The organism is Pedobacter westerhofensis, assembly GCF_900182595.1.
Lineage (GTDB): Bacteria > Bacteroidota > Bacteroidia > Sphingobacteriales > Sphingobacteriaceae > Pedobacter > Pedobacter westerhofensis.
This window is the reverse complement of the sequence record NZ_FXTN01000005.1, coordinates 1-57,671: the sequence shown is the minus strand read 5'-3', so window position 1 is coordinate 57,671 and position 57,671 is coordinate 1. Positions and strand designations below refer to the sequence as shown.

48 protein-coding genes (1 of these 48 running past the window's edge) are annotated in these 57,671 nt (G+C 42.8%); 28 read left to right on the top strand and 20 right to left on the bottom strand.

Annotation, left to right across the window (positions count from 1 at the left end):
• The 3 genes in view from FN831_RS10520 to yihA are tightly spaced (at most 11 nt apart) and all read right to left on the bottom strand, a layout consistent with a single transcriptional unit that may run on beyond the window.
• Positions 1–770, bottom strand: partial view of a M3 family oligoendopeptidase gene (locus tag FN831_RS10520; RefSeq protein ID WP_142528199.1) — the 5' portion only. Its footprint begins 946 nt before the window's first position; 770 of the gene's 1,716 nt are visible here — the first part of the coding sequence; the start codon lies at positions 768–770; its stop codon lies off the left edge, out of view.
• 4 nt (positions 771–774) lie between these two features.
• Positions 775–1,641, bottom strand: coding sequence for a UbiA-like polyprenyltransferase (locus FN831_RS10515; protein WP_142528198.1), 867 nt, complete (start codon positions 1,639–1,641; stop codon positions 775–777).
• An 11-nt stretch (positions 1,642–1,652) separates the two neighbouring features.
• The gene (gene yihA / locus FN831_RS10510) at positions 1,653–2,282 is read right to left on the bottom strand and encodes a ribosome biogenesis GTP-binding protein YihA/YsxC (protein WP_142528197.1); all 630 of its coding nucleotides are present in this window, start codon (positions 2,280–2,282) and stop codon (positions 1,653–1,655) included.
• A 52-nt stretch (positions 2,283–2,334) separates the two neighbouring features.
• On the opposite strand from yihA, the gene ubiE reads away from it, so the two are divergent.
• The 14 genes from ubiE to FN831_RS10440 all read left to right on the top strand — a co-directional run bounded on the left by ubiE (position 2,335) and on the right by FN831_RS10440 (position 16,139).
• Positions 2,335–3,069 (top strand): bifunctional demethylmenaquinone methyltransferase/2-methoxy-6-polyprenyl-1,4-benzoquinol methylase UbiE, encoded by a 735-nt coding sequence (ubiE, locus tag FN831_RS10505; protein ID WP_142528196.1) that lies wholly within the window; start codon positions 2,335–2,337, stop codon positions 3,067–3,069.
• A 5-nt stretch (positions 3,070–3,074) separates the two neighbouring features.
• On the top strand, positions 3,075–3,824 hold the full coding sequence (gene porT / locus FN831_RS10500; protein ID WP_142528195.1) for a type IX secretion/gliding motility protein PorT/SprT: 750 nt from the start codon (positions 3,075–3,077) through the stop codon (positions 3,822–3,824).
• A 128-nt stretch (positions 3,825–3,952) separates the two neighbouring features.
• Positions 3,953–4,711: an SDR family NAD(P)-dependent oxidoreductase gene (locus FN831_RS10495; RefSeq protein ID WP_142528194.1), complete on the top strand. Its 759-nt coding sequence runs from the start codon at positions 3,953–3,955 to the stop codon at positions 4,709–4,711.
• An 11-nt stretch (positions 4,712–4,722) separates the two neighbouring features.
• Positions 4,723–5,169, top strand: coding sequence for a GatB/YqeY domain-containing protein (locus tag FN831_RS10490; RefSeq protein ID WP_142528193.1), 447 nt, complete (start codon positions 4,723–4,725; stop codon positions 5,167–5,169).
• 159 nt (positions 5,170–5,328) lie between these two features.
• Positions 5,329–6,093: an alpha/beta fold hydrolase gene (locus tag FN831_RS10485; protein WP_142528192.1), complete on the top strand. Its 765-nt coding sequence runs from the start codon at positions 5,329–5,331 to the stop codon at positions 6,091–6,093.
• 3 nt (positions 6,094–6,096) lie between these two features.
• The gene (locus tag FN831_RS10480) at positions 6,097–6,759 is read left to right on the top strand and encodes a CBS domain-containing protein (protein ID WP_142528191.1); all 663 of its coding nucleotides are present in this window, start codon (positions 6,097–6,099) and stop codon (positions 6,757–6,759) included.
• A 49-nt stretch (positions 6,760–6,808) separates the two neighbouring features.
• Positions 6,809–7,690, top strand: coding sequence for an NAD kinase (locus FN831_RS10475; RefSeq protein WP_142528190.1), 882 nt, complete (start codon positions 6,809–6,811; stop codon positions 7,688–7,690).
• Position 7,691: 1 nt separating this feature from the next.
• On the top strand, positions 7,692–8,489 hold the full coding sequence (gene porG, locus FN831_RS10470) for a type IX secretion system protein PorG (protein WP_246101467.1): 798 nt from the start codon (positions 7,692–7,694) through the stop codon (positions 8,487–8,489).
• Between the two features lie 121 nt (positions 8,490–8,610).
• Positions 8,611–9,351, top strand: coding sequence for an isoprenyl transferase (locus FN831_RS10465; protein WP_142528189.1), 741 nt, complete (start codon positions 8,611–8,613; stop codon positions 9,349–9,351).
• A gap of 63 nt (positions 9,352–9,414) precedes the next feature.
• Positions 9,415–11,985: a BamA/OMP85 family outer membrane protein gene (locus FN831_RS10460; protein ID WP_246101465.1), complete on the top strand. Its 2,571-nt coding sequence runs from the start codon at positions 9,415–9,417 to the stop codon at positions 11,983–11,985.
• A 31-nt stretch (positions 11,986–12,016) separates the two neighbouring features.
• The gene (locus tag FN831_RS10455; RefSeq protein WP_142528188.1) at positions 12,017–12,547 is read left to right on the top strand and encodes an OmpH family outer membrane protein; all 531 of its coding nucleotides are present in this window, start codon (positions 12,017–12,019) and stop codon (positions 12,545–12,547) included.
• A gap of 42 nt (positions 12,548–12,589) precedes the next feature.
• Complete coding sequence (locus FN831_RS10450; protein ID WP_142528187.1) at positions 12,590–13,168, top strand: OmpH family outer membrane protein; 579 nt, start codon at positions 12,590–12,592, stop codon at positions 13,166–13,168.
• A gap of 60 nt (positions 13,169–13,228) precedes the next feature.
• Complete coding sequence (gene murI / locus FN831_RS10445) at positions 13,229–14,053, top strand: glutamate racemase (RefSeq protein ID WP_142528186.1); 825 nt, start codon at positions 13,229–13,231, stop codon at positions 14,051–14,053.
• A 184-nt stretch (positions 14,054–14,237) separates the two neighbouring features.
• The gene (locus FN831_RS10440) at positions 14,238–16,139 is read left to right on the top strand and encodes an amidophosphoribosyltransferase (protein WP_142528185.1); all 1,902 of its coding nucleotides are present in this window, start codon (positions 14,238–14,240) and stop codon (positions 16,137–16,139) included.
• Between the two features lie 69 nt (positions 16,140–16,208).
• On the opposite strand, the gene FN831_RS10435 is transcribed toward FN831_RS10440, so the two are convergent.
• A complete protein-coding gene (locus FN831_RS10435) occupies positions 16,209–16,835 on the bottom strand; it encodes a LysE family translocator (protein WP_142528184.1) in 627 nt (208 codons plus the stop codon).
• Between the two features lie 150 nt (positions 16,836–16,985).
• Here FN831_RS10435 and FN831_RS10430 point away from each other — a divergent pair, with 150 nt between their 5' ends.
• The 5 genes from FN831_RS10430 to FN831_RS10410 are packed head-to-tail and all read left to right on the top strand — an operon-like array spanning position 16,986 to position 22,937.
• Positions 16,986–18,593, top strand: coding sequence for an MFS transporter (locus FN831_RS10430; RefSeq protein WP_142528183.1), 1,608 nt, complete (start codon positions 16,986–16,988; stop codon positions 18,591–18,593).
• Positions 18,594–18,630: 37 nt separating this feature from the next.
• On the top strand, positions 18,631–19,050 hold the full coding sequence (locus FN831_RS10425; RefSeq protein ID WP_142528509.1) for a deoxycytidylate deaminase: 420 nt from the start codon (positions 18,631–18,633) through the stop codon (positions 19,048–19,050).
• A gap of 8 nt (positions 19,051–19,058) precedes the next feature.
• Positions 19,059–20,588 carry a glutamine-hydrolyzing GMP synthase gene (gene guaA / locus FN831_RS10420; RefSeq protein WP_142528182.1) on the top strand — a complete coding sequence of 510 codons (1,530 nt, stop codon included), beginning with the start codon at positions 19,059–19,061 and terminating at the stop codon, positions 20,586–20,588.
• Positions 20,589–20,607: 19 nt separating this feature from the next.
• The gene (locus FN831_RS10415) at positions 20,608–21,777 is read left to right on the top strand and encodes a type 1 periplasmic-binding domain-containing protein (RefSeq protein ID WP_246101463.1); all 1,170 of its coding nucleotides are present in this window, start codon (positions 20,608–20,610) and stop codon (positions 21,775–21,777) included.
• Entirely contained in the window at positions 21,774–22,937 is a 1,164-nt protein-coding gene (locus FN831_RS10410; protein WP_142528180.1) for an RsmB/NOP family class I SAM-dependent RNA methyltransferase, read from the top strand. The genes FN831_RS10415 and FN831_RS10410 overlap by 4 nt, the downstream gene beginning before the upstream one ends.
• A 1-nt stretch (position 22,938) precedes the next feature.
• Here the strand turns inward: FN831_RS10410 and FN831_RS10405 are convergent, their stop codons facing one another.
• The 3 genes from FN831_RS10405 to FN831_RS10395 all read right to left on the bottom strand — a co-directional run bounded on the left by FN831_RS10405 (position 22,939) and on the right by FN831_RS10395 (position 27,499).
• Positions 22,939–23,505 carry a MarC family protein gene (locus FN831_RS10405; protein WP_142528179.1) on the bottom strand — a complete coding sequence of 189 codons (567 nt, stop codon included), beginning with the start codon at positions 23,503–23,505 and terminating at the stop codon, positions 22,939–22,941.
• 97 nt (positions 23,506–23,602) lie between these two features.
• Positions 23,603–25,111 (bottom strand): amino acid permease, encoded by a 1,509-nt coding sequence (locus FN831_RS10400; protein ID WP_142528178.1) that lies wholly within the window; start codon positions 25,109–25,111, stop codon positions 23,603–23,605.
• A gap of 132 nt (positions 25,112–25,243) precedes the next feature.
• Positions 25,244–27,499 (bottom strand): sodium-translocating pyrophosphatase, encoded by a 2,256-nt coding sequence (locus FN831_RS10395; protein ID WP_142528177.1) that lies wholly within the window; start codon positions 27,497–27,499, stop codon positions 25,244–25,246.
• Between the two features lie 204 nt (positions 27,500–27,703).
• Between FN831_RS10395 and FN831_RS10390 the strand changes: the two genes are divergently transcribed.
• Together FN831_RS10390 and FN831_RS10385 are read left to right on the top strand one after the other, a co-directional pair.
• Complete coding sequence (locus FN831_RS10390) at positions 27,704–29,128, top strand: APC family permease (RefSeq protein ID WP_142528176.1); 1,425 nt, start codon at positions 27,704–27,706, stop codon at positions 29,126–29,128.
• Between the two features lie 30 nt (positions 29,129–29,158).
• Positions 29,159–30,115 (top strand): TIGR01212 family radical SAM protein, encoded by a 957-nt coding sequence (locus tag FN831_RS10385; protein WP_142528175.1) that lies wholly within the window; start codon positions 29,159–29,161, stop codon positions 30,113–30,115.
• Here the strand turns inward: FN831_RS10385 and FN831_RS10380 are convergent.
• Complete coding sequence (locus FN831_RS10380; RefSeq protein ID WP_142528174.1) at positions 30,094–30,576, bottom strand: SRPBCC family protein; 483 nt, start codon at positions 30,574–30,576, stop codon at positions 30,094–30,096. The genes FN831_RS10385 and FN831_RS10380 overlap by 22 nt on opposite strands.
• Positions 30,577–31,011: 435 nt before the next feature.
• On the opposite strand from FN831_RS10380, the gene FN831_RS10375 reads away from it, so the two are divergent.
• Positions 31,012–32,388, top strand: coding sequence for an ammonium transporter (locus FN831_RS10375; RefSeq protein ID WP_142528173.1), 1,377 nt, complete (start codon positions 31,012–31,014; stop codon positions 32,386–32,388).
• Between the two features lie 60 nt (positions 32,389–32,448).
• On the opposite strand, the gene FN831_RS10370 is transcribed toward FN831_RS10375, so the two are convergent.
• Positions 32,449–32,922: a ribonuclease H-like YkuK family protein gene (locus FN831_RS10370; RefSeq protein ID WP_142528172.1), complete on the bottom strand. Its 474-nt coding sequence runs from the start codon at positions 32,920–32,922 to the stop codon at positions 32,449–32,451.
• 216 nt (positions 32,923–33,138) lie between these two features.
• On the opposite strand from FN831_RS10370, the gene FN831_RS10365 reads away from it, so the two are divergent.
• On the top strand, positions 33,139–35,331 hold the full coding sequence (locus FN831_RS10365) for a bifunctional alpha,alpha-trehalose-phosphate synthase (UDP-forming)/trehalose-phosphatase (protein ID WP_142528171.1): 2,193 nt from the start codon (positions 33,139–33,141) through the stop codon (positions 35,329–35,331).
• Between the two features lie 57 nt (positions 35,332–35,388).
• Here FN831_RS10365 and FN831_RS10360 read toward each other — a convergent pair whose 3' ends face one another.
• Entirely contained in the window at positions 35,389–37,170 is a 1,782-nt protein-coding gene (locus tag FN831_RS10360; protein ID WP_142528170.1) for a glycoside hydrolase family 15 protein, read from the bottom strand.
• A 295-nt stretch (positions 37,171–37,465) separates the two neighbouring features.
• On the opposite strand from FN831_RS10360, the gene FN831_RS10355 reads away from it, so the two are divergent.
• The 4 genes from FN831_RS10355 to FN831_RS10340 all read left to right on the top strand — a co-directional run bounded on the left by FN831_RS10355 (position 37,466) and on the right by FN831_RS10340 (position 42,126).
• Positions 37,466–37,684, top strand: coding sequence for a hypothetical protein (locus FN831_RS10355; protein WP_142528169.1), 219 nt, complete (start codon positions 37,466–37,468; stop codon positions 37,682–37,684).
• A gap of 49 nt (positions 37,685–37,733) precedes the next feature.
• On the top strand, positions 37,734–39,041 hold the full coding sequence (locus FN831_RS10350) for a DEAD/DEAH box helicase (RefSeq protein ID WP_142528168.1): 1,308 nt from the start codon (positions 37,734–37,736) through the stop codon (positions 39,039–39,041).
• 2 nt (positions 39,042–39,043) lie between these two features.
• Positions 39,044–39,292, top strand: a complete 249-nt coding sequence (locus FN831_RS10345) for a DUF1456 family protein (RefSeq protein WP_142528167.1) — start codon at positions 39,044–39,046, stop codon at positions 39,290–39,292.
• Between the two features lie 182 nt (positions 39,293–39,474).
• Positions 39,475–42,126: an outer membrane beta-barrel protein gene (locus FN831_RS10340; RefSeq protein ID WP_185960450.1), complete on the top strand. Its 2,652-nt coding sequence runs from the start codon at positions 39,475–39,477 to the stop codon at positions 42,124–42,126.
• Between the two features lie 50 nt (positions 42,127–42,176).
• Here the strand turns inward: FN831_RS10340 and ettA are convergent, their stop codons facing one another.
• A complete protein-coding gene (ettA, locus tag FN831_RS10335) occupies positions 42,177–43,856 on the bottom strand; it encodes an energy-dependent translational throttle protein EttA (protein ID WP_142528165.1) in 1,680 nt (559 codons plus the stop codon).
• A gap of 527 nt (positions 43,857–44,383) precedes the next feature.
• Between ettA and FN831_RS10330 the strand changes: the two genes are divergently transcribed.
• Positions 44,384–46,909 (top strand): ATP-dependent Clp protease ATP-binding subunit, encoded by a 2,526-nt coding sequence (locus tag FN831_RS10330; protein ID WP_142528164.1) that lies wholly within the window; start codon positions 44,384–44,386, stop codon positions 46,907–46,909.
• Between the two features lie 77 nt (positions 46,910–46,986).
• Here the strand turns inward: FN831_RS10330 and FN831_RS10325 are convergent, their stop codons facing one another.
• The 9 genes from FN831_RS10325 to FN831_RS10285 all read right to left on the bottom strand — a co-directional run bounded on the left by FN831_RS10325 (position 46,987) and on the right by FN831_RS10285 (position 57,020).
• Positions 46,987–48,063 carry a PA0069 family radical SAM protein gene (locus FN831_RS10325; protein ID WP_142528163.1) on the bottom strand — a complete coding sequence of 359 codons (1,077 nt, stop codon included), beginning with the start codon at positions 48,061–48,063 and terminating at the stop codon, positions 46,987–46,989.
• A 61-nt stretch (positions 48,064–48,124) separates the two neighbouring features.
• The gene (locus tag FN831_RS10320) at positions 48,125–49,354 is read right to left on the bottom strand and encodes a carboxypeptidase-like regulatory domain-containing protein (RefSeq protein ID WP_142528162.1); all 1,230 of its coding nucleotides are present in this window, start codon (positions 49,352–49,354) and stop codon (positions 48,125–48,127) included.
• A 109-nt stretch (positions 49,355–49,463) separates the two neighbouring features.
• Complete coding sequence (recN, locus tag FN831_RS10315; RefSeq protein WP_142528161.1) at positions 49,464–51,125, bottom strand: DNA repair protein RecN; 1,662 nt, start codon at positions 51,123–51,125, stop codon at positions 49,464–49,466.
• Positions 51,126–51,244: 119 nt separating this feature from the next.
• A complete protein-coding gene (locus FN831_RS10310; RefSeq protein ID WP_142528160.1) occupies positions 51,245–53,035 on the bottom strand; it encodes a M56 family metallopeptidase in 1,791 nt (596 codons plus the stop codon).
• Between the two features lies 1 nt (position 53,036).
• Positions 53,037–53,420 carry a BlaI/MecI/CopY family transcriptional regulator gene (locus FN831_RS10305; RefSeq protein WP_142528159.1) on the bottom strand — a complete coding sequence of 128 codons (384 nt, stop codon included), beginning with the start codon at positions 53,418–53,420 and terminating at the stop codon, positions 53,037–53,039.
• Positions 53,421–53,613: 193 nt separating this feature from the next.
• Positions 53,614–54,513: a type IX secretion system protein PorD gene (porD, locus tag FN831_RS10300; RefSeq protein ID WP_142528158.1), complete on the bottom strand. Its 900-nt coding sequence runs from the start codon at positions 54,511–54,513 to the stop codon at positions 53,614–53,616.
• Positions 54,510–55,709, bottom strand: coding sequence for a bifunctional phosphopantothenoylcysteine decarboxylase/phosphopantothenate--cysteine ligase CoaBC (gene coaBC / locus FN831_RS10295; RefSeq protein ID WP_142528157.1), 1,200 nt, complete (start codon positions 55,707–55,709; stop codon positions 54,510–54,512). The genes porD and coaBC overlap by 4 nt, the downstream gene beginning before the upstream one ends.
• Before the next feature lie 46 nt (positions 55,710–55,755).
• On the bottom strand, positions 55,756–56,082 hold the full coding sequence (locus FN831_RS10290) for a DNA-directed RNA polymerase subunit omega (RefSeq protein WP_090559230.1): 327 nt from the start codon (positions 56,080–56,082) through the stop codon (positions 55,756–55,758).
• Positions 56,082–57,020: an outer membrane protein assembly factor BamD gene (locus tag FN831_RS10285; RefSeq protein ID WP_142528156.1), complete on the bottom strand. Its 939-nt coding sequence runs from the start codon at positions 57,018–57,020 to the stop codon at positions 56,082–56,084. The genes FN831_RS10290 and FN831_RS10285 overlap by 1 nt, the downstream gene beginning before the upstream one ends.
• Between the last annotated feature and the right edge of the window lie 651 nt (positions 57,021–57,671).

Below are 57,671 nucleotides of genomic sequence, written 5' to 3'. Positions count from 1 at the left end.
TTGAGAATCGGTACGATCTCGTTTTCGATAGCCTCGTGGAAATCGTAACAGTCTTTCACGCTGTAGTCAAATCTGCCCCTGGCCTGAAAGCTGTAATCCCTGAAATTTTCGAAGCCCGCATTGAGGGCAACCTGATGCCTCATTGCTACCAGTTCATCAAAGATGATATTCAAATCGTCTTTATCTACCAGGCGGCGCTGCTGGATCAGTTCCCAGGCGTTTTGTCTGACAGCACGGCTCACATCCTTGATAAAATTCGCGGCCTGTACCAGTGTATATTCCTGATCATTGATTGTCACTGTCATCGCGCCGCTTGCAGCCTGATATTTTTGTGCCGTGATCTGGATCTTTGTGAAAAGTTCCACATTCTCGTCCCTGTAAATCTCAAGCGCTTTCCTGATGCCCCTGATGTATACGAAGTATTTGTCGTGATCAAGTTCATCAATAAAAGGGCATTCCACCAGTTTGATATTCAACAGGTTTCCAATAGGGGAGATCTTTGGTTCAATCTCTGTAGCAAAGTACTGAAAGCTGGCTACCAGTTCTTCGTTTGCCGTATCACAGGTCATTTTGATATATCTCCAGGCAAAATCTTCTTCAAGCGCAGCTTCGAGTTCACTTTTATCTTTCAGCCAGTGCTCCAGTTCAGTTACACTGCTGATGGTTCTGTTGAGAAGTTCATCAAGAACCGGAGAAATCGTGTCCCATTTAATTTCGAGGTCCTGAGGGATATATGTGCGCGTTTTTTTTGGAATAGTCAGATCAATCATTGTTTTAGAAATTTAAAAAGGTTCTTAAAAAAGCATCTAGCAGGAAACATCCGGCAAATATTACCGAAGCCAGTCCGTTGGTAGTCATAAATGCTTTATTTACTTTACTGATGTCATTTGGTTTTACCAGCAGGTGCTGATAGATGAGCATCGAACAGAAAAAGGCCACACCTATATAATATGCCCAGCTGAAAGGCGTAAACAGGATGGGCAGGATCACACATACTGCTGAAAAGACGTGTAATGCTTCGGACAAGCGCAGTGAATTCTTTCTGCCCAGGGCTGAAGGAATGGAGTGCAGCTTTTCACCTTTATCAAACTCCTCGTCCTGCAGGGCATAAATGATATCAAATCCGCTTACCCAGAACAGTACTGCAAACGAATACAATACCGGCACGATATTAAACTGTCCGGTTACTGCAATGTAAGCGCCTATTGGGGCAAGCGATAAGCCAAGTCCAAGTACCATATGGCACAAGGCTGTAAATCTTTTGGTATAACTGTAGAACAGCACTACAAAGAGCGCAACCGGTGAAAGGTAAAGGCATAAATTATTGATAAACGCAGTGGTGCCGATAAACAGCAAACAGTTTACAATCACAAAAATTAGTGCCTCGTTTGCTGATATCCTGCCCGAGGGAATGTCGCGCATGCTTGTCCTGGGGTTTTTGGCGTCGATGTCCCTGTCCAGATACCTGTTAAAAGCCATTGCAGAATTTCTTGCAAACACCATGCACAACAACACCAGTACAAGGGTTAGCCATTGAAATGGATGATCGGTAGTGGTGATGCCCAGGAAAAAACCGATCATGGCAAAAGGTAATGCAAAAACGGAATGTGCAAAGAGCACAAGCGAAAAATACTTCTTCATCTTTATGCGTATTATATATCTTCTCTTGGTGTAAGGATGGGCATGGCAAAATCGAGATTGGTCTGTTCAATAAAATTCAGGATCTCGTCCCTGCCCTGTATTTTTTCTGCCGAAGTAGCAAAAACGGGAGGGATCTCTTCAAACCATCCCGACAGTTCTTTTTTAAAGAGCGCAATGTTCTGGCTGGTTTTGGCAGAAGACTGCTTATCGGCCTTGGTAAACGCCAGGACGAATGGGATCTGAATCTCTCCCATCCAGCAGCAAAACTCGATGTCAATTTTTTGCGGCGGGAGCCTGCTGTCTATCAAAACGAATACACATTGTAAACTTTCTCTCTTGATGATGTAGTTACGGATGAATTTCTCCCAGTTTTCGCGGCTGTTTTTGGATACTTTTGCATAACCATAACCGGGCAAATCTACAATATACCACTTTTCGTTGACCAAAAAGTGGTTGATTAACTGAGTTTTTCCGGGCTTTTGAGACGTTTTTGCCAGTCCGTGCTGGTTCACCAGCATATTGATCAAAGAGGATTTTCCTACGTTTGAACGCCCAATAAAGGCATATTCAGGCATATTTGCTACCGGCAGGGCCGATATCTTAGTGTTACTACAAATAAATGTTGCTGATTTTATAATCATTTGACAAAGGTAGAAAATTAGTTTTCAACAATACTTATCTTTGCCGCTTACCATGAACGAAAAAATAACACCATACCAATCTGCTGCTGTAACCAAGAAAGAACAGGTAGCTACAATGTTCAATAACATTTCCGGCACCTACGATTTCCTGAACCATTTTTTATCGGCAGGCATAGATATTTTATGGCGCAAGAAAGCAATCCGTGAGCTATCTGCCTTAAAGCCGCGGATTATGCTTGATGTTGCAACAGGGACAGGTGATTTTGCCTTTGAGGCGATCAAAATACTGGCCCCAGAAAAAATCATTGGCGTTGATATTTCCGTAGGTATGTTAGATGTGGCACGCAGGAAAATTGCAGAACGAAAGCTGCAACATGTATTTACCGTGCAAACGGGAGATTCTGAAGGGCTGCACTTTGATGACAATCACTTTGATGCCATAACTGTTGCCTTTGGCGTACGGAATTATGAAAACCTTGAAAAAGGTCTCTCAGATATGTTAAGGGTATTAAAGCCCGGTGGTAAGATCGTGATACTGGAATTTTCAAAGCCTACGGCCTTTCCAATAAAACAATCGTATAACTTTTATTTTAAACATCTGCTGCCGGTATTTGGGAAGTTGTTTTCCAAAGATGCCAGAGCATATACATATTTAAATGAATCAGTGATCGCTTTCCCTGATGGAAAGTCGTTCACACAACTGATGGACAAGGTGGGATATCAAAGTACAAAACACCGCCCGCTTACCTTTGGCATCAGTGCAATTTATACCGGGATTAAAGCATAGGCTGGATGAATATAAAATTACCACTGCTGGTTATTCTTCTCTTTACATTTGCCGGTGCCAGTGCACAGAACTGGGGCGGCGGTGTGGATGATGAACCTATCCACTTTGGTTTTACTTTTCAATATACCAATTCCAATTATATCGTTCAGAAAAAGGCCAACTGGCGGGAACGCTTCAGGGACCCCGATACCAAACTGCCGATTACCGATTCCTTATCAGCCGTATACGGCAAATCTTCGCCCGGCTTCGGGATTGGCTTTGTAGTAAATGGCCGGATCAGCAATCACCTTGATGTGCGGATGACGCCCACACTGGTTTTTAGTGACAGGCTGATGGAATATGAATATACACAGCCTACAACAGTAAACATGCCTTTCAGCAGTGTAGAACAAAAAGTGTCTGCCACCATGGTGGAGTTTCCGCTGGGTATCAAGATCAAGTCAGACCGCCGGAATAACTTTAGGGCTTATATGCTGTACGGCGCAAAATATTCGATGGACATCGCCTCTAAAAAAAAGACGGACGATTCAGGGCAGGACTTCCTGTACAAGCTGCTGAAAAATAAAAAAAGCTATCTCTCTTATGAAGCGGCATTTGGAATGGACCTCTATTTTGAATACTTCAAGATGTCTCCCGAAATCAAACTGTCATATTCTGTAAACAATATCCTGAATAATGACCAGCCAAACCCCTATAATATGCCAATCGACAGATTAAGGTTGCGTCATGTGACATTCAGTTTATTTTTCGAATAAGCATCAAGCCTAAAAAATCATAGCTTTGCCCCACAAGCAATGAAACCTTCATGAACCAGCCCCTCAGTTAACGAAGGGGTAAGGTACCATTGAGTTTCATTACCTGAAAAAGACATAGACATACTCAAATGAAAACAGCACTCATCACAGGAGCAACTTCAGGTATTGGCGAAGCCTGCGCACATTTATTTGCACAGCAGGGTTACAGAATGATACTTGTAGCCAGAAAACAGGATAAACTGGAGAAAATCGCTAAACATTTTACAGATAAGTACGCAGTAGAGATTAAAACGCTTATTGCAGACGTTAGAGATAAAGCTGCTGTGGCAGATGTGCTCAACGCACTGGAGGAAGACTGGAAACAGGTGGATGTCCTGATCAACAATGCCGGCCTGAGCTTAGGACTTGATCCGATAGATCAGGGCGATGTGAATGATTGGGATACAATGATCGATACAAATGTTAAGGGATTGCTATATGTAACCAAGATTGTTTCCAACTGGATGATCGCTCAGCAAAAGGGGCATATCATTAATATCGGCTCAACTGCAGGTAAAGAGGTTTATCCGGGCGGTAATGTATATTGTGCAACCAAGCACGCTGTGGATGCACTGAATAAAGGAATGCGGATAGACCTGCTGCCGCATGGCATCAAAGTTACCGCAGTTAATCCGGGGATGGTAGAAACGGAGTTTTCGAAAACCCGTTTTAAGGGCGACGATACCCGCGCAGATAAAGTGTATGAAGGACTGGAACCTTTGATTGCGCAGGATATTGCCGAGGCGATCTGGTTTGCAGTAAGCCGTCCTGCACATGTAAATATAAATGATATGATCATTACGCCAACTGCCCAGGCTAATTCATACGTCGTAAACAGAAAACAGTAAAATTAAAATATATGGTATCAACAATTATAGATCAGGAGATCAAAAAAGCAATGCTGGCTAAAGACCAGGCAAAGCTGAGGGGCTTACGCGCCATCAAGGCAGCGTTATTACTGGCAAGAACAGAAAAAGGATCTGCAGAAGAGATTAATGAAGAAGCTGAACTGAAAATCCTGCAAAGATTAGTAAAACAAAGAAAAGAGTCTGCTGATATATACAAACAGCAGGGCAGGGAAGACCTTTCGGTGATTGAAGAAGAGGAGATTGAAGTGATCAGCCAGTTTATGCCGCAACAGCTGAGCAGGGAAGAGGTTGAAGTGCTGATAGCCAGCCTGATTAGGGATTCTGGCGCGAGTTCAGTGAAAGATATGGGCAAAGTAATGGGGCTGGCAAACAAAGAACTTGCCGGAAAAGCAGATGGTAAACTCATTGCAGAAATCTTAAAAAGTCAATTGGCATAAATTGTGTTAATCATTTGTCATTAAAACAATTTTTATAAAATTAACCGTTAATATTGCTTTAAATTGTTTTTGCCTGTTAACTTAGTAGCATTACATTTTGAGATTAACGGTGAACCATAAACTCCAAATTGCAATCAAACAAAAAAAAATTATAAACGCATGAAATACGAGGTAATAGAAGAGGATGGGTTTAATTTTATAGAAGCCGGCGAAGGCGAACCCCTGGTATTACTTCATGGTTTAATGGGTGAACTCAGTAACTGGGAGCCTGCAATTGACTATTTTAAGGACAGGTACCATGTTCTGGTGCCTATACTTCCGATTTATGAATTGCCGCTGCTCACACTCGGGGTGAAAAGCTTATCCAAGTATGTTCATAAGTTTATAAAGTTTAAAAAGCTTGGACAGGTAGTACTGGTAGGAAATTCACTGGGCGGACATGTAGGCTTAGTGGTAACAGCGGCGCATCAGGAAATTGTAAAAGCACTGGTACTCACAGGCAGTTCTGGTTTATACGAAAATGCCTTTGGCGGTTCCTTCCCAAGAAGAGAAAGCTATGATTATATCCGTGAAAAAGTAGAGTTCACTTTTTATGACCCTGCAATTGCGACAAAAGAACTGGTTGACGAAGTTTACAAATCGGTGAATGAACGTTCGAGAGTTATTCGTATTTTAGCATTAGCGAAGTCTGCCATCCGTCATAATATGGCGAAGGAACTTTCGAAAATTACTATCCCGGTTTCACTGATCTGGGGCAAACAGGATAAAGTTACTCCGCCTGATGTAGCTGAAGAATTTCATCAGCTGTTGCCCAACTCTGAACTGAACTGGGTTGACAAATGCGGCCATGCCCCTATGATGGAGCAGCCCGAAGTATTTAACGAGTACCTGAATACATTTTTAAATAGAATTTTATTGAAATAAACAATGTTTGCATCTGAACTCATATCCAACACCATCCCTCCCTTGCGGACGTCTGACACAGTTCAGGTGGCATTGGACAGGCTGTCTGAGTTCAAGTTGTATCATTTGCCTATTGTAAATGAAAGCCAGTTCCTGGGCATTGTTGCCGAAGAAGAATTACTGGAAGTCCGCCATCCTGAAGAGGCGCTCGGGGGACTTTCATTAACTATTCTCAATCCTTTCGTTTATCAGGATGCACATGTTTATGATGTGATCAGGGTATTTCACCAGCTCCAGCTTTCTATCGTGCCCGTGCTGGATTACAGTAAAAACTATCTGGGAATTATCTCTATACACAACCTGATCGATTATACTTCTGAGATTTATGCAGTAAAGGAACCGGGAGGAATTATCGTTCTTGAAATCAATAACAGGAATAATTCCTTATCCCATATGGCTCAGATCGTTGAAGGGGATAATGCACAGATACTGTCTTCTTATGTACAGTCTTTTCAGGACTCTACCCGTATGGAGGTCACTCTCAAGATCAATAAGACTGAACTTTCAGGTATCATTTCATCCTTTGAACGTTATAATTATCAGGTGAAGGCAGTTTTCAACAGCACTATTACCGATAATGGCACCGAAGACCGGTACAATTCGCTGATGAATTATTTAAATGTATAATCTCCTTTTTGCTACCTTAGCGTCGTCATAACAAAAACAATAAACGCTAATGAAGATTGCAATATACGGCAGAGAGTTTAATAATAGCGTTTTACCTTTTGTGCAGGATGTTTTTGATGCCCTGAAGGAATACGAAATCGAAACTATCGTACATAAAGATTACCACGAGTTTATTGAAGATAAAGTAAAGCTGCCGGCAGGCCTGGCTACTTTCTGTGATCACCCTGAATTATGTAATAATGCTGATGTACTGATCAGTTTGGGCGGGGATGGCACCTTGCTGGATACCCTGGCGTTGGTGCGCGATTCGGGCATACCTGTTATTGGGATCAACTTCGGCCGCCTGGGTTTTCTGGCCAGTATCAATAAAAATGAGATTAGAAATGCCATACAGGCCCTGGTGAACCATGAATATTCCCTTGATAAACGGACGCTGCTGAACCTCGAATCCAAACATCACTTGTTTGGTGACGAAAACTTTGCACTGAATGATATCACGATCCACAGACGCGACAATACAGCTATGATGATCATTCATGCCTACATGAATGATGAATTTATTAACTCTTACTGGGCCGACGGGCTGATTATTGCCACACCAACGGGGTCAACAGCATACTCACTGAGCTGCGGGGGACCCATTATCTTTCCCAGCGCACAAAATTTTGTTATTACGCCTATTGCGCCGCATAACTTAAATGTGAGACCGGTAATTATTCCGGACGATGTATCCCTGCGCTTTGAAGTTGAAGCGAGAAGTACCAAATTCCTTGTGTCATGTGATTCCAGAACTGCTACAGTAGACAGGTCTGTAAAAATAACGATCAATAAAGCGGCTTTTCATGTTAACCTGATCAGGCTGAACAATGAGAGCTACCTGACTACGCTCAGGAACAAGTTACTTTGGGGAATAGACACGCGCAATTATTAAAATGAAGTTTAAAAGCATCCTGGTTTCTGTTATGCTGTTATGCCTGTTTTCTACGGCTGCTTTGGCGCAGGTAATGGAAGTTGGAGTAAATGCAGGTGCTTCGGGGTATATGGGAGATCTTAACCCAAAAGATCCTTTTGACTTTAGCGGGGCGGCATTCGGGGCATTTGTTAAAGGAAACCTTGACCCTTACTGGGCAATAGGTATACATTACAACCATGGTAAGATCAAAGACAATGATGCTACCTCCTCCAATCCTGATTTCAGGAGCAGGAACCTCAATTTTAGTACCCCACTGAATGAGCTGAGCCTGCAGGTAGACTTTAATTTTTTCGATTATTTTGCCGGAGGGGGAACCAAACGTTTCAGCCCTTTTATCTTTGCCGGTATAGGCGGTGTGCTCTTTAATCCCAGGGCTACCTACCAGGGGCAGGAGTATGAGCTAAAATATTACAAAACCGAAGGGAAAGACTATAGGAATTATGCGCTCAGCATCCCTTACGGTGCGGGTGTAAAATACCGGATCTCTGACCACTGGGCATTGTTATCGCAGATAGGCTACCGAACGGTACATACAGATTATCTGGATGATGTAGGGGACAAGTATCCACTGGTTAGTGCATATGGCAGGATTGATGCAGAGCATCCTCTTTATATTAATCTTTCCAATCCCTCACAGTTACCTCATAACTGGAATCCCGGCGGACAGCGGGGCGATTACAGAAAGAACGATACGTACTTTTTTTTACACATCGGGATTTCTTATACCTTCACCTCGGATAAGTGTTTTACTTTTTAAATTTACCGCTAAAGTTTATGGTAGAAATAAACAAAATAACTTATAACTTTGACCCTTCTTTTAGGAGTGGTGTAACAAACTCTTCTGATTGTTAGACATTTTAGCCATATTTGCACAAATAATGGGATTTAAAGAACAAATAGATATTAGCCGCTTACCGGAACACATCGCAATCATTATGGATGGGAATGGAAGATGGGCTAAAAATCAGGGAAAATTCAGGTCATTCGGACATGAAAGCGGGGTTGTATCGTTAAAAGATGTGGTAGAAGGCTGTACTGATGTTGGCGTGAAATATCTAACGGTATATGCTTTCTCTACGGAAAACTGGAACCGCCCCATTGAAGAGGTCAATTTATTGATGGAGCTCCTGATCTCTACAATCAATGCAGAAATTGTTACCCTGAATAAAAATAATGTAAGGCTGAATGCCATAGGTGACATTGCTTCTTTACCGCAGAAATGTATTGACGATCTGAAGAACGCAATGGACGAGACGGCAAAAAATACCAGTTGTACACTGACACTTGCCCTGAGTTACAGCTCAAAATGGGAGATTGTGCAGGCCGCAAAAAAACTTGCCGCGCAGGTTAAGGAGGGAAAAATGGAGATTGATGATATTAATGAATCATCATTTTCTTCTCAGTTAACCACGCACAGTATGCCAGATCCTGAACTGCTGATCCGTACCGGCGGTGAACATAGAATCAGTAATTATCTTTTGTGGCAGATAGCCTATGGTGAACTTTATTTCACGGAAACCATGTGGCCCGACTTCATGAAGGAAGACCTTTTTGAAGCTATTGTAGACTATCAAAAGCGCGAACGTCGCTTCGGTAAAATTAGTGAACAGTTGAACTAATTTTACTTTTAACACTTTTTAACATGTGTTTAAATTAACTTAGCAACGTTTTTTAGATTGTAAATGAAAAGAATATACCAACTTATATTATTGTTGTTGATCGGGTTACCGACAATGGCCCAGATCAACCGTCCCAAGTCTAATCCAGTCACGCCAAGCTTAAAAGTAAGCGGTACAGATTTAGATTATTTTCAACCTAAAGAATACATTATAGGAGGAACAACTTTGAGTGGCGCAAAGTTCATTGATAAAGAAGTTATTATTACACTTTCCAAATTAATTAAAGGGGAAAGGATTTTACTTCCCGGTGAAGCTACCTCTGCCGCTATTAAAACGTTATGGGCGCAGGGTTTGTTTGATGATGTTGAATTAAATATTGCCAAACTTGACCAGGATACGGTTTACTTTGATATCAAGGTTGTTGAGCGTCCGCGTTTGAGTTCATTTGAACTGAACGGGCTGAGCAAATCACAGAAAACAGACATCACCGAAAAGCTGAATTCGAAATCGGGCAAGACGATTATCAATGAAAATACGTACAACAGCACTACCACAATCATCAATAAATATCTTGCTGAAAAGGGCTATTTCTTTACTAAAGTAGAGTACAAAACCAAGCCTGATCCAAACATGGAAAATGGAGTGGTACTGCAGGTATTTGTAGATAAAGGCCGTAAAGTGAAGGTGCATGAGATCGATTTTACGGGAAATGTAAACTTCAAAGCTGCGCAGTTGCGTAAGTTTATGAAGAAGACCAAGAAAATGGCTTTTTACAAAGTCTTTGGTCCTGGTAAATTCAGTAAAGAAAAATACGGGGAAGATAAAGAGAAGCTGGTAGCAAAAATGCAGGAAAAGGGTTACCGTGATGCAACGATCATCAAGGATACCACTTACAGGTACAATGAAAAATCGGTGGGCATTAAGATTGATCTGTATGAAGGACCAAAATATTATGTTGGAAATATTACCTGGTCTGGAAACGCGAAATATGCTACCAAGGACCTTACAAAGGTACTTGGATTAGAAAAAGGCGATATTTTCAGTGAGGAGAAACTGAATGTGAAACTGCATGGCAACGGTGCCGAAAGTGATGATGTGTCAAGCATTTACCTGAACGATGGTTACCTGACATTTAATGTGGAGCCGGTTCAGACAAAAATTTATAATGATACTGTAGACCTGGAAATCAGGATCTATGAGGGACCTCAGTATACAAACAACAGGATCACGGTTAAAGGTAATACGATTACGAATGACAGGGTTGTCCTGCGTGCGGTTCGTACCAGGCCGGGTGATAAATTCTCTAAAGACCTGTTGGTACGTACGGTAAGGGATATCGGTCAGCTTGGGAACTTTGATGAATCCAAAACTGTTCCTACGCCTAAACCAAATCCTTCTGACGGTACGGTTGATATTGAGTATGCAGTTGAAGAGAAACCTTCAGATCAGGTAGAGCTGTCAGGTGGTTTTGGTGGTGGCCGTGTAATCGGAACGATCGGGCTTACCTTTAACAACTTCTCACTGAGAAACCTGTTTAACCCAAAAGCGTACAAACCATTGCCCAAAGGTGACGGTCAGAAACTGAGTCTTCGCGGACAGACCAACGGTAGTTACTACCAGTCGTACAGCTTCTCATTCTCTGAGCCATGGCTTGGAGGTAAGAAACCAGTGAGTTTTGGTTTAAGTGCTTTCACCTCATTACAGTCGTACGTGGCTACTTCTACAACGGCAGCACAAAGAATCCGTTTGAACGGTGTGACGGTGAGTTTGGGACGCGTACTGAAATGGCCTGATAACTATTTCCAGTTGACACACTCAATCAATGCACAACAGTATATTCTGAATAACTATCCCGGATATTTGTTTTCTACGGGTACATCTTATAACTTTAACTTAACGCAGGAGCTGAGCAGGGATTCAAGAAACTCACCAATCTTCCCAACGGAAGGTTCTTATTTCAAGTTCACTATACAGGCAACTCCACCTTATTCGTTATTGAATAATACTAACTATGCCACGGCTTCTGATAAGCAGAAATACAGGTTTACAGAATACCACAAATGGAAATTTGAGGGACAATGGTTCCAGAGGCTGGCAGGTAAGTTTGTTGTGAAAGCACAGGCACAGTTCGGTTTCCTTGGTTCATACAACTCGGCCGTAGGTCAGTCTGCATTTGAAAGGTTTAAACTGGGTGGTGACGGTATGCAGGGATTTGACTTCCTTCAGGGATCAGAGCTGATCACGATGCGTGGTTATGCCAACAACGTAGTGATCCCGGCTACAGCAACCACATATAATGCTGCATATACTGCTTATAACTCTGGTAGCCCGATCTACAGTAAATATGTAATGGAGATCAGATATCCGGTAATTGCGAGCCAGCAGGCTACAGCTTATCTGATTGGTTTTGCTGAGGGCGGTAATACCTGGAACAAGTTCTCAGATTACAATCCTTTTAACATTAGAAGGTCGGCAGGTATTGGAGCAAGGATATTTTTACCGATATTTGGAATGCTGGGAATTGATTACGGACACGCATTTGATGCCATTCCAAGTTCGGCTGGTGTAATTACAGAAGGCGGAAAGCAATCCTTTACGTTTAGTATCGCTCAGCAATTGGGTGGATTTAATTAATTCATTACCTTTAAAAACAAAATACACACAGATGAAGAAGGTTATTTTAATTGGTTTTTTAATGTTCGCAACGTTCGGTGCCTTTGCACAGAAGTTCGCTTATGTAGATACAGAATATATTCTTAAAAATTTACCTGAGTACAAATCTTCGCAGAACCAGCTGAATGTGTTGTCGCAACAGTTCCAGAAAGAGTCTGATGCCAACTTTGCTGCAATCGATAAGATGTACAAAGCCTACCAGGCAGACCAGGTATTGCTTACTGATGATATGCGCAAGCGCAGAGAGAACGATATCATCGAAAAAGAAAAGGATGCAAAAGAATACCAGCGCCAGAAATTTGGTCCTGAGGGAGAGCTTTTCCAAACGCGTACCAAGTTGCTTAAGCCTATCCAGGACAAAGTAACTGCAGTAATCGCAGATCTGGCAAAAACTAAGTTCCTGGACTTTATCTTTGATAAAAGCAGTGAATCTACAATGATGATTTATTCAAGCAGCAACTATGACCTGAGTAATGACGTGATCATCAGATTAGGATATAAACCAAGCACATCAGTAAAATAGACACACCTAAATAAATATTAAAACACAATTAGAACAATAGAAATGAGAAAGTTAATTAACGTATTTTTTGTGGCAGCTGGCTTAGTGTTTACTGCTAATGTTGCAAGCGCTCAGCAAAAAATTGCACACATTGATTCTGAAGCGATTTTCGCAGCAATGCCGGAAGCCAAAACAGCATCTACTACATTAGAAGCACTGCAAAAACAAAAACAAACTGAGATTGAAAAAATGCAAACTGAGTACCAGACCAAGTATGAAGCTGCAGTTGCATTAAACAAAACGCTTAGCGAAGCTAATAAAGAAACTGTAGGAAAAGAACTGCAGACTAAAGGTGCTGAACTGGATGATATGAAAAAACGTATCACTGAGTCTACACAAAAAGCACAACAGGATATTGCTACTAAACAAGGTGAGTTACTGGCTCCTTTAAATACTAAATTTATCAATGCGGTAAAAGCAGTAGCAAGAGAAAAAGGCTTTGCTTATATCTTTGATATCTCTGCTCAGCAAGGTGCAAACAACCTGCTTGCATGGGAAGGTGGTGACGATGTTACTGCTGCGGTAAAAACTAAATTGGGTATTTCAGGAACAACAGCTGCAGCTGCTGCACCTAAAAAATAGTCCTAAAAATATATTAAATTGCGGAATCGGGTATAACCCTGGTTCCGCTTTTTTTTTGCTATGAACGATACGAAATCTATAGGTATTTTTGATTCAGGATATGGTGGCCTTACGGTCTTTAAATCCATTGCCGACAAGCTGCCGGAGTATAACTATATTTATATGGGCGACAATGCCCGCTCGCCCTATGGAGATCATTCTTATGAAACTGTTTATCAGTACACGCTGGAATGCGTAGAGTGGCTGTTTGCACAAGGATGTCCGCTGGTGATCCTTGCCTGCAATACCGCATCTGCCAAAGCACTGCGTACCATACAACAGCGTGTGCTTCCGGTAAAGTATCCAAACCACCGGGTACTTGGGGTAATCAGGCCTACAGCTGAGGTTATAGGCGGATACACTGAAACCAATACGATAGGTGTGATGGGAACCCGTGGTACCGTAAATTCTGAATCCTATCCGATTGAGATCAGTCATTTTTTTCCAGAACTGAATGTGGTTCAGCAAAGCTGCCCGCTATGGGTTCCTCTGATTGAGAACAATGAACATATTAATCCCGGTGCTGATTATTTTGTTCAGAAATATGTTGATGAACTGCTGGCAAAATCACCGGCAATTGATACCATCCTGCTTGCCTGTACCCATTATCCGCTGCTCATCCCAAAGTTAAGGGCAATGCTGCCGGAAGGGTTTAAACTGGTGGCCCAGGGCGATATCGTTGCACACAGTTTAGCCGACTACCTGCAACGTCATCCCGAACTGGAAATACAGCTGGGCAGAGCGCGCAGCAAGAAATTTTATACCTCGGGAGATGAAAAGGTTTTTGATCAGAATGCCTCGATTTTTTTTGATGAGAATATCGTTTCTTCGCGGGTCCGCTGGTGATCGTTCCGCCATTTCGTAGTTATAACGTCAAATTATTTTCTGCACTTTTAGCTAAACCGTTTTAAATTGCTTTTATGCTATAATTAAAGCGGTTTTTAATCCAAAGTCAACTGTAAGAAAGATTGTATTTCTTTCTAGGTTCATACTATTATTAACTCTAAATTTGCGGCTCAAACCACAAACAATGAGTGACTCGATAAAACACGAATGCGGAATTGCTTTTATCCGTCTTTTAAAACCGCTCTCATTCTACCAGAAAAAATACGGTACTGCCCTTTATGGCCTGAATAAGCTGTATCTTTTGATGGAGAAACAACACAACAGGGGGCAGGACGGAGCAGGAATTGCAACAATCAAATTAGATGTAAAACCAGGACACCGTTACATTAGCCGCTACAGGTCGATGGCGCAAAATGCCGTTGCAGATATTTTTGGTTATGTACACAGCAAATTTGTAGACATCCAGAATGAAACTCCTGAACTCATGCAGGACGCGGAATGGCTCAAACAAAATGTAAGTTTTATCGGGGAAGTATTAATGGGCCACCTGCGTTACGGTACCCATGGACAAAACTCAATTGAAAACTGCCATCCTTTTCTTCGTCAGAATAACTGGATGACGCGTAATCTTGTTGTAGCAGGTAACTTTAACATGACCAATGTTGATGAACTGCTGGAACAACTGTATGAATTAGGACAGCATCCCAAAGAGCAGGCTGATACAGTTACAGTTTTAGAGAAAATCGGTCACTTCCTTGATGATGAAAATCAGGATCTTTTTGATAGTTACAAAAAGGAAGGACTTTCAAATGTGGAAATCACACACAAGATATCAGACAACCTGAACATTGCAAATATACTCCGCCGCTCTGCCAAAACCTGGGATGGTGGTTATGCCATGTGCGGAATTGTTGGGAACGGAGATGCTTTCTTTATGCGTGATCCTTCGGGAATCCGCCCTGCGTATTATTACCAAGATGATGAGATCGTGGTAGGTGCTTCTGAGCGCCCTGCGATTCAAACTGCATTTAATATTCCTTTTGGTGAAGTAAAAGAAGTGCTTCCCGGCCATGCCTTGATTGTTAAAAAGGATGGTACAGTAAGTATGGAACAGTTCAGAGAGCCTCTGGAGAAAAGATCGTGTTCATTTGAACGTATTTATTTCTCCCGCGGAAGCGATGCTGAAATTTATACAGAAAGAAAAAAGCTTGGTAAATTACTGATCGATCAGATCCTGACCGCAGTAAAATCTGACCTGAAACATACGGTTTTCTCTTTTATACCCAATACGGCTGAAATCTCTTTCTATGGTTTGGTAGATGGCTTACATGAGCACATCAGAAAGATCCAGAAAGATACGCTGATTGAACGTAAGGAAAATCTTAGTGGAGAAGAAATGGAGGAGTTGCTTTCAATGGCGCCAAGAGTAGAAAAGCTGGCTATCAAAGATGTTAAACTGCGTACTTTTATCACTGCCGATGCAGACCGGAAGGAAATGGTTGCCCATGTTTATGATACTACGTACGGCGTGATCAAAAACGATGTGGATACACTTGTTGCAGTGGATGACTCTATTGTAAGGGGAACAACACTGAGACAGAGTATCATCAAGATCATCGACAGGCTGCACCCTAAAAAAATCATTATCGTATCTTCTGCCCCGCAAATACGCTATCCTGACTGTTACGGTATTGACATGTCTAAAATGGGCCAGTTTGTAGCTTTTGAAGCAGCGATCCAGTTGCTGAAAGAACGCGGAATGGCGCATATCATAGACGAGGTGTACGAGAAGTGTAAAGCATCATTGCTTTTGCCTAAAGATCAGATCGTTAATCACGTTAAAGAGATATACAGGCCGTTTAAACAGGAAGAGATCTCGGCACAAATTGCAAAGATCATTACTCCGGCGGAAACGGTTGCAGATGTAGAGGTGATCTATCAGACTTTGGATAACCTGCATGTTGCAATCCCTAACCATAAAGGCGACTGGTATTTCTCTGGTAATTATCCAACTCCGGGAGGTAACAAGGTAGTGAACAAAGCCTTTGTAAACTGGAAAGAAGGAAGCAACCAGAGGGCTTACTAAAGAAAATCAAGCCGGGTTTATCCTGGCTTTATCTAAAAAGGTGCTGTGATTTCACAGCACCTTTTTTATTTACTTGTAATATTTGGTGACTACTTCAAAAAATATGCGCAGGGCAAAGATGATAATCACCGCTCCGGCAACCCGGTTCAGCACCTTGATGTTTTTCTCTTTAATTTTATACCGCAGCTTGGCGGCGTAATAGGTCTTTAATGAATCTACAAACAGCTGCGTGGCCATAGCTACTACAAAGAACACTACTTTCTCTGCCATGGCGTAGTGCAGCTGTGCAGAAACAAAGCCGCCCACACCAACCCAAAACATCAGCGTAGTAGGAGACAGCAGGCACATCAAAAAGCCCTTGAGGATATAACCGCTCCGATTAACTTTCAGTATTTCCGAGATCTCATAGTTTATCTTTACTTTGCTGATCAGGTAATATAAACCCACTCCCAAAAGGAAAAGACCACCAACAATACCAACATACTTGTTATATGCCGGATTATAATTCACGAACTGAGAGCTAAAGATCGTAAAAGTAATAAATATGATGTCACTCAGTATCACTCCTATTGCCAAAGAAAAGCCGGCTTTAAAACCCTTTTCTATACTGGTCTTGATCATGGAAAAGAAAACAGGTCCTGTTAAAAACGAAAACAAAATACCCGCACCAATCCCCTGTAATATTGCTTCAATCATTCAACTCACATATATTTGGTGCTAATATCCGATTTAAATGTATAAGTAGCCCCATTTTTTTTGTCTCATTTATTGTGTACAGTATACGCTTTAACAAACAGTTTATTTTATTTATGTTTATAAACTCAAACTTTGCACCAACAATTTTATATGGATAATCAGACACAAAAAAACTATGGGACAGCGTTGTACACCATCATCACCGTCTTCTTTTTCTGGGGTTTTGTGGCAGCGTCGAACGGTATCTTTATACCCTTCTGCAAGTCGCATTTCAGCCTCACACAATTTGAATCGCAGCTCATTGACTTTACCTTTTACGGTGGTTATTTCATCGGTTCGCTCATCCTTTACTTTGCTTCGCAGGCCAGTAAAGTTGATATCCTCAATAAAATCGGGTACAAGAACGGGATTATTGCCGGACTTGCAATTTCATCATGTGGTGCATTATTGATGGTGCCGGCCGTACATTCCGGATCATTTATGTTTATTCTGGTTGCCTTTTTCGTGATAGCGATTGGTTTCTCGCTGCAGCAGACCGCTGCACAGCCTTTTGTGGTGGCGCTTGGCGCGCCGGAAAGCGGTACGCACCGGTTAAACCTGGCGGGCGGGGTTAATAACTTTGGCGCCCTTATGGGGCCGGTAATTGTAAGTATTGTACTTTTTGGTTCGGCCAGTGATGCCGTGGCCAAAGTAGTAGATATCTCATCTATCACCACATTATACTATGCACTTGCAGGATTGTTCCTTCTGGTTGCAGGCTTTTATGCCATCAGTGACCTGCCAAAGGTAACCAGTGATGAACAGCTGGAAGCCAGTCCCAAATCAAACGGGCCGCTGGTAGTGATCATTCTGGGTTTCCTGATGGTATTGGCAGCCCAGCCTTTATCACGCCTTACCGGCGTTGCGGAAGCCAACTTTGTCTATTCATCGCTGGTGATCATTATCGGTTCATTACTTTTTGTTTATCTCAAAAAGAAGGAGAATGGAAACCAGTGGGGAGCGATGCAATATCCGCAGCTTATTCTGGGGATGATTGCCCTTTTTACCTATGTAGGAGTAGAGGTAACCATCCAGAGTAACTTAGGGGCGCTGCTCAACCTGAAAGAATTTGGTGGTTTTCATGAATCTGATATCAAACCTTATATCGCTTTATACTGGGGAAGTATGATGGTAGGGCGCTGGACGGGTGCCGTTAGTGCTTTCAGCCTGGGCAAAACTGCTAAAACTATACTAACAGTAGTTGTTCCGTTTGTAGCCTTTGGTGTTATCCTGCTGGTTAACCACTTTACAGGTACTGATGTAAGCAATCTGTATGTATATGGGATTTGCGTAACGATACTGGTTATCGGATTTTTTATCGGTCAGGAAAAGCCGGCTAAAACAATGGCCATTTTTTCTACACTTGGTGTGATCGCAATGATCGTAGGTTTACTGAATACGGGTGAAGTGGCTACCCTTGCTTTTATCAGCGGTGGATTATGCTGTTCAATCATGTGGCCGTCTATCTTTGCTTTGTCTATCACAGGCCTTGGAAAATACACCAGTCAGGGATCTTCATTCCTGATCATGATGATCCTGGGAGGTGCCATCCTGCCGCCGGTTCAGGGCAAGCTGGCCGATACTCAGGGTATCCACCACTCTTATATCATCCCTGCCATTGGATTTGCATACCTGATCTTCTTTGCCTGGAAAGTGAGCGCTGTATTAAAGAAACAGGGCATTAATGTAGAAAGTATTGCAGCAGAGGGAGGTCACTAAATTGGTAAAAGTTAAACCCGGATTTGACGATATTTATATGAACCTGGCCGTAGATCTTGCTGCCAGGTCTCATTGTGTAAGGGCGCAGGTAGGGGCGGTGCTCACCAAGGATACCCGCATTATTTCTATCGGGTATAATGGCCCGCCTGCAGGAACACATAATTGTGATGAAGAATGGCCGGATACCGGTTGTGCAAGAGATTCTAAAGGGAGTTGCTCCCTGGCGCTGCATGCAGAAGAAAACGCAATTTTGTATGCGGCCCGCAAGGGGTCGAGGCTCGAAGGCGGAACATTATACACTACGCTCTCGCCCTGCATCGCCTGTGCCAGGCTGATCCTGTCTTCAGGCATCAAAGTGGTGTTTTATAAAGACTCTTATGCGGAGTACAAAGGCCTGCCGAGCGATGAAGGTGTAGATTTCCTAAAAAGATTCGGTGTTGAGGTGAATAAATACTAACTTTGGCCATGCTAGAAAAAATCATAATTATAGATTATGGCTCTCAATTTACGCAGTTGATAGCCCGCAGGGTCCGTGAGTTAAATGTTTATTGTGAAATACACCCCTTTAATAATATTCCGGAAATTACAGCAGATGTTAAAGGTGTAATTTTTTCTGGTAGTCCTTATTCTGTTCTTCAGGAAGATGCTCCTCAGATAGACTTAGCCCGTTTTCATCAGAAACAACCTGTATTAGCCGTATGTTATGGCGCACAGTATCTGGCACAGCACTCAGGCGGCCGCGTTCAGGCATCTTCAACACGTGAATATGGAAGAGCAAATCTTAATTACATTCAGGCAGACAATAAATTACTAAAAAATATAAATATCGGTTCTCAGGTTTGGATGTCACACGGTGATACCATCAAAGAAATTCCTGAAGAATTTGAAGTGATTGCCAGTACAGACAGTGTAAGGGTTGCAGCTTTCCATGTGAAAGACACTGATACCTATGCCATCCAGTTCCATCCCGAGGTTACACATAGCATTGACGGAAAACAACTTCTGGAGAACTTCCTGGCAGACATCTGCGGATGCAGCCAGAACTGGACAGCCGATGCATTTGTGGAGACTACCATCGCAGAACTGAAAGAGAAACTGGGTAATGACAAAGTAGTACTTGGCCTTTCTGGCGGTGTGGATTCAAGTGTGGCCGCAATTCTGCTGCATAAAGCGATAGGTGCAAACCTGCACTGTATCTTTGTTGATAACGGCTTACTGCGCAAAGATGAGTACGAGGCTGTGCTGGAACAATACAAACACCTTGGGCTAAACATCAAAGGTGTGGATGCCAAAGACCGTTTCTTAAGTCAGCTGGCAGGAGTTAAAGATCCTGAACTGAAACGCAAGGCAATCGGACGTGTATTCATTGAAGTATTTGATGATGCCGCCCATGAAGTACAGGATGTGAAATGGCTTGCACAGGGCACGATCTATCCTGACGTGATAGAATCCATTTCTGTTAAAGGCCCTTCGGCAACGATCAAATCACACCATAACGTAGGCGGTTTGCCCGACTTTATGAAGCTGAAGGTAGTGGAGCCGCTGAATACTTTGTTTAAGGATGAAGTACGAAGAGTAGGAAAGTCACTGGGTCTGGAAGACTTTATCCTTGGCCGTCATCCTTTCCCGGGTCCGGGATTGGCGATACGTATTCTGGGAGATGTTACAGCAGAGAAAGTAGCTATCCTTCAGGATGCTGACAAAATATACATAGATAACCTTAAAGAAGCAGGGTTATACGATCAGGTTTGGCAGGCAGGAGCAATATTCCTACCGGTTCAGTCGGTCGGCGTAATGGGAGATGAACGTACCTATGAGAACGTCATCTGCCTTCGTGCAGTGGAATCTGTTGATGGTATGACTGCCGATTGGTGTCATTTGCCATACCCGGTGCTTGCGAAAATTTCTAATGAAATCATCAATAAAGTAAAAGGTATTAACAGAGTTGTATATGACATTAGTTCAAAACCACCAGCAACAATTGAGTGGGAATAAATTTTGGTGTATAATCTTTATGAGTTGTTTCCTTCTGGCCTGTTCGCCAAAGGTAACAACTCATAAAACACCACAGAAAGAGGCGGCAGAAAAGCCGGCAGCAGTAGTCAAAACTGATAAAAAGTTTACTGAGGCCAGGATCGCTCTGCTCATTCCCTTTAACCTGAATACTGCCACTATCCAATCGGGCAGCAAGGCCGATATGGAAAAATCCGTGATGGCTATTGATTTTTATCAGGGATTTAAAATGGGTATAGATTCTGCCGCAGCGGGCGGTTTAAACTTTCGCCTCAGCGTTTTGGATACGCGGGATAATAATGAGCAGATTCTTTCGCTGATTAAATCAGGACAGCTTTCCGGGTCCGACCTCATTGTGGGGCCTGTATTTCCTGAGGGCATCAAACAGATTACAAATTATTCGGTGGCCAATGCGATTCCTGTAGTCTCCCCGCTTGCAGCAACGCATCCCGACGAGTTTCTTAATCCCAACCTTATTTCTGTAGTCAATAATATCGACCTGCATGCAGAGAAAATGTGCGGCTTTATTACTAAATCCTTTGATCCGGCAAAAACAATCGTAGCGCTGATCAGCACCCGCAAATCTGCTGATGAATCACTGGCGATTCCTGTTCGCGCCTATTTCAAGAAGGATAAGGGAAGCAGGTTTACCTTTCAGGAATATAGTTCTGTATACGCGATGGAAACAGCAAAGGTGCCGGGCAAACGTTATGTAGTCCTGGTTTCTTCATCAGACAGGCAGTTTGTGGTTGCCACAATAGACAAGCTCGCGAAAATGAAGACCGCTGGCATGCAGATTGATCTTTTTGGTCATCCGAACTGGTTGAAACAAAATTACAATACTGATAAACTTCAGCAGCTAGGTACAAAGATCACTACCTCTTACTGGGTAGATTACAAAAGTGCTGCTGTAAACAGCTTTGTGAAAAAATTCCGTAAGCTCAACAGCTTTGAACCGGGAGAGTATGCCTTTAAAGGATTTGATACCGGATACTATGTTGGTAAACTGATGGTCAGCTATGGCGCAAACTACCTCAGTTATCTCACCGCCTTTAAATACAAAGGATTGCAGAACTCTTATCTTTTTAAGAGGGATGAACAATTAGGGTACATCAATACCAGCCTGTTTTTGCTGGAGTACAAAAACTTTGCGCTAAACCCCGTAGAATGAAATTAGAATATCAGGTTCGCGCCTTTGAACAGGCTTTTGAGCAATACGATGGGGTGCTTCCCCTGCACAGGTTTTTATTTACCTATTTTAAGCAGCACAAACAGATGGGTTCTTCAGACAGGCGCTGGACTACCCGATATCTGTACAGCTATTTCAGGCTGGGGAAGGCGCTCAAAAAAGAAGAATCTTTATTGAGACTGGCGGTTGCCGATTTTCTGTGTAATCAAACGGAGAGTATGGTCATCAGCCATTACCTGCCGCAATTGAGCGATCAGCTGCTGTTACCTGTGCAGGCCAAGATCGCATTGGTAAAAGATGCTTACCCCGACTTTAACCTTGAAGACGTTTTTCCTTTTACGGCAGCACTTTCTGAAGGAATTGTTAAAGGTGATTTTCTGCAGTCTTTCTTTATCCAGCCTGATCTGTTCCTGAGGGTAAAAGAAGATCAGCAGCAATCTTTTCTGGATTTACTGGCAAAGGAAGAAGTTGAGGTAAAAGTGATCAGCAATAAAACACTGGCGCTGCCCAATGGCTCTAAACTGGAAAAACTGCTGCCGGATAACAAGTATTATCAGGTGCAGGACCTGTCTTCGCAAAGGACAGGGGAATACTTCCTTCCAAAACCTTACGAGTACTGGTGGGACTGCTGCGCTGCATCAGGAGGGAAGTCTCTGCTGCTGCACGATATTGAGCCAAAGGTACAGCTGCTGGTAAGTGACGTAAGGGAAAACAGCCTGCATAACCTTGATGAGCGCTTTCAGGCTGCCGGCATCAGAAAATATCAGAAAAAAGTGCTGGACCTGCTGCAGAACAATGAACAGGACCTTCATGATTATGCTTTTGACGGGATCATCCTTGATGCTCCCTGCTCGGGATCAGGAACATGGGGGCGCACGCCCGAAATGCTCTATCATTTTGAGGAACATAAAATTGACTTCTTCTCCGGCCTGCAAAAGAATATCGGAACACGCGTGGTGAAATATCTTAAACCCGGAAAGGCGCTGATTTATATTACCTGTTCAGTGTTTAAGAAAGAAAATGAAGAGGTAATTGAACACCTGCTGGCCACACAGGCACTAAAGCTTGAAAGTATGCAGAGCATCAGGGGTTACAATGATAAGGCAGATACGATGTTTATTGCCAGGCTGATTAAGGAATAATTTACAATCCGGTATTGTTCCTGAATAGTTTAATCGCTATAGCAAGCAGGATCACGCCGAAAGCTTTTCTTAAAACATTTAGTCCTGATTTACCGAAGAGTTTTTCCAGGCGCTCCGTGTTTTTTAACACGATGTATACGAATATCATATTCATCACGATCCCTACCAGGATGTTTTGGGTGGCATATTCTGTTTTTAGTGAAAGCAGGGTAGTCATCGTACCTGCACCTGCAATCAGCGGGAAAGCAAGCGGAACAATAGAAACTGTTTCCGGCGCTTCTTCATTGAAAATCGTTAAGCCCAGTACCATCTCCATTGCAATACAAAAGATCACCAGGGAACCTGCAATGGCAAACGACTCTACGTCAAGTCCGATCACCTTTAGTAAGGTTTCTCCGGCGAAGAGAAAGGTGATCATCAGTATTGTAGCTACCAGCGTTGCCTTCTCGGATTCAATATGGCCTGCCTTTCTGCGCAGCTGGATCACTACCGGAATGGCTCCTAAAATATCAATGATTGCAAAAAGCACCATTGAGGTGGATAAGATTTGGCTGAAATTGAATTCCATGAGCGTTGGTTTTAATGTAAATGTATAAGGAATTAACTAAAAAAGCCACTCAACGAGTGGCCTTTTTTTTATTGCAGAAGATAATCAGTTGGCTGGATTAGTTTCCCTGATACTCTTTTCTGATTTTACTGTTTTTCTTACTGTATGCGTAATAGATAATGATACCCAATGCCATCCAGACCGCTAAACGTCCCCAGCTCGCAAGAGGTAAGGAAGCCATCATCATTACACAAACAAGAATTCCTAAAATTGGTACTACAGGTACCCATGGTGTGCGGAAAGGCCTGTCCAGCTGAGGATCTGTTTTTCTGAGGATCAATACGCCGATACAAACCAGTGAGAACGCAAATAATGTACCGATACTCACCATATGTCCCAGGTCTGAAACCGGTACAAATCCGGCGAAGATACTTACGAAAACCATAAACATTAAATTGGTTTTGTAAGGAGTCTGGTTTTTAGGGTGAAGGTCTGAGAAAATTTTAGGCAACAATCCGTCTTTACTCATGCTGTAAAACACACGGCTCTGGCCAAGCAGCATCACCAGTATTACTGATGTGTAACCTGCAAGAATGGCAACGATCAGGAACTTATTTAAGAAGGTATATCCTGTTTGTGCAAATGCCGTAGCAACAGGTTTGGCATCACCGGCAAATTTGGTGTAGTTTTCTAAACCTGTCATTACATAAGAGAACAGCACATATAATAAAGTACATACTACAAGTGAACCAATGATTCCGATAGGCATTCCTTTTTGTGGGTTTTTAGCTTCCTGCGCTGCAGTACTTACGGCATCAAAACCAATGAAAGCGAAAAATACAACTGCGGCACCACGAAGGATACCACTGATACCAAAATGACCGAAATCATCGCTGGCAAAGAACTCAAAGAAACCTTTGGTACCTGATTTTACAGCCTCTTCACCTAAGTTTACAGGAATGAAAGGATGATGATTTGCAGGGTTGATAAATGCCCATCCCAATGCGATAAATACAAGTACAACGGCAACTTTAACAATTACAAGTACGTTATTTACTGCTGAAGATTCTCCGGTACCTTTCATCAATAAAAGGGACAGTAAACAAACAATGACTATTGCAGGTAAATTGATGATACCACCTGCATTGACCATCTGGCCTGCAACATCTATCTTGTCCCATGGGCCATGCAAAAGCGTGGTAGGGAAATGTACACCAAATCCTTCAATGAATTGCGAAAAGTATTGTGACCAGCTGGCTGCAACAGTTGCTGCACCCAAAGCATATTCCAAAACTAAATCCCATCCAATGATCCAGGCCATGAACTCGCCCATGGTGGCATAAGAATACGTATAAGCACTACCTGCTACAGGAATCATAGAGGCAAATTCCGCGTAACAAAGTCCGGCAAAACCACAACCCACCGCTGCGACAATAAATGAGAGAATTACGGCAGGACCAGCGTTATCTGCTGCTGCTATGCCTGTAAGGGAGAATAATCCAGCACCGATAATAGCACCAACGCCCAGGGCAACTAAATTGAAACTGGATAAGGAACGGACCAGCGTGCCCTCACCACTCTCATTCGCCTCAGCCAGTAATTGTGGAATAGATTTTTTAAAAAGCATAAGTTAGTTTAAAGTGTTAAGTTTTTTTATTTGTGATATAATTGAATTCAATTCCAAACCTAATTAAAAAAAAATTAAAAATAAAAGGGATTTTCTTTGGAAATCCCTTTTATTCAGAACAATGATAAGCATTTATTGGTTATTTACCAGAGTGTCACTGGTATTTTTAACAGTGTCTAACAGTATTTTACCATTTGCACCGGCAGACTTAATGATTTTTATCTCTTTTTTAATTTCCGTTGTCAAATTATTGCTAATTCCAACAGCAATGTGGGGTGCAATGACTAGTGAAACGATAGACATTAGCTTTATCAGTATATTCATTGATGGTCCGGAGGTATCTTTAAAGGGGTCACCTACGGTATCACCAGTAACCGAAGCCTTGTGCGGATCTGAACCTTTATATTCCATTACTCCATTAATGAGTACTCCTTTTTCAAAGGATTTCTTGGCATTGTCCCAGGCACCGCCGGCGTTAGACTGAAATATGCCCATCAGCACACCGGAAACTGTTACGCCTGCCAGTAAGCCTCCCAGTACTTCTGCACCAAAGGTAAAGCCTACAATCAGTGGAACGGTCAGCGCAATAGCCCCCGGAAGCATCATCTCCCGGATGGAGGCCTCCGTGGATATGGCTACGCATTTCTCGTATTCAGGTTTTGCCTTGTATTCCATGATGCCCGGAATTTCTTTAAACTGACGCCTTACTTCCTGTACCATGGCCATGGCAGCGCGGCCAACAGCGGAGATACACAGGGAAGAAAAGATGAAGGGGATCATACCGCCCACAAATAGGCCGGCAAGCACATTAGCCTTATAAATGTCTATGGAAGTAATACCAGAGATGCCTGCAAAAGCCGCGAACAGCGCCAGTGAGGTGAGTGCGGCTGATGCAATTGCAAAGCCTTTACCTGTAGCAGCAGTGGTATTGCCTACGGCATCGAGTATGTCTGTACGCTCTCTTACTTCTTTTGGCAACCCGCTCATTTCGGCAATACCGCCGGCATTATCTGCAATAGGGCCAAAAGCATCAATCGCCAGCTGCATCGCTGTTGTGGCCATCATTCCTGCCGCGGCAATAGCCACACCATAGAAACCTGCAAAATAATACGAACCATAAATTCCTGCTGCCAGCACAAGAATAGGAAGAACCGTAGATTCCATCCCCACAGATAATCCACCGATAATATTGGTGGCATGCCCGGTTGAAGATTGACGAATGATAGATTGTACCGGGCGGTTGCCCATTGCGGTATAATATTCTGTAATGAGGCTCATCAGTGTGCCAACGGCCAGCCCTACCAGGATAGAGTGGTAAACAGACATGGCGTTAAACTGAAAGCCCCTGATAGACATTGCCGGTGGCAAGAGCCATTTCACCGCAAAATAGGATGCAATGGCCGTCAGCAAAATAGAGAGCCAGTTGCCAAGGTTGAGGGCACGCTGCACACTGTCAGTATCTTTACCGATCTTCACAAACAGGGAGGCGATAATCGAAAAGATTAATCCCAGTCCGGCAATGAGCATTGGCAGCAGCACAGGGGCCATGCCTCCAAACTGGTCGGCCGAAACGATCTCCTGCCCCAATACCATCGTTGCAAGAATAGTGGCCACGTATGACCCAAATAAATCCGCACCCATCCCCGCCACGTCACCTACATTATCGCCTACGTTATCAGCAATTGTGGCGGGATTCCTTACGTCGTCTTCAGGAATGCCTGCTTCAACTTTACCCACCAGATCTGCCCCTACATCCGCGGCCTTGGTATAGATACCTCCGCCAACACGCGCAAACAGGGCAATGCTCTCAGCGCCCAGTGAAAAACCCGCCAGTACTTCAATCGTTTTTTTTAACTCTGCGGAAGATGCTGCTGTTCCGGGATGAACGAAAGTATGGTAGAGGACAATAAAGAGTCCGCCCAGTCCAAGGATGGCCAGTCCGGCAACGCCGAAGCCCATTACCGTGCCTCCCCTGAAAGAAACCTTAAGCGCCCGGGCCAGGCTTGTTCTGGCGGCCTGTGTCGTTCGTACGTTGGCTTTGGTTGCGATTCGCATACCTATATATCCTGCGAAAGCAGAAAAGACGGCGCCGATTAAAAAGGCAATGGCGATCACCGGACTGGAATGGATGGGGGCGGCAGCGCTTCCCTGCAGGGTTCCGGACCAGGCAAGTAATATACCGGCGATAATCACGAAATAACTCAATACTTTCCACTCTGCTTTGAGAAAGGCCATGGCACCATCGGCGATGTAGCCTGCCAGCTCAGACATGTTTTTGTCGCCCGCGTCCTGTCTCGTTACCCAGGCGCTCTGGAAGATCATCACCAGAATTCCGATACCCCCAAATATGGGGATAATGTTAATTAAGTTTTGCTGTAAAAAATTCATATGTTGTTTATATTTGGTTGCACAGAACAGGCATACGGATGCCTTTATACAAAATAAGGAGAATTCTGTGATTCTCAAAATTAATCATAGTTATATCGGATCACCAGATTTGGGTATAAATGAATAATTGCGAAATGTTTATGGTTTGTTATCTTAGCGTTTAAAAAACAGAGATTAATTAATTCATTAAAATAAAATGACTGTATGAACAACGAAAATCAGGATGCGTCCTTCAAAAGAGAACTTGGACTTTTAGACGGGACAATGCTTGTTGTCGGGTCAATGATTGGCTCTGGAATATTTATTGTCAGCGCTGATATCACCCGTCACGTAGGATCTGCCGGATGGCTTATTCTGATCTGGGTATTATCTGGTCTGATCACCATGATTGCTGCGGTAAGCTATGGTGAGCTGAGTGCCATGTTCCCAAATGCAGGCGGACAATATGTTTATCTGAAAGAAGCATACAATAAGCTGATTGCATTTTTGTACGGATGGAGTTTTTTCGCAGTCATACAAACCGGTACCATTGCTGCTGTTGGGGTGGGTTTTTCTAAATTTGCAGCTTACCTCTATGAGCCATTGAGTGACAGTAATATCTTATATACCCTTGGTTCTTTTAAACTGAATGCTGCCCAGCTGGTATCTATTGTAACTATTATACTTTTAACTTATATCAACGGCCGCGGCGTAAAGGAAGGAAAGATCCTGCAGACCACGATGACGATCATCAAGATCCTTTCATTAGCCGGACTAATCATTGGTGGTTTTATGTTTGGCGCAAAAGCGGATATCTGGAATGCCAACTGGTCAGACGCCTGGAGTACCCGCGCTTTTGATACCGGAACTGCCTCATGGGTTTCGATTGGCGGCGGGGCCTTGCTGGCCGGAATTGCTGCTTCAATGGTGGGCGGACTGTTCTCCAGTGATGCCTGGGTAGGTGTTACCTTTATTGCCGGGGAGATTAAGGATCCAAAACGCAATGTAGGCCTTAGTTTGTTCTTCGGAACGCTGATCGTTACCGTGATCTATATTCTGGCTAACCTGATGTATATTTCGGTAATGCCATTAAATGATATCGCCTTTGCCAAATCTGACAGGGTTGCTGTTGCTGCCGCCCAGCATACTTTTGGTAATACAGGTACGCTGGTGATGGCTGTGATTATCATGATCAGTACTTTTGCCTGTAATAACGGGCTGATTATGGCTGGTGCAAGGGTTTATTATACCATGGCAAAGGACGGTCTGTTTATTAAGAAAGCCGCAATCCTGAATAAAGCCGGAGTACCGGGCTGGGCATTATGGATCCAGTGTATATGGACATCACTGTTATGCCTTACCGGTAAGTATGGCGACCTGCTTGATTTTGTGATGATCATTGTGATCATATTTTATATCCTCACCATCTACGGCATCTTTATCCTGCGCCGGAAACAGCCCGATGCTGAGCGTCCTTATAAAGCCTTTGGCTATCCTGTTTTACCTTTCGTTTATATTATCCTTGCAGGAGCACTATGCGTAGGTTTGCTGATCACCAGGTTTAGTACCTGTGGATGGGGCGTGCTGATTATGCTGCTAGGTATACCTATATATTATTTGTCTAAGCCCGCAGAAGAAAGTATAAATTAAAAGGTGTATTTTTGCGGAAAATAAAAGCAATTGGGAACTCCACTAGATTCAGGCATAAAAGGATATAATAATTATGGTACTCACCTTAAATCGAAGTACAAAGGGCAGAGAGTATTCAAAGTAATTGTTGACGGCGGGTTTACCTGCCCGAACCGCGATGGGAGCAAGGGCTATGGAGGCTGTACCTATTGTAACGTTGATTCATTTACGCCGGAGCTTTCAAGAAAACTCCCTACGATCCGCGAACAGCTGGAGCAGGGGATGGAGCGCGGTAAAGGATTCTATAAGGCCGATAAATTCATTGTGTATTTTCAGCCAAACACCAATACCTATGCTCCGGTACATTACCTGAAAATGATGTATGATGAGGCATTGTCTATCAATACGGAAGATGTGGTTGGTTTTTCTGTGGGTACCAGGCCGGATTGCATTGATGCGGAAAAAGTAGCACTGCTTGAAAGTTACGCCGATCGTTTTGATGTGGATCTGGAAATGGGAATGGAATCTATCTATGACGAAACCCTGGAGCAGATCAACAGGGGCTGCAGCCATGCAGAATTTGTAGCTGCAGTAGAGTTACTTGAAAATACAAAACTTGATCTGTGCGTGCATACGATTTTTGGTTTCCCCTGGGAAACCGAAGATATGATGCTGGGATATATCCATGAGATCAACAGATTTCCGCAGATCAAATTCGTGAAATTTCACCATTTGCATATTGTAGAGGGATCTATCATGGGCGTGAAATATAAAAAGGAACCATTTAAATTGTTCAGCCTTGAAGAATATACTGATCTGCTGTGCAAACTGATCCCTTTGCTTAGGCCAGATATCGTTATCCAGCGTTTGTTTGGTATATCAGACTGGGACCTGCTGATCGCACCTAACTGGGGGCTGAACAAATCTTCTATCCAAACTTATATTGACAGGGAAATTGAAAAAAGAGGTGTTGTGCAGGGCTCTGCCTATGTTCCGGTATTGGTATAATCTCCAAACAGGTCGATCACCTTTTGTTTTCTGAAATTAAATATCTGCTGCAATTTTGCTGCAACAAATATGCTGTTGGCTATATTTCCGAACACACCCATCGGTAACCCATAAGTGAGGATATCATTCATTTCAACCCCTCCGGGGATCTCCTTAAAATGGTGCTGGTGATGCCAGAATTTGTAAGGGCCAAACCGCTGTTCGTCAATAAAATACTGATGTTCTTCTACCTGGGTAATCTCTGTCATCCAGTTTAACTTAATACCCGCCACAGGCGATACTTTATAAGTAATGATCATACCCGGATACATCTTTTGATCTGGCTGCAACCTGGAGGTTACCGTAAAAGCCATCTCCTCAGGGGTAATTTTTGCCAGGTTCATAGGAGAAGAAAAGAAATCCCATGCCTGGGCAAGGCTGATAGGAAGACGCTGGGTAAAGTTAAGATGGTAGGCTTTCATGTGCGAAGAGTATGCGTTGAGCAGATATGAAACGTGTTTTTTCGGGATTTTGTTTGCCGGACAATTCATTTAGAGCATAAGGTTGTTGATGCTGGCTGACTTTCAGATTAAATAATTCTGGAAAGATGTTTCGGCAGAAGATAACATTTGATCTTTTTTAACGTTCTCTGAATGTTCTGATTCGGGAGAAAAATTCAATTTCTATGTTAATTCCATGTTAATATTGGATAATTTCTCAAAATATTGGCATTTTAGCTCTTTAGAATTTCATTATTACATTTTTGTTGGGTTATTTTTTAATATTATTCAATATTACGCAGGATTTACCGAGTAAATTTTGAATAAATGGAGTTTATAATTATCTTTATGGAATTTAAATCCAATTTAATACTGTTGACTATCAAATTATCTATAAATCTATAAAATCAAATTTTCATGAACAAAATTCAGTTTAAGCAGATTGTGCCATTCGTAATTTTTGCGATTGTAGCGATTGCGGCCTTATTTGTACCTCTGCACCCTAATTTTGACGAGGGTAAGTATAATGCAGCCGATGTGGGATGGATCATGGTGGCAACTGCTTTGGTATTTTTAATGACACCAGGGTTGGCTTTCTTCTATGGTGGTATGGTTCACAGAAAGAATGTTCTTTCAACCATGATTAAAAGTATTGTATCAGCAGGAGTGATCAGTGTCCTTTGGGTAACTGTAGGCTTTAGTCTTGCCTTTGGTGATACTATTCACGGATTAATCGGAAATCCCGGTACCTATTTGTTCTTCGACGGTGTAAATTCAGGTCATGCCTGGAGCCTTGCGCCAACGATTCCATTAACCTTATTTGCGCTGTTCCAGCTGATGTTTGCGATCATCACACCAGGACTGGTAGTAGGTGCTGTGGCTGAACGTATTCGTTTTACGTCGTACATTGCTTTTATCGTTTTGTTTGCCCTGTTTGTATATTCGCCGCTGGCACACTGGACCTGGCACCCTGATGGTATCCTGTTTAAAATGGGCGTGCTGGACTTTGCCGGTGGTACTGTAGTACATATTTCTGCCGGTATGGCGGCCCTTGCCGGTGCAATTGTACTTAAAAGAAGGAAAGTTCATATGGAGCATCAGGAAATACCTCCTTCAAATATTCCATATGTACTAATCGGAACCGGATTATTATGGTTTGGATGGTTTGGCTTTAATGCAGGTTCTGCACTGGGATCCACCAGTCTGGCTGTATCTGCTTTTGCAACTACCAACATTGCTGCCGGTGCTGCCGGTCTTTCATGGATGTTCTTTGATGTGCTGAGAGGCAGAAAACCTTCAGTACTTGGCTTCTGTATTGGTGCTGTTGTAGGTTTGGTGGCGATTACCCCGGGAGCAGGTTTTGTTGCAATTCCGCACAGTATCTTCATCGGTGCACTTGCCGCTATTATTTCAAACCTTGCTGTTTCATGGAAACAAAAAACTACACTGGATGATACACTGGATGTATTTCCATGTCATGGTGTGGGTGGTATCGCAGGAATGTTGCTTACGGGTGTTTTTGCAACAAAAACGGTTAACCCTGCAGGTGTGGACGGATGGTTTTACGGTAATCCTGAATTTTTTTTCACACAGCTGAAAGGTGTACTGATTGTTGGAATCTTCAGCTTTGTGGTTTCATTCCTGATCTTTAAGATCATCAATATCTTTCAGCCAATCCGCGTATCTTCTGAAGAAGAAGAAGAAGGACTGGATGTTAGTCAGCATAACGAGAAATACTCTCAGGGTACGCTGATCGTAATGTCAACAGGCGTTGAGGTAGAGCACCAGGGATAATCAATTCTAAATATATTCAGAAAGGTATGCGATCATTTCGCATACCTTTTTTTATTGCCTTTAGTGCACCATTTTATCAGCACAGGTGCTGCTCGCAAAAGCTTCCGGTTTTGCTTTAAAAATAAAGCCCATGCTCAGGATGTAACCCATGGCCTCGTTCAGTGCTTTGTTTGATTTAAACATCGGATTCGTATTGATATCAGCATGCACTTCGAGGTCTACATCATACAGGTCCAGCAAATCACAAACAGCATACGCTGTTTCGATTGATTTTTGTACTTCGATCAGCATTCTTTCCTTGATCGTCATTTTCTGCTGGCTCTTTTCCTGGTGGATGAACATAAATCCTCCGTGCTGTTCCCTCAGCAAAACAATTACGGTAGCGAAATCTGTGAAGGGGCCCTTCACCTGTGAATCCGTACCAATGCAAACTTTGAGGTGATAGCCATTTGCGGTTTCCCTGATAATAGCTTTTTCTACTTCTTCTAAAATTGGTGTGTGGATCACTTCACCATTAAATTTCTTCCAGGTCATACGTTATTGGTGTTAGGTAACAACCCGTATACAGGTTTTCTAAAAATAACTTGATTATGTTAAATATACATTAAATTCCTGTGGTTTATTTGCTAACAATCAGTGCCTTATCAACAATTGTGACATTTGGATAAATGTCTTTTAAATCTCCTTTCCGCCGGTAAAACCGAGAAAAATCAAACAATCGGTTCCCTGATCAGTTTTATAAGTTGTAATATGGTAAACAAAACAATAATAGTTTCAAACCGCTTACCCGTCAAAATAGTAGAAAGCAATGGCGAATATCTTCTTAGTCCCAGTGAAGGCGGACTGGCAACAGGCTTAGGTTCTGTATATAAAAAAGGAGATAATATCTGGATTGGCTGGCCAGGAATAGATGTCCCGGAAGAAAGGCAGCAGGAAGTAACCGATAAACTCGCAGAACTCAATCTGATCCCTGTATTTTTAACCCCTGATGAAATCAACCTCTATTATGAAGGTTTCTCCAACGAGGTTTTATGGCCTGTGTTTCACTACATGGTCACGTATGCAAATTATGAACAAACTTATTGGGATTTTTATCAGACTGTTAACCAGAAATTTAAAGATACGGTAAACGTACATTTGAATGAAGGTGATACCGTATGGGTTCATGATTACCAGCTATTGTTGTTGCCGGGCCTGATCCGCGAAGTACAGTCTCATGTTACCATCGGCTTCTTTCAGCACATACCTTTTCCTTCCTATGAAATTTTTCGTCTGATCCCCTGGAGAGACGAACTGGTTGAAGGGATGTTTGGGGCTGACCTGCTCGGGTTCCATACATTTGATGATGTAAGGCACTTTCTGAGTGCAGCTTCACGTTTAACAAGCGCGAAGATCTCAGATAACGTAGTTACCTTTAAAGAACGGCAGATCGTTGTAGAATCTTTCCCTATGGGAATCGACGAATTGAAATTTCGCAGCCTGGTAACCGAACCTGCCGTTGTGGAGCAGATTGCCTCCCTCAAAGAGACCATGCAGGAGCGTAAAATTGTGCTCACGATCGACAGGCTGGATTATAGTAAGGGTATCCTTCAACGATTGCAGGCTTATGAGTTACTGTTACAGATGCACCCGGAATATATCGATCACCTCTCTCTCTATATGATCGTTGTTCCATCGAGGGATACCGTTCCGCAATACAAAGAGCTGCGTGACCAGATCGATCAGCTTGTAGGCAATATCAATGCGACATACAGAACCCTTAATTGGCTTCCCGTGCACTATTTTTACCGGTCTTTCCCGATAGAATTCCTGTCGGCCCTTTATGCCACGGCAGATATCTGCCTCGTTACGCCCATGCGTGATGGAATGAACCTCGTCAGCAAAGAATATGTAGCCAGCAGAACAGATAACACTGGTGTGCTGATCTTAAGTGAGATGGCTGGCGCTTCGAAGGAGCTGAATGATGCCCTCATTGTTAATCCCAACAATATAGGGGAGGTGATGAGAACAATTGTACAGGCCTTTAATATGTCTCCCGAAGAACAGGCAGCACGTATGTCTGTAATGAGAGGCATCGTTAAGAAATTTGATATACACCTTTGGGTAAAAAACTTTATGGATAAGCTGGAAGAAGTGAAACAGCTGCAGGAGTCGTTACTGACAAAATTTGCAGTGAGAGTGGTAAGAGAACAAATGGCAAAGGATTATGTGGCGGCAGCTGAAAGGTATATCTTTCTTGATTATGACGGAACCCTCGTTGGATTTAACGGAGATCTTGAAAAAACAGCCCCTGATGCAGAATTGTATCAGATACTGGAAACCCTGGTTGCTGATCCCGCAAACCGCGTGATCATTATCAGTGGAAGAAGAAACCAAACCCTTGAACAATGGTTTGGGCATATGAAACTGGATCTGATCGCTGAACATGGTGCATGGCAGAAACGTGACCAGGGCGAATGGAAATCCCTGCCGCTGTTAACAGACCAATGGAAACAGGATGTAAAGACCGTGCTGGATACGTATACAGACAGAACGCCGGGATCATTTATTGAAGATAAAAGTTATTCCCTGGTTTGGCATTACCGCAAAGTTGAAGAAGGCCTTGGTGAGCTGCGGGCAAATGAGATCATCAATCACCTGAAAGTAACCGTTGCCGACAAAGGCCTGCAGATGATGCCGGGCAACAAGGTAATTGAGTTTAAAAATATTGAAGTCAACAAAGGTAAGGCCGCATTAAACTGGCTTTATGGAAATAATCCTGATTTCATTATTGCCTTTGGCGATGATCATACCGATGAAGACATCTTTAAGGCTTTACCGCCAACGGCATATACCATAAAAGTAGGAAGCAACATTTCTGCAGCCAGAAATTATCTGCGCAACTTTATGGAAGTGAGAGAATTGCTTAAAATACTATCTGCAAGCAATGCACAACTGAAATAAAGATAGCAGCTATTGCGGCTATCTTTATTTGAAATATTTATATGCAGGTCCGTTCTCCTAAAGGAAAACGGGCCTGTCTAATTTAATGGCAATTCTGTGCGCGGCATTCATCAGCCCCACATGACTGTAGGCCTGCGGGAAATTCCCCCACTGACTGCCATCTTTTTCATCTATATCCTCCGCAAAGAGGTCCAGGTGGTTACCATAGCTGATCAGTGAATCAAAAGCTTTAACAGCATCATCTATACGGCCTACTATAGCCAGTGCTTCTACGTACCAGAAGGCGCAGATCAGGAAAGTTGTTTTTGGTTTTCCGAAATCGTCTGTATGGCGGTATCTGTAGAAAAGCCCGTTTTCCGCTTTCAGTTCTCCTTCCAGCGCAATCAGATGGTCCTTGGCACGCTGAGATTCAGGATCCAGGTAATTCATCAGGATCAGCTGCAGGGTGCTGGCATCAAGGTGATCGCTGCCTATCGCATGGTTGTATACTTTCCTCTCCGGATCATAACAGGCCTCGATATGTGCGGCAGCGCGGTCGATCAGCTGGGTTGCACGGTCCTGAAATTCCAGGTTTCCGATTCTTTTAGCCATCTTCAGTGCCGCATTTGCACCGGCCCACTGGAAAAGGTTGGTATAGCAGTGCATATTGGCAAGATTGCGGAATTCCCATATTCCGGCATCTTTTTCATCAATCGTACTTTCTATTTTACTAAGCAGGTAATCAAGCCAAATGGTAGAATCTTTGCGTTCACTATAGATAAACCGGTTATCGGAGTATAGAGGCAGCATAGAAATCAGCACCTGCCCGTAGATATCGTTTTGGATATGCTCAAAGGCCTGGTTTCCTATTCTAACCGGTTGGTTACCCTGATACCCTTTCAGATTGGTGAGGACGCGTTCAGTGAGCACCCTTTCACCTGCAATGCCAAAAAGAGGCTGGTACCGTTTGTCATCACGGAAAGAAATATCAGTAATGTAATTGAAATACTTTTCCATTTCCTCGAAGTGGCCGATATGGTTGAGGGCCGTAATCACATAATAGGTATCCCTCATCCAGCAGTACCGGTAATCCCAGTTACGGGTACTTCCCGGAGATTCTGGTAAGCTGGTTGTGCTGGCAGCAATAATTGCCCCTGTATCTTCATACTGGTGGATCTTTAATACCAGTGCCGAACGGATAACGAGCGATTGCTGGAATCCGGCTATGGTTGAATGTTTTATCCAGGTTCTCCAATATTTTTTGGTTTCGAGCAGGAATCGCTCTGCTGTACTTTCGATGGGTGCCTCCAGATTGTACCCGTAAGTAAGTATCAGGTATTTGGTGTCGTTAAGGGCAAAATACTTCTCATCTTCAATATAAGACAAAGAGATATTTGTGCTCAGCTGCATATGGTGTTCGCTGCCGGTAAAGAGGAGATGGTTGCTCCCGCGCGATCCTTCCTGAAAACCTTCGCCATAATCAAACGTAGGCCTGCAGCTTACTTTAATCCTGGGATTGCCTTCAAGCGGTTCAATCTTGCGGATAAACATCAAGGGTTTATAGTAACGTTCGTACTGAAAAAAGCGTGGTGCAAAATCTGTGATCTTGTACCGTCCTTCCCCGTTGGAAATTTCAGTACACAGGATGTTGGTATTTTCAAGGTAGTACTGGTCTGAGGTGTATTCCCCTTCGGGGCGAATTGAATATTCTCCACCTTTCTCCTGGTCGAGCAGTCCGCCGAAAACAAATGAGCTGTCAAATCTCGGCCAGCATAACCAATCTACATTTGTGTTTTTATTAATATGTGCAAGAAACGCACAGTTTCCGATGATACCGGTCTGGTAGGTATGTCTGTCCATTATCTGTTTTTTAATACATGTTAGCACAATTATTATACGATTATTGTGCCTGTTAATGATTGAAGAGCTAAAATGAATATCTTGCAATCGCCATGCCGCAATAGACTGATTAAAGCACTTCTCCAGGCAGGGAGATGCGGACCAAACAAAAAAAGCGCTTTGCTGTTGCTATCTGTGATTACTATTGACGGTCTTCAGAATTATTTTTATATTTAGATAACCGGCAAGGTACTCTTAAACCTATATTAGGCGTTAACTATTTAATCAACAGAATACTCATTTAATCCTGGACAAGATGAATACAGAGCTGATCAACGAATTCTATTTACTTCAACAAAGCAGGTCTAATGCCAAATATCTGGAAATTCTGGATGATAAAATCTGTGCCCCTCTACAGAAGGCAAATAGCAAAGTAACATCCTGGATGTACAAAAGAGGTACCATGCTGATGAAGCTCGAAAAAAAGGCGCAAATGCGAATGGGTAAACTCAGAAAGAAACTGCTCAGCTACTAGGCGCTTGCTTTTGCGGCCATTCTTACGTTAATTCCCGTATCTTTGCTACATGATGGTAGAAAAGGTACTGGGCAATTTAAAAATCACTACTTTAAATGATATGCAGCAGGCAGCGATTGCGGCTGCAAATAAAGGGAAAGATGTTGTTTTGCTGGCCCCCACAGGTTCCGGTAAAACGATAGGGTTTTTACTGCCTGTTTTAAAAAATCTGAGTGCTGATGTAAAAGGGGTTCAGGCATTGGTGCTGGTACCTTCCAGAGAGCTGGCCCTGCAGATAGAGCAGGTGTTCAAACAAATGGGAACAGGTTTTAAAGTAAACTGCTGTTATGGCGGGCACCCTGTGAAAATTGAGCGGAACAACTTTGAACAGCCTGCTGCGGTACTGATTGGTACACCGGGCAGGATAGCCTATCATCTGAGAAAGGAAAACTTTGATGAATCAAGCATCACAACGCTGGTGCTGGATGAATTTGATAAAGCGCTGGAGTTCGGTTTCCAGGAAGATATGGCCTATATTATTGGCAATCTGCGTTCGCTCAAACAGCGGATGCTTACCTCTGCTACTGCAATGGAGGAGATCCCGGATTTTACCGGATTGAAGCAGCCGGTTGAGGTTAACTTTCTGAAAGACCTGAAAGTTGCACCAGATCTTAAACTAAAGAAGATCATCACCACTGCCGAAGATAAACTGGATACCTTATTTGATCTGATCTGTAAGATCGGCGCACAAACCTCCCTGATTTTTTGTAACCACAGGGAAACGGTAGACCGCATCAGCGACCTGCTGATTGATAAAGATCTTGCCCATGATATTTTTCACGGGGGGATGGAGCAGGATGAAAGAGAACGTGCCCTGCTGAAATTCAGAAACGGCAGTATCAAAATCCTGATCACTACCGACCTGGCGGCACGCGGACTGGATATACCTGAAGTAGGAAACATTATTCATTACCAGCTTCCCTATACCGAAGATGCCTTTTTACATAGAAACGGCCGTACAGCACGCATGAATGCGAAAGGGACGGCTTTCCTGATCATGACCGAAGAAGAGAAGTATCCTTTTCTTAAAGGCGACATTGAAATAGAAAAACTGAAAGGCAATTATGAACTGCCTAAGGACAGCCAGTGGCAAACGCTTTATATTGCCGCAGGTAAAAAGGATAAGGTAAATAAGATAGATATTGTTGGCCTGCTGCTAAAAAAGGGCGGACTGCAGAAGGAGGATGTAGGGCTGATAGAAGTAAAGGACCAGAGTTCGTATGTGGCCGTTAAAAGGAACATGGTGAATAAGATATTGGCTGCCCTGCGGGATGAGAAAATAAAAAACAAAAAAGTGAAGATAGAAGTAGCAATGTAACTATGAGCAATAACGATATTTTTAAAAAACTTCGCGTAGCGCTGGAACTGACTAATGAGGATATTATCAGGATTCTTGAACTGGTAAATTTTAAAATTACTAAAAGCGAACTGGGGTCTTTTTTCAGGAGTGATGACCATCCAAATTTTAAACCTTGCGGCGATCAGATCCTCAGAAATTTCTTAAATGGATTGGTCATCTATAAAAGGGGACCAAGGCCGGAGAAAACTGCCACACCAAACGCTGATTAAACTGCCATATTTCTAAAAATTAATCGAATATTTAAGAATATTCGGTTAATTTGATAGATCAAACCGTTATACTTGTGAACGGAGGATTGAATAGCATCTCTTTTTAAAGGGAATATTTTCCTAACACCGGGAATAATAGTATTGCATGGCAAATGGTTGATTTTTTAAGATTTCATGGAAATTTGGCTCATTTAAAATGCATCATTTTATTTAATGCCCTGTGTCTCTTATGTACGCTTGCTGCCGATGGTCAGGTACAACGCAGGGTAAGCGGCACAGTGATCGATTCCCTCAGAGATGCCGTTCCGGGTGCTGATGTTTTTATGATTGCCGATAAAGACACGCTCAATACAGTTACAGACAATCGTGGCAGATTTGCCTTTGGAGGCATACAGGCTGAAAACATCTCTCTGCTGATCATGAGGGTAGGCTACAAACCCTATAACATGAGTTATGTTTATCAGGAAGACCAACTGAACCTCATCCTATATCCCATCACGCTTCATCTTGAGTCTAACCTTCTTGATGAGGTGATTATCAAGGGGCGCGATAAGCCGATTAAAATAAAAAGAGATACGATAGAATACAATGCCTCATTTTACCAGATATCTGAAAATGACAGGGTGGAAGACCTGCTGCGGCAATTGCCCGGGGTAGAGGTAGATGCAAATGGTAACGCCTTTACCATGGGAAAACCACTGGTAAAGCTGCGCGTAAACGGGGAGGATTTTTTCACCAACAATGTAAAAGACTTTATCAGGCAGCTGCCGGCAAATATCATCGACAAACTACAGATCATCAATGATTATGGTGATGAGGCTAATTTTACCGGCATGAAGACGGGCGATTCACAGAAGATGCTGAACCTGGTGACCAAAGCCGGGCAGAACAATGGTACTTTTGGCAATGCTTCTGCAAGCGGGGGAACCGATGATCGGTATGGCCTGCAGGCAAATGGCAATTTATGGCAGGGAAGTAAGCAGATCGGGATCAGCAGCAATTCCAGTAATACCAGCAATGATGCCGGTATCAATACGAACGCTGGCGCGGGGCTCAATTACAGGGATAAATTATCCAATGGGATAACAGCCAGTGCTGTGTATAACTATGCTTATATAAAGAACCTGTCCAATCAGCTCAATTCGATTGAGACCGTTACTCCGGGCGGATCGATCAGAAACAATTCCATATCCAAGAGCAGGTCTACCGATAATAACAATACCATCAACTTCAATATCCAGTCGGTAGCCGAGAAAAGCTATTTCCAGGCTTCGCTTGGCGGATCAATGGTAAAAAGGAACAGGAGTTCAGAGACTGATTCCAAACAAACGGGACTGATCAGGCAGGATTTAGTGAACAATACGCTTTCCAATATGGAAACGCCCAATCTGAATGGGAATTTTGTGTGGGCAAGAAGTATGGAAAAGCCAGGCAGGAGCATGTCTGGGGGTGTGACCCTCAGCACCGGTATCAACCAGATAGAGGAGGAGCTTGGCAACAAGATCTTTTATTACAACCGGAATAACAATACTCCGCTGAAAGATTCTGTGGTCAACCGGCTGGTAGAAACCGAAAACAGGTCGAACAGCCTCACTGCAGATTTCAGGTACAGCGAGCCCCTTCGGGCCAGTGCAGATTCTGCGGTAAAAAAGAATATCGATTTCGCCTATTTCTTTTCTTTCAATAAAAACCGCAACAGTTTATATACACGGGTGAATAATAGTACCGGCAGCAATAGTGTGGTAGATTCATTAAGTTCTTTGTATTCCTCATCCTTTTTGCTTCACCGCTTTGCCGTAAGCTACAGGTACCAGTCTAAAAACCTTAACTATAATCTCGGGGTTACCGCCCAGCCCAGTCAGCTGACAGGAGAATACAAAGGAAATGAAACAAAGATCAATCACGTTGAGCTTAACCTTTCGCCAATTATCAACCTCAGCTATGCTGTTTCCGACTGGGATAACTTTGCTTTTGTATATAGTGGTACCAGTGCTGCTCCTGATTTTTATCAGCTGCAGCCGGTGCCAAATATCACTAACCTGCAAAATGTAATTATCGGTAATCCTAACCTCAAATCCAGCTTTACACATGCCGGGACACTCAGTTTTCAGCACACCGCGGAAAACACCGGTGCTACCTTGCTACTGGGCCTGAATGGTTCGTTGGTGCAGGATCAGGTGGCGAGTAATGTAGTGCTGGTAAAAGACACGCTGAACAGCCTGAAGCAGGAAACACATTTCGAAAATGCCAACGGCGCCTATCAGTTTGGCAGTATGTATTCCTATTCGGTGCCCTTCGCCAAAAATAAGTTCAATGCAGAACTGAGAGGAACATGGGACTATATTAATATGGTGTCTTTTGCGAACGATTTTCTGAATACCAACAGAAATATCAATTTCTCGCAAACCTTAAAACTCAGAATGAACCAGCGACGGGTTACGCTGGCGGGTTCTGCGATGTACAATTACAGCAGCAACCGCTATTCAATTGCCCAGTTCAGGTTAAGAAATGTGGAAACCTGGCAATTTAATGTAAATGAGCGTACCAATGTTGGCAAGAGCTGGGTGCTGATCGCGGATGTGTTAAAAAGGATTAATTCAGGTTACGATCTGAGCGTTGCAAACCCTCTTCTGATTAACTTTAGCGTGGAGAAAACATTGCTGAAAAACAGACAGGCTACAGTAATGCTGCAGGCTTACGATCTATTGAACCAGGGCAATAACCTGGTAAGGAGTATTTCTGATAATTCGATCACGGATAGCCAGTATAATCAGATTACCAGGTATTTTCTGCTGACCTTTACTTATCGCCTGCAAAAATTCGGAGATAAATAAAAAGGGTATAACATCTTTGTGAATGTTATACCCCTTATGATCATCGCTGTTTATACCAGCTTTTTATAACGTATGCGGTGAGGTGTTACATCACCAAGACGTTTTTTGCGGTTCTCCTCATAGTCGCTGTAATTACCTTCAAAAAAGTATACCTGGGAATTTCCCTCAAAGGCAAGGATGTGTGTACAGATCCTGTCAAGGAACCACCTGTCGTGACTGATCACAACAGCACAGCCACCAAAGTTTTCCAGCGCTTCTTCTAAAGCACGCAGGGTATTTACGTCAATATCATTCGTAGGCTCATCGAGCAACAGTACATTTGCACCTTTTTTCAGTGTAATGGCAAGGTGCACACGGTTGCGTTCTCCACCAGACAGAATGTTAACTTTTTTCTGCTGGTCGCCGCCGTTGAAGTTGAACTTTGAAACATAGGCCCGTCCGCTAACTGCTTTGTTGCCCAGTTGTATGTTGTCAAGCCCATCGGTAATATTCTCATAGACTGTTTTATCTCCCTGAAGGTCGTTGTGCATCTGATCCACGTAACCCAGTGCTACGGTTTCACCTACCCTGAATGTTCCTTCATCTGGTGTTTCCTGCTCTGTGATCAAACGGAAAAGCGTGGTCTTTCCGGCCCCATTGGGGCCAATAATCCCGACAATTCCTGCCGGTGGTAAAGAGAAACTGAGGTTTTCGAACAGGATCTTGTCGCCATACGATTTGGTCACGTTGTTGGCCTCGATCACTACATTTCCCAATCTAGGTCCTGCAGGAATGAAAAGCTCCAGTTTGTCTTCTCTTTCCTTTGAATCCTCAGAGGCCAGTTTATCATAGTTTGAAAGCCTTGCCTTGGATTTTGCATGTCTTGCTTTAGGTGCCATACGTACCCATTCCAGTTCACGTTCCAGTGTTTTCTGGCGTTTGCTTTCTGTTTTCTCTTCCTGTGCCAGGCGCTTTGCCTTCTGGTCTAACCATGAAGAATAATTTCCTTTCCATGGAATACCCTCGCCGCGGTCGAGCTCAAGGATCCATCCTGCTACGTTATCAAGGAAATACCTGTCGTGGGTAACCGCAATAACAGTTCCTTTATATTCTTTCAGGAATTGTTCCAGCCAGTCGATGCTCTCCGCATCAAGGTGATTGGTTGGCTCATCGAGCAGCAATACATCTGGTTCCTGTAGCAACAGGCGGCACATTGCCACGCGGCGGCGCTCGCCTCCTGACAGTACTCCAATTTTTGTATCAGGATCTGGGCAGCGCAAAGCATCCATTGCACGTTCCAGTTTGGTATCCAGTTCCCAGGCATTTGTGGCGTCAATTTTATCCTGCAGTTCTCCCTGTTTTGCCATCAGTTTATCCATGGCATCAGCATCTTCATAAACTTCGGGCAATCCAAACTGCTCGTTGATGGCTTCGTATTCTTTCAGGATAGCAGTAATTTCTGCTACACCTTCTTCTACTACCTCACGTACAGTTTTGTTTTCGTCCAGCTCAGGTTCCTGCGCAAGGTAACCTACAGTATATCCTGGTGAAAATACCACCTCGCCCTGAAACGCTTTGTCTATGCCTGCAATGATTTTTAAAACGGATGACTTTCCCGATCCGTTTAAACCGATCACACCGATCTTGGCACCATAAAAGAAGGATAGGTATATGTTTTTTAGTACTTGTTTCTGAGGGGGGTAAATCTTATTTACCCCCGCCATTGAGAAGATTATCTTTTCGTCTGACATTTTTCGTTGTTATATTTTAAGCTCCTGGCCTTTGTAATCTCTGTATATCGAAGGCCATCTGGCCCTCTGCTACCTGCAAATATAAGCAAGGGAACACAGGAACGAAATTATCAGCCTTATAATATGTGATTAACGCCGCCCGCGCCTCAGCTGTTCCTGAACATATAGCAGATATCCTGCAGGTAAACCTGACATTTTAGTACCTGATTTAAGTTGCAACTTACAAAATGACAGGTCGTTCGAATGTAAAGATTCATTACATTACTCGGACAAATCTCCCAAAACCTGTGGTTGTTTTCGGTTCAATGATTATTTAAACTACCTTAGGGGTAGTTTTTATTTTATTCCGGTTAACAAAATATTATTGCTATTCGTGTCAAAAGTTAGTAAGTTTAGTGAAATAACGTCAGGATCTAAATCTTTCTTCCTCTATATGGCGTAATTGTTGATAAAATAAATCAGATTGGTGACGCTTTTTATAACATATTTTATAGTTTAGGGCGTTCCTGTTTTTAGAAAAGGTATATATGGAAGCTAAATTTTCACCACAAGTAAAAGACGTGATTTCGTTTAGCAGGGAAGAAGCCCTGAGATTAGGTCACGATTATATAGGCGCTGAACATCTTTTGTTGGGCCTCATTCGCGAAGGCGATGGAATGGCCATCAAAATATTGAAGTCGCTGGGTGTAGATACATCTAAATTACGCCGCTCAATTGAAGAGGCCGTTAGGGGTACATCCAGTGTGACGGTTAACCTGGGAAATATCCCATTGACCAAACAGGCCGAAAAAGTTTTAAAGATCACGTATCTTGAAGCTAAAATTTTTAAAAGCGATCTGATCGGAACGGAGCATCTGCTGCTTTCTATCCTTCGCGATGACGATAATATTGCTTCCCAGATCCTGCTGCAGTACAGCATTAACTATGAGATTTTCAAACAGGAAGTTGAAGTCAATAAAAATGGCTTCAGGGATGAAACTCAGGGCAGTGCTTCAACCGGCGGAGATGATGATTACCGTGAGGAAGAAAGTTTCTCCAGCCCTAAAAAGGTATCTGACATTAAATCCAAAACCCCGGTGCTGGATAATTTTGGAAGAGACTTAACCAAGGCTGCAGAAGAAGGAAGACTTGATCCTATCGTAGGACGTGAAAAGGAAATAGAACGTGTTTCACAGATCCTGTCACGCCGTAAGAAAAATAACCCGATCCTGATCGGTGAGCCGGGTGTAGGTAAATCTGCAATTGCAGAAGGGCTTGCATTGCGTATTGTTCAGCGTAAGGTATCAAGGGTACTGTTCAACAAACGCGTAGTTACTTTAGATCTTGCTTCATTGGTTGCAGGTACTAAATACCGCGGGCAGTTTGAAGAACGTATGAAAGCAGTAATGAACGAACTGGAGAAATCCACGGATGTAATCCTGTTCATTGATGAGATACATACTATCGTTGGTGCCGGCGGAGCTTCTGGCTCACTGGATGCTTCGAATATGTTTAAACCTGCCCTTGCAAGGGGAGAGATACAATGTATCGGTGCAACAACTTTAGATGAATATCGTCAGTACATTGAAAAAGATGGTGCTTTAGACCGTCGTTTTCAGAAAGTGATGATCGAACCTGCTTCTCCTGATGAAACGATTGAGATCCTTAACCGTATCAAAGAGAAATATGAAGAACATCATGGTGTAACGTATACCAACGAAGCGATTAACGCATGCGTTTCGCTGACTTCGAGATATATTACAGACAGGTTCCTTCCTGATAAGGCCATTGATGCTTTGGATGAAGCAGGATCAAGGGTACACTTAACCAATATCCATGTTCCTGAGAACATCATTGATATCGAGACTAAAATCGAGAATATCAAAGTTGAGAAAAACAAAGTAGTAAAAAGCCAGAAATACGAGGAAGCTGCCAAGTTAAGAGATACTGAGAAAAATCTGCTCGAAGAACTCGACCGTGCTAAATCTGCATGGGAAGCGGAAACTAAAACAAAACGTTATACTGTTACAGAGGATAATGTTGCTGAGGTAGTTTCTATGATGACTGGTATTCCTTTACAGCGTGTTGGCCAGACTGACAGTGTGAAATTGCTGAACATGCAGGATACTGTTGCAGCAAAAATCATTGGACAGGATGATGCCATCAAGAAACTGACAAGGGCTATTCAGCGTACAAGAGCGGGATTGAAAGATCCTAAAAAACCTATCGGTTCATTTATTTTCTTAGGCCCAACGGGTGTAGGTAAAACTGAGCTGGCTAAGGAGCTTGCAAGATTTATGTTTGATAGTGATGATTCGCTGATCCAGATTGACATGAGTGAGTACATGGAGAAATTTGCTGTTTCACGTTTAGTGGGAGCGCCTCCGGGATACGTAGGATACGAAGAAGGTGGTCAGCTGACAGAAAAAGTTCGTCGTAAACCATATGCCGTGATCCTGCTGGATGAGATTGAAAAAGCTCACCCTGATGTATTTAATATCTTATTGCAGGTATTGGACGAAGGTCAGCTGACTGACAGTTTAGGCCGTAAGGTAGACTTCAGGAATACGATTATCATCATGACTTCAAACATTGGTGCACGTCAGCTGAAAGATTTTGGACAGGGAGTAGGTTTCTCTACTACTGCTAAAACAAACCAGGTAGATTCACACTCAAGAGGAGTAATTGAAAATGCACTGAAACGTGCTTTCGCTCCGGAGTTCCTGAATCGCGTGGATGATGTGATCGTATTTAATACGCTTGGGAAAGAAGAGATCTTTAAAATCATTGATATCGAATTGAAGTCATTGTTTGGCCGTGTACACAGCCTGGGCTACGAGATCAAATTGACTGATGTGGCTAAAGACTTTATTGCCGAGAAAGGTTTTGACAGTAACTTTGGTGCCCGTCCGTTAAAACGTGCGATCCAGAAATATCTGGAAGATCCAATTGCTGAGGAAATCCTTAAAGGAGAGATCAATGATGGCGACATCCTTGAAATCGACTACAATAAAGAAACTGATCTGATTGTAGTAGAGAACAAGAGTCCCGGTAAAAAGAAAAAAGAAGTATAAGATTTAATTCTTTAGGATTTAAGGCTGTCTGGTTTCAGGCAGCCTTTTTTTGTCAATAGTAGAATCTGTTTCCTTTCTTAAAGGAACATCCTCGTTTGTTGCGTTGGCACAGAGAAGATACCGGAATCGAGCGTAACTTTTACTGTATTGAGATTATTCAACCTGCAATGCAGCTTAAATGTATCACGGATCATCTGTGCAATATTTCCATCCCCCCGCATGCGATCTCCAAAGCGGCTGTCATTCACATTGCCTCCGTGACAGGATTGTATCATATGCCAGACCTTGTCAAATCTGTCAGGGAAATTCTGCCGAAGCCAGTCCTCAAAAATTCCTCCTATAGCTCCGTTTAAACGTACCACAGTATATCCTGCGCCAATAGCGCCACAGGAAGCAATAGTCCTTAATACAGTGGGAATTTCATGATCATTTAAACCGGGAACAATAGGAGCTACCATTACACCGGTAGGTATACCAGCAGCGCTAAGTTCCTCCACAACTTTTAACCTCTGCTTTGCGGTGGTAGTTCTTGGTTCCATGACCAGCCTTAGTTTTTCATCCAGGCTGTTGATCGAAACATATACCATGCACAAATTGAGCTTGGCCATCTCCTGCAGGATATCCTTGTCGCGCAGGATCAGTGAATTTTTTGTGATCATGCCAATAGGCTGTTTGTATGCCAATGCTATTTCCAGCAGCTGTCGGGTAAGCTTATATTCCCGCTCTGCAGGCTGATAACAATCTGTATTGCCCGAAAGAGAGATCGTTTCGGCATTCCAGCCTTTGCGTTCCAGGAATTTTTTAAACAGTTCTGGCGCATCTTTTTTTACGATGATCTTGCGTTCAAAATCCAGTCCTGCGCTGAAACCCCAATACTCATGAGCATTCCTTGCATAACAATATGTACAGCCATGTTCACATCCCTGGTAGGGGTTCAGAGAATAAGCCATTCCCACATCAGGGCTGTCTACCTTATTTACTATAGATTTGGATGTTCCAATAATAAATGTTGTTCTTTGATTTTCAACTTCCCAGTCGTCAATACCTTCTGCATGTTCCTGAACATACGAATTCGCTGCAAAACGATTGTGCGGATTAAATTGGGCACCTCTGCCTTTCAGGTAATTTCCGGAATTTTTATCATCTAACATCATTAGTTAAAATTACTAATAATATTAGTATTATGCAAGGTGTATTTTAATTTATTCGAGGCGACTACCTTTTATTAACAGGCACATAATCCATCGGCACCATATCTCCGATTTTCTCATAAGCCCAGAAGCCTTCATACAGCAGCGATTTGGCATCGTGCATTCCTCCGTTGGCATAAAAGCTGACAGGCCCCTTGAGCATTTGTACAACTGAGATCTCATAGTTGGGGACTGTTAAGGGTCTCATGATATAATGGCCTGTATTGGAATAACCGATGCTTTCCTCTTCTTTGGTATACATGACATACAGCTCATCTTTATAATTGATGGTCTTCATATTCGGATACATTTGCTTTACCAGGGTATCTGTTGCCACGCCAGACATATCGAGGCTGGTATATTCTTTAGGCAGGTTTTCCAGCTGCTGTAGAATGGTTAGTGAATCTGTAATGATAGAGCCCGGGATAATTAAGCTTTTCCTTTTCCTCATCAGCCTCGCCCTGGTAGCAGCAATATAACCATCGGTCGGCCTGTTTGGATTCGGCACCTTGATGCGCTTGTAAATGATGAAGCCTTCTTCCTCCACTTTATTTCTGTAGAGCGACTGGAAGAAGTGCTGCGGCGAACCTGCATAGGCAATCTCCCGGTTTTTGAGCCATGTTCTTCTTTTGCTGCCCGAACCTTTCAGGTCTTCAAACACCGGCAGGCCTGAGAAATAAACAATTCTTGAATTGAAATTATACTCGAACAGATTGAGCATATATTTAAGGCGGTAGCCCAGTGCTTTATTTTCAACTACCAGGAACTCATTACTGGTTACACTCAGAATTTTATTGTCGCCATCATATTTAATATATAAAACCTGCGGATTGAGAATCTTGCATTTAGCAGAGTTTGGTGTGCGCCCGATAAAGAATTCTTTAAATAACTGAAGGTTCTTTTCACGGTTTGGATCGGCGGTAATTACCACTTCGCGAAGCTGAACTGTGTTTTCCTGCAAAACGATGGTAATATTGACCGACTGGTCTGAGATGACTACACTTTTGCTGTAGGGCAGATAACCCATCATCTGTACGACTACTTCGTACGAGCCCGGCTTTAGCTTCGCCAGGTTAAATTGCCCATCGTTATTGCTTACTGTAGCTGTTGTATATCCGCTCAGATAAATCCCCGCTCCGGGAAGGGTTTCTCCTTTTTTATCCTGTACTACTCCGGTAATGGAATACAGCTTTTGTGCCTGCAAGTTCACACAAAATATCAGTAATAATACTGTCCCCAGGAGATATTTAATCATGGGACTAATTTAACTTATCTCCCAGTTATTTCGCAATAAAAAAAAGCCTCAGAGAGGCTTGAAATGTGTTAAAATAAGTTAAATACCGGATGTCAGTTGCTGTGCCGGGCTAATTTTTAAAGCTTAGCAGGTCTTCGGCATTTTTCAACGCAGATTCACCGGGGTTTTTACCACTGAGCATCTCTGCAATTGCAGACACGCGTTCAGCGCTGCTCAGCCTGCGGATGCCCGTGGTAGTTCTATCTCCATCCTCTTTTTTATAAACGAAGTAATGTGCTTCTCCTTTGGCGGCAATCTGAGGCAGGTGGGTAATACAGATGACCTGCATATTCTGTTCCAGCTCTCCAATTACATCGCCCACGCGAAGCGCAGTTTCCCCGGATATACCTGTATCAATTTCATCAAAGATCAGTGTAGGCAGTGAGGTGTGTTTAGAGATGATTGATTTAATCGCCAGCATCAGCCGTGAAAGCTCACCACCCGAAGCAACTTTTCCTACCGGTGCGGGAGCCTGTCCTGCATTTGCAGAAAACAACAGCGAGATCATATCTTTTCCATCTTTGTTGAGATTTTCTACCACCGTTTGCTCAATCTTTATTTTGGCATTCGGCATGCCTACCTGTACCAAGATCTCTCCAACTTGTTTTTGTGCAACACCTATCGCTTTGCTGCGGTTTTTTGTCAGCGTGTCTGCTATTTTTTCAAGATCAATCTTCAGGGTGTTGATTTCCCTGATCAGGCGTTCTATTTCTTCGTCACTGTTCAGCAATGTATTCAGGTTGTCTGAAAGCTCTGTTTGTATCGCCAGCAGTTCTTCGATACTGTTTACGCGGTGTTTTTGCTGAAGGGTATAAACCGTATCCAGTCTGGCATTGATCTCTTCAATACGCGCCGGGTTAAAAACAATATTTTCCTCAAATGTGGATGTTTCTTCGGCAATATCCCTGATCTCAATCAGTGCAGAGCGGAGCCTTTCATTTAATGCTGCATAAACAGGGTTAAACTTTTCGATCCCCTGAATCTGATTAATTACTTCTTTCAGTATAGGGATAACCGCAGTTTCTTCTCCATCAAGCAGAGTATAGCCGTTTACCAATCCTCTCTTTATACTTTCCGCATGGTTGAGTGCTTCCAGTTCCATTTCCAGTGCGGCCTGTTCATCAGCATTCAGGTTTGCATTTTCCAGTTCATTGAAAAGGAACTGCTCATAATCCTGTTTGCTGCGGGCTTCGTCGGCCGAAGTCTGCAGATTAATCAGGTGCTGTAAATGTTTTTTATAGGTTTTAAATTTCTGCCTGTAATCGGTTAGCAGGGGCAGGTGGTCAGACAAAGTATCAACTACCGATAACTGGAAACCGGGATCATTTACCTCGGAGGTGGCATGCTGTGAATGAATATCGATCAGTTTTTCCCCTATCAGTTTCATTACGGCAAGTGTAACCGGGGTATCATTGATAAAAGCCCTGGATTTGCCATCAATAGAGATCTCCCTTCTCAAAATACTTTCCTGATGGAAATCGAGGTCAAGCTCTTCGAAATATCCCTGTAATGATGTACCGGCAAGTTTAAACTGCCCTTCGATTACGCACTTCTTATCCTGGTTAAAAAAGTATTTGGTTTCTGCACGCTGGCCGAGAATCAGGGAAAGTGCGCCTAACATAATAGACTTACCTGCACCTGTTTCACCAGTGATGATATTCAGGCCCTTATCGAGTTCCAGATCAACACTATCGATCAATGCATAATTACGTATAGAAAGTTTCTGTAGCATATTCTTTGCTAAATTATGAAAACTTAGTCAATGGATGTTTATGTTTTTGTAAACAAAAATAGCCTTGTATAGATTTACTATACAAGGCTATTCCTGCTAAGTTGACAAGTAGGTGAGTATTAATTCTCCTCTTTTTTATTTTTCTTGTTTACCAGCTCTTCTACATCCTTATCAAATTTCTTTTTCAGTTCCAGATATTCAGGAGTTTGTTTTACTTTTTGAGTATCCTCGTTTTCAATAATGATCCTCATTGGCTGCTGGCGGGTGACGGTAATTGATTGCAGATTCTTTTTAAACTCCGGATCATTGATCATCTTTTGGGCATCCAGTGCTGCCATTTTCGCCTGGATTTGTACCTTTCTGATCAATTCCCTTTGCTCAGGTGAATTGGCTTTAGCTTCCGCTTGCTTAGCTAACTTTTCCCATTTGGCCCTTTCTTTAGGGTTGTCGTATTTCGCTTTCATTTCAGCGGCAATCTTTGCCCATTTGGCCTTTTGCTCAGGAGAGTTGAATTTGCGTTGCAGTTCAATGCCTTTTTTCTCTAATTCTGCCTGCATTTTTTTTACATCTTCGGGATTCTGGCCATTGAAGTGGGCCATAGTCATGTCCTTTACATCATAAGAGAAATTTACGATCATGTTTGACAGGTCTGCCAGAGGGGCAATGGTGATATCCGTATCAGGTGAGGCCGGTGCTACCGGTTCCTGAGGAGCGATGACAATTTTTATTGATGCTTTTGGTGCTGCAGGTATCTTTCCGGTGGGTGCAGGCGGTGCTGGCGGGGCCGGGATATAAACGGAGTCTGTATTTACAATCTTAAACGCTTTTTTCGACTTTTTCTTTGTCGTGTCCTGCAAACAGATTTCTGAAGATGCCAGTATCATATTTTTTGTTTTTGATACTGTTTTCATTGTTTTTTCTTTCTCCGCAGGATTAATCCAGGCCAGCGAGATAATGGTTGCCAGTGTGAGGCTAACAGCAAATAGTTTTTGCTTAGAGTTAGCATATGTAGTTTTCATATCAGTTATTCTTTTAATGCGTTGGTATAAATGTTGATTTGTCCCCGTGGCGGCCAGGGCCAGTGCCGGGCTGCTTTTGTCGGTGATCAGCTCCAGTGTCAGCAGGGCATGGGCATAGGTGAGCGGCGTATGGGTAACTTTTACGACAAGATCATCACAGGCATGTTCCCGTTCTATATTGATGAACCTGCCTGCCAGCCATACAAATGGGTTGAAAAACAGAAGGGTATCGATCATCGTTCTGATCAGGTTAAAGAAGTAGTCATTTCTTCTGATGTGCGATAGTTCATGGATAAGAATGGTTTCTACCTGTTTGAGGTCCATCTGTGCCGCAAGTGCGATAGGGAACAGGATAACAGGTTTAAAAAAGCCAATTACCAGTGGCACACTTACATGATCAGACAGGTGGAAGTCAATATGCTTTTTAATATTGAGTTCTTTTTTCAGGTTTTCAAAAAGTGAATTCCAGGTTGCCGGAATCATGGAATGGGCGGCTTTTTTCAATGCCTGTACTTTACGGTAACCCTGCACTACCAGCAGTGACTGTATGGCGAGGCCGAGACTGTAAAACAACACAAGATATGGGAATACCATCTCTACGTACTTCGCAAGATTGGTTGGCATGGCTGCAGGAAGCACGATCGCATTTGCAGCAAAATTTTGCGGAACATGCTGCGATGGCCATTGGAAGGCCAGTGTGAAAGTAAACACAAAGGATGCGAACATCAGACATATGGAACCGTATGCCAGCGCATACTTTTGCCTGGCATTGAGACCAAATACTTTCATCTGGAAGGGAGCGAGCACTGCGTAAATCAGGGCACTTTGCCATAGCGAATGCAGGATGCTCCATCCTGTAGCCTGTACGAGATTGTGTAATAAAGTTTCCATTTTAATTTTGATCTAGTTGGTCTAAATATTTCTTTATTGCTTCTATTTCGTCTTTACTGGATTTGTGATTCCCCAGTGCCTGCATTACCATTCTGGCCGCAGATCCGTTAAATGCGTTGTCAATTAACCTTGATACCAGGTGCTGTTGTGTTTTCTGCTGACTGGCCAATGCGCTGTAGATATGTGTCTTTGAACTTGTATCTCTTTCTACAAGTCCCTTTTCGTGCATGATCTGCATCAGTTTAAGCGTAGTGGTGTAACCGGCTTCTTTATTCCTGGTCAGGATTTCATGTACGTCCCTAACCGTGCAGTTCCCTTTCTCCCATAAGATCTGGAGTATTTCCAGTTCGCTTTCCGTTGGTTTTGCTGTAAGTTCTGTAGACATAATCTTTATACGAATTGTTTCGTATTCAAATGTACGAAGTTATTCGTATAAACAAAATTATTTTTAAATTAATTATAATAATACTGAAACAGAGCAGAATACCAATATTCCGAAGGTATTTGATGTATAGAAATCGCATTGTGTCATATGGAGATGAGAAAAACCTGAATACGGAAAGTTACAAAGAAGCTGATTAGTTTTTTTTCAGGGCGTCGTACTTGCTCAGGTTTGCAGGGTCGATATCATTCAGGAGGTTGTACCCCTCGATTTTATCCTGCGATGTGCCCATGGAAAGGATATTGACAATCTCTTCTGCCTTGGTGGCAAAGTAGACATTTGGAAAGATGGAGCCCAGTTTCTGTTTATCCATCAGTTTTAATTCGGGCAAATAACCCAGCATTAGTTTAGTAGCTTTTGCAGGGTCAGCCTGCAAGCGATCAAGCGTATTCAGATGATAATTATAAATAAATACCCGGAGTTCCTGGAAGCTTTTATTGAGCAGATTCTCATTTAGCCAGTAGCGGTTACGCAAGCCATCGTATGCTTTCCAGCCCGAATTGCCGGAAACCTGTGCAATATTGAGGATAGTTTGTGCTTTGAGGTAGTAAGGCGTTCCGCCCAGTTTACTGAAACTGTCTTTATCCAGGCCGATGATCGTATATGCGTAATAAGATAACAGCGAGCTGAGATTGCTGAGGTAATTCTGGTCAGAGAAATCAAGGGGCTGACCTTCGTTGTAGTTGAAATCGAAATCCTTGTCGCTCAGGTTAAGCAGGGTAGTATTGTATGAAGTGCCGTAAACTGGTCTGCTGGTTTGTATCTGCGCCTCAGCTTTGTAGGCCGAGCTTCCGTCCCAGGCCGTAATTGTGATTACGAAATTGCATTCTATCCTTTCCTGAGGCTGGTACCTTTGATTAGACCACTTATTGTTATTCAGGTAATTTCGGATGGTAGACTGGATGAGGTCAACATTGGCTTTGTTGATATTGGAAACTTTAGGCGCGATTACCTGGACCCTCGCATTTAATTCCTGTGCATAACCGCTGATCACGAACAACAGGAACAGATGAATTAAAGTTAGGGTCTTTTTCATGCCTTATAGAGCTTTAATATTGCCGAGCAGATATCTTTTGCTACCTCAGCCTTAGATTTCAGCTCGTAGGTCATTTTTTCTTCTGCACGATTAAAGGTAGTAATTTTGTTTGTATCTTTTTTAAAGCCGGCACCTTCATCCTGGAGAGAATTGAGAATGATCAGGTCAAGATTCTTTTTCCTCAGCTTATAAAGTGCATTTTCTTCTTCATTGTTTGTTTCCAGGGCAAAGCCTACGAGAATCTGTTCCGGTGTTTTCAGCTGGCCCAGCGTAAAGAGGATGTCTGTTGTTTTTTTGAGCGTAATGTTAAACTCATCATCCTTCTTTTTGATCTTTTGGGAAGAGACATGGGCAGGAGTATAGTCGGCCACCGCGGCGCTCATGATAATGATATTGCTTTGGGCAAAGTTATTTGTACAGGCGCTAAGCATTTCTGCTGCGGTCATTACGTCAATTCTATTTATAGGATGGACACTTTTCTCAGCCGTAGGGCCACTGATTAAAGTAACCTCTGCTCCGAGTTTTGCCATTTCATCAGCTATGGTAAAGCCCATTTTTCCAGACGAGTGGTTTCCAATAAAGCGGACAGGATCAATAGGCTCATAGGTAGGCCCTGCGGTTACCATCACTTTTTGTCCTGCAAGGGGAAGGCTTTTTGTTATAGTTGCGATCAGATATGCCATGATCCCTTCTGGTTCTGCCATTCTACCTTCGCCATGCAGGCCGCTAGCCAGTTCGCCACTATTTGGCGACACCATTACATTACCAAATTCCTGAAGCTTGCGGATATTGGCCTTTGTACTATCATGTTTCCACATGTCGAGATCCATCGCCGGGGCATAGAATACAGGGCATTTTGCACTGAGGTAAACGGCACTAAGGAGGTTATCGCAAAGCCCGTTAGCCATCTTGCCAATTGTATTGGCACTGGCAGGCGCTATGATCATATAATCTGCCCATAAGCCTAATTCTACATGATTGCTCCATACTCCGGTTTCTTCTTCGAAGTATTTGGTATAAACAGGATTTTTGGAAAGGGTAGCAAGGGTGAGCGGGGTAATGAAATTTGCCGCATCTGCAGTAAGGATTACCTTGACGTTTGCGCCGGCCTTAATCAGGAGCCTGACTAAGACAGCAGATTTATATGCTGCGATGCTGCCGCAAACGCCAAGGATAATGTTTTTATTTTTTAGCATGGTCTATTAATGCAAATGATGATGCAAATTAACGGATATGCTGGTATTATTGAGGATCTTTTGCCGGATTTCTGTGATAAACTTTGTCGTTCAGGAACTCATCAATAGCTATCAGGGAAGGTTTAGGCATGCGCTCATAGTGCTTGCTGATTTCGATTTGCTCTCTGTTTTCAAAAATCTCCTCCAGATTGTCATTAGAAGAAGCGAACTCAGCTAATTTGCCATGAAGTTCTTCTTTCATGTTGTTAGAAATCTGATTAGCCCTTTTAGAAATAATCACTAAAGACTCATAGATGTTTTCTGTCTTTTGATCTAAATCATTTACATTTCTTGTTACCGTAGTATTTGGTATTGCGGGTTTATTCGTATTCATTATTGTTTGGGGGTTATTTTAATCTTCTTGGTGTTGACAGTACTATCTGTTTTTGCTTCTTCTGCCAGTAAAGCTTTATATTTTGCCTCTTGATTCGCTGCAAGCGTCATCATTTGTTTGGCGTTTACTATACCTTGTTCGCTATTGCTTTTCAGTGTTTTTGCTTCTGCAAGATACTTACTTTCAGGATGTTTTTCAATAAATTCGTTTGCGTAGCCAATTGCTTCGGTAAATCTGTCTTCCTGACGGAATGGGAAACTATTTTTCGCAAAATCATATTGGGATCTAACGATCAGCAAGTCCATTTCTTCAATGAATTTAATGTCCGGGAAGTCGATTTCTGCGTTTTTCAATGAAATCACTGAAGATTTATAGTTTGCAATATCATAACCACCAAGATCATAGTACAATCTTGAGTTGGTGTATGCTTTCAGCTCCAGTTTTGCACGAAGGTCTGTGATGTACTGACTGGCCTGCGCAACACGTTCGCTTTTAGGGTATAAGTTGATAAACAACTGTAATGCGTCAATAGCTTTATAAGTGTTTTCCTGATCCAGTGTGTATTCCGGAGAGTCCAGATAGTAGCAGTAAGCGCCCATATAGCGGCATTCTTCGGCATTCTTACTGGTTGGGTAAGTATCCGCAAAGTATTTGAACTGATATCTTGCAGTAGTGTAATCCTTTAAACGGAATAAAGTGTAAGCGTAATAGTAATTCAAATCTTCGGCCTCGGTTCTACCCCTGTATTTCTGGGAAAGATCTTCGAATAAGATCAAAGCTTTAGAATAATCCTTTTTATTATACAGTTTAATGGCTTCCTGGTATTTTTTAGCCACGTCATTGCTCAGCCTGATTTTCTCGAAACGGCTTTTGCAACCTGCAATAGTCAAGGCAATTACTGTAAAACTTAATATAAAAACGTGTTTAATTTTAAACATTCTGCAAAGATAAGTTAATAATACGATAACGTCAATTAAAAATAATTGTCCGCTAAGCTAGATAAAGGCTTTATAACAGTCAAGCAGTTAACATAATTTAACAAATAGCGGAATGGGGCTGTCAAATGCCGGCGTGTTTACTCTTAGTCCTTATATATATACCTTCATCGCTCTTTGTTCGGAGTTTGCTTTGGACAACTGCACCACAACTGCACTACAACAGCACCCGCACAGCACGCTGACCCTGGTTTTGGTGCTCTGCTGGTACAGTTGGAGTACTTCCGGAGTGGTCCTGGGCAAAACAAAGTCCGAACAAAAGCAAACGAAGCTCCGGATAAGAAATATTTCTGTCTGAAAATTAGGGTGTTATCACAAGCATACAAATGAATTGCCGATAATGTTTGGCTGTAGCGATATTTTTCCTACTTTTGCATCCCGCTTCGGAGGAAGGGAAACAGTGAGAAGGATAAAGAAGTTAGTTTTTTGAAAGGCGTGTAAAGAAGGAATCAGTCGGGTTTCTGAATCATTTGAAAGGCTTCGGCCTTGAAGAGGATGATTATTCAAAAGGTTTAAAGCCTTGAAAAATAAAAAATAAAAAGCTTGACAAATTAAAAAAGATTTCTACCTTTGCAGTCCCAACAAAAAAGGGAA

Excerpts from the sequence above, each read along its gene's own strand:
- FN831_RS10515 (WP_142528198.1), bottom strand. The coding sequence starts at position 1,641 with ATGAAGAAGTATTTTTCGCTTGTGCTCTTTGCACATTCCGTTTTTGCA.
- yihA (WP_142528197.1), bottom strand. The coding sequence starts at position 2,282 with ATGATTATAAAATCAGCAACATTTATTTGTAGTAACACTAAGATATCG.
- ubiE (WP_142528196.1), top strand. The coding sequence starts at position 2,335 with ATGAACGAAAAAATAACACCATACCAATCTGCTGCTGTAACCAAGAAA.
- porT (WP_142528195.1), top strand. The coding sequence starts at position 3,075 with ATGAATATAAAATTACCACTGCTGGTTATTCTTCTCTTTACATTTGCC.
- FN831_RS10495 (WP_142528194.1), top strand. The coding sequence starts at position 3,953 with ATGAAAACAGCACTCATCACAGGAGCAACTTCAGGTATTGGCGAAGCC.
- FN831_RS10490 (WP_142528193.1), top strand. The coding sequence starts at position 4,723 with ATGGTATCAACAATTATAGATCAGGAGATCAAAAAAGCAATGCTGGCT.
- FN831_RS10485 (WP_142528192.1), top strand. The coding sequence starts at position 5,329 with ATGAAATACGAGGTAATAGAAGAGGATGGGTTTAATTTTATAGAAGCC.
- FN831_RS10480 (WP_142528191.1), top strand. The coding sequence starts at position 6,097 with ATGTTTGCATCTGAACTCATATCCAACACCATCCCTCCCTTGCGGACG.
- FN831_RS10475 (WP_142528190.1), top strand. The coding sequence starts at position 6,809 with ATGAAGATTGCAATATACGGCAGAGAGTTTAATAATAGCGTTTTACCT.
- porG (WP_246101467.1), top strand. The coding sequence starts at position 7,692 with ATGAAGTTTAAAAGCATCCTGGTTTCTGTTATGCTGTTATGCCTGTTT.
- FN831_RS10465 (WP_142528189.1), top strand. The coding sequence starts at position 8,611 with ATGGGATTTAAAGAACAAATAGATATTAGCCGCTTACCGGAACACATC.
- FN831_RS10460 (WP_246101465.1), top strand. The coding sequence starts at position 9,415 with ATGAAAAGAATATACCAACTTATATTATTGTTGTTGATCGGGTTACCG.
- FN831_RS10455 (WP_142528188.1), top strand. The coding sequence starts at position 12,017 with ATGAAGAAGGTTATTTTAATTGGTTTTTTAATGTTCGCAACGTTCGGT.
- FN831_RS10450 (WP_142528187.1), top strand. The coding sequence starts at position 12,590 with ATGAGAAAGTTAATTAACGTATTTTTTGTGGCAGCTGGCTTAGTGTTT.
- murI (WP_142528186.1), top strand. The coding sequence starts at position 13,229 with ATGAACGATACGAAATCTATAGGTATTTTTGATTCAGGATATGGTGGC.
- FN831_RS10440 (WP_142528185.1), top strand. The coding sequence starts at position 14,238 with ATGAGTGACTCGATAAAACACGAATGCGGAATTGCTTTTATCCGTCTT.
- FN831_RS10435 (WP_142528184.1), bottom strand. The coding sequence starts at position 16,835 with ATGATTGAAGCAATATTACAGGGGATTGGTGCGGGTATTTTGTTTTCG.
- FN831_RS10430 (WP_142528183.1), top strand. The coding sequence starts at position 16,986 with ATGGATAATCAGACACAAAAAAACTATGGGACAGCGTTGTACACCATC.
- FN831_RS10425 (WP_142528509.1), top strand. The coding sequence starts at position 18,631 with ATGAACCTGGCCGTAGATCTTGCTGCCAGGTCTCATTGTGTAAGGGCG.
- guaA (WP_142528182.1), top strand. The coding sequence starts at position 19,059 with ATGCTAGAAAAAATCATAATTATAGATTATGGCTCTCAATTTACGCAG.
- FN831_RS10415 (WP_246101463.1), top strand. The coding sequence starts at position 20,608 with ATGAGTTGTTTCCTTCTGGCCTGTTCGCCAAAGGTAACAACTCATAAA.
- FN831_RS10410 (WP_142528180.1), top strand. The coding sequence starts at position 21,774 with ATGAAATTAGAATATCAGGTTCGCGCCTTTGAACAGGCTTTTGAGCAA.
- FN831_RS10405 (WP_142528179.1), bottom strand. The coding sequence starts at position 23,505 with ATGGAATTCAATTTCAGCCAAATCTTATCCACCTCAATGGTGCTTTTT.
- FN831_RS10400 (WP_142528178.1), bottom strand. The coding sequence starts at position 25,111 with ATGCTTTTTAAAAAATCTATTCCACAATTACTGGCTGAGGCGAATGAG.
- FN831_RS10395 (WP_142528177.1), bottom strand. The coding sequence starts at position 27,499 with ATGAATTTTTTACAGCAAAACTTAATTAACATTATCCCCATATTTGGG.
- FN831_RS10390 (WP_142528176.1), top strand. The coding sequence starts at position 27,704 with ATGAACAACGAAAATCAGGATGCGTCCTTCAAAAGAGAACTTGGACTT.
- FN831_RS10380 (WP_142528174.1), bottom strand. The coding sequence starts at position 30,576 with ATGAAAGCCTACCATCTTAACTTTACCCAGCGTCTTCCTATCAGCCTT.
- FN831_RS10375 (WP_142528173.1), top strand. The coding sequence starts at position 31,012 with ATGAACAAAATTCAGTTTAAGCAGATTGTGCCATTCGTAATTTTTGCG.
- FN831_RS10370 (WP_142528172.1), bottom strand. The coding sequence starts at position 32,922 with ATGACCTGGAAGAAATTTAATGGTGAAGTGATCCACACACCAATTTTA.
- FN831_RS10365 (WP_142528171.1), top strand. The coding sequence starts at position 33,139 with ATGGTAAACAAAACAATAATAGTTTCAAACCGCTTACCCGTCAAAATA.
- FN831_RS10360 (WP_142528170.1), bottom strand. The coding sequence starts at position 37,170 with ATGGACAGACATACCTACCAGACCGGTATCATCGGAAACTGTGCGTTT.
- FN831_RS10355 (WP_142528169.1), top strand. The coding sequence starts at position 37,466 with ATGAATACAGAGCTGATCAACGAATTCTATTTACTTCAACAAAGCAGG.
- FN831_RS10350 (WP_142528168.1), top strand. The coding sequence starts at position 37,734 with ATGATGGTAGAAAAGGTACTGGGCAATTTAAAAATCACTACTTTAAAT.
- FN831_RS10345 (WP_142528167.1), top strand. The coding sequence starts at position 39,044 with ATGAGCAATAACGATATTTTTAAAAAACTTCGCGTAGCGCTGGAACTG.
- ettA (WP_142528165.1), bottom strand. The coding sequence starts at position 43,856 with ATGTCAGACGAAAAGATAATCTTCTCAATGGCGGGGGTAAATAAGATT.
- FN831_RS10330 (WP_142528164.1), top strand. The coding sequence starts at position 44,384 with ATGGAAGCTAAATTTTCACCACAAGTAAAAGACGTGATTTCGTTTAGC.
- FN831_RS10325 (WP_142528163.1), bottom strand. The coding sequence starts at position 48,063 with ATGATGTTAGATGATAAAAATTCCGGAAATTACCTGAAAGGCAGAGGT.
- FN831_RS10320 (WP_142528162.1), bottom strand. The coding sequence starts at position 49,354 with ATGATTAAATATCTCCTGGGGACAGTATTATTACTGATATTTTGTGTG.
- recN (WP_142528161.1), bottom strand. The coding sequence starts at position 51,125 with ATGCTACAGAAACTTTCTATACGTAATTATGCATTGATCGATAGTGTT.
- FN831_RS10310 (WP_142528160.1), bottom strand. The coding sequence starts at position 53,035 with ATGGAAACTTTATTACACAATCTCGTACAGGCTACAGGATGGAGCATC.
- FN831_RS10305 (WP_142528159.1), bottom strand. The coding sequence starts at position 53,420 with ATGTCTACAGAACTTACAGCAAAACCAACGGAAAGCGAACTGGAAATA.
- porD (WP_142528158.1), bottom strand. The coding sequence starts at position 54,513 with ATGAAAAAGACCCTAACTTTAATTCATCTGTTCCTGTTGTTCGTGATC.
- coaBC (WP_142528157.1), bottom strand. The coding sequence starts at position 55,709 with ATGCTAAAAAATAAAAACATTATCCTTGGCGTTTGCGGCAGCATCGCA.
- FN831_RS10290 (WP_090559230.1), bottom strand. The coding sequence starts at position 56,082 with ATGAATACGAATAAACCCGCAATACCAAATACTACGGTAACAAGAAAT.
- FN831_RS10285 (WP_142528156.1), bottom strand. The coding sequence starts at position 57,020 with ATGTTTAAAATTAAACACGTTTTTATATTAAGTTTTACAGTAATTGCC.